The 57,671-nt window shown below is 55.3% G+C and carries 48 protein-coding genes and 1 tRNA gene (2 of these 49 cut by a window edge); 24 read left to right on the top strand and 25 right to left on the bottom strand.

What is annotated here, in order from left to right; all coding sequences use genetic code 11:
* A protein-coding gene (gene rcsC / locus ACOTX3_RS05405) for a two-component system sensor histidine kinase RcsC (protein WP_048972308.1) crosses the window boundary here: on the top strand, positions 1 to 1,810 show its 3' portion. Its footprint begins 1,037 nt before the window's first position; only the last 1,810 of its 2,847 coding nucleotides appear in the window; its start codon lies off the left edge, out of view; its stop codon occupies positions 1,808 to 1,810.
* 88 nt (positions 1,811 to 1,898) lie between these two features.
* On the opposite strand, the gene rcsB is transcribed toward rcsC, so the two are convergent.
* Positions 1,899 to 2,549 carry a response regulator transcription factor RcsB gene (gene rcsB, locus ACOTX3_RS05400; RefSeq protein ID WP_003859405.1) on the bottom strand — a complete coding sequence of 217 codons (651 nt, stop codon included), beginning with the start codon at positions 2,547 to 2,549 and terminating at the stop codon, positions 1,899 to 1,901.
* Between the two features lie 16 nt (positions 2,550 to 2,565).
* Complete coding sequence (gene rcsD, locus ACOTX3_RS05395) at positions 2,566 to 5,238, bottom strand: phosphotransferase RcsD (RefSeq protein WP_058678183.1); 2,673 nt, start codon at positions 5,236 to 5,238, stop codon at positions 2,566 to 2,568.
* 741 nt (positions 5,239 to 5,979) lie between these two features.
* Here rcsD and ACOTX3_RS05390 point away from each other — a divergent pair.
* The 6 genes from ACOTX3_RS05390 to mgtE all read left to right on the top strand — a co-directional run bounded on the left by ACOTX3_RS05390 (position 5,980) and on the right by mgtE (position 13,351).
* Positions 5,980 to 7,095 carry a porin OmpC gene (locus ACOTX3_RS05390; RefSeq protein ID WP_023619744.1) on the top strand — a complete coding sequence of 372 codons (1,116 nt, stop codon included), beginning with the start codon at positions 5,980 to 5,982 and terminating at the stop codon, positions 7,093 to 7,095.
* Between the two features lie 115 nt (positions 7,096 to 7,210).
* Positions 7,211 to 8,266: an FAD:protein FMN transferase ApbE gene (apbE, locus tag ACOTX3_RS05385; RefSeq protein WP_040022407.1), complete on the top strand. Its 1,056-nt coding sequence runs from the start codon at positions 7,211 to 7,213 to the stop codon at positions 8,264 to 8,266.
* 72 nt (positions 8,267 to 8,338) lie between these two features.
* Positions 8,339 to 9,397: a bifunctional DNA-binding transcriptional regulator/O6-methylguanine-DNA methyltransferase Ada gene (gene ada / locus ACOTX3_RS05380; RefSeq protein WP_058678181.1), complete on the top strand. Its 1,059-nt coding sequence runs from the start codon at positions 8,339 to 8,341 to the stop codon at positions 9,395 to 9,397.
* A complete protein-coding gene (alkB, locus tag ACOTX3_RS05375) occupies positions 9,397 to 10,053 on the top strand; it encodes a DNA oxidative demethylase AlkB (protein ID WP_058678180.1) in 657 nt (218 codons plus the stop codon). The genes ada and alkB overlap by 1 nt, the downstream gene beginning before the upstream one ends.
* A gap of 69 nt (positions 10,054 to 10,122) precedes the next feature.
* Positions 10,123 to 11,766 carry a multidrug ABC transporter permease/ATP-binding protein gene (locus ACOTX3_RS05370; protein WP_029883099.1) on the top strand — a complete coding sequence of 548 codons (1,644 nt, stop codon included), beginning with the start codon at positions 10,123 to 10,125 and terminating at the stop codon, positions 11,764 to 11,766.
* A gap of 148 nt (positions 11,767 to 11,914) precedes the next feature.
* Entirely contained in the window at positions 11,915 to 13,351 is a 1,437-nt protein-coding gene (mgtE, locus tag ACOTX3_RS05365) for a magnesium transporter (protein WP_013098001.1), read from the top strand.
* Here the strand turns inward: mgtE and ACOTX3_RS05360 are convergent.
* Positions 13,314 to 14,603 carry a SulP family inorganic anion transporter gene (locus tag ACOTX3_RS05360; RefSeq protein ID WP_127869154.1) on the bottom strand — a complete coding sequence of 430 codons (1,290 nt, stop codon included), beginning with the start codon at positions 14,601 to 14,603 and terminating at the stop codon, positions 13,314 to 13,316. The genes mgtE and ACOTX3_RS05360 overlap by 38 nt on opposite strands.
* Positions 14,604 to 14,791: 188 nt before the next feature.
* Between ACOTX3_RS05360 and mqo the strand changes: the two genes are divergently transcribed.
* Positions 14,792 to 16,441 (top strand): malate dehydrogenase (quinone), encoded by a 1,650-nt coding sequence (gene mqo, locus ACOTX3_RS05355; protein WP_127869155.1) that lies wholly within the window; start codon positions 14,792 to 14,794, stop codon positions 16,439 to 16,441.
* Positions 16,442 to 16,576: 135 nt separating this feature from the next.
* Here the strand turns inward: mqo and eco are convergent, their stop codons facing one another.
* On the bottom strand, positions 16,577 to 17,086 hold the full coding sequence (gene eco, locus ACOTX3_RS05350) for a serine protease inhibitor ecotin (RefSeq protein WP_029883097.1): 510 nt from the start codon (positions 17,084 to 17,086) through the stop codon (positions 16,577 to 16,579).
* Between the two features lie 202 nt (positions 17,087 to 17,288).
* On the opposite strand from eco, the gene ACOTX3_RS05345 reads away from it, so the two are divergent.
* On the top strand, positions 17,289 to 17,549 hold the full coding sequence (locus tag ACOTX3_RS05345) for a DUF2534 family protein (protein ID WP_013097997.1): 261 nt from the start codon (positions 17,289 to 17,291) through the stop codon (positions 17,547 to 17,549).
* A gap of 89 nt (positions 17,550 to 17,638) precedes the next feature.
* Here ACOTX3_RS05345 and ACOTX3_RS05340 read toward each other — a convergent pair.
* From ACOTX3_RS05340 to ACOTX3_RS05330, 3 genes are all read right to left on the bottom strand, one after another.
* Positions 17,639 to 17,715: transfer RNA gene (locus ACOTX3_RS05340), tRNA-Pro, on the bottom strand.
* Between the two features lie 72 nt (positions 17,716 to 17,787).
* A complete protein-coding gene (gene yejM / locus ACOTX3_RS05335; protein WP_058678178.1) occupies positions 17,788 to 19,548 on the bottom strand; it encodes an LPS biosynthesis-modulating metalloenzyme YejM in 1,761 nt (586 codons plus the stop codon).
* A gap of 19 nt (positions 19,549 to 19,567) precedes the next feature.
* The gene (locus ACOTX3_RS05330) at positions 19,568 to 19,795 is read right to left on the bottom strand and encodes a YejL family protein (RefSeq protein WP_001135586.1); all 228 of its coding nucleotides are present in this window, start codon (positions 19,793 to 19,795) and stop codon (positions 19,568 to 19,570) included.
* Between the two features lie 134 nt (positions 19,796 to 19,929).
* Between ACOTX3_RS05330 and yejK the strand changes: the two genes are divergently transcribed.
* Positions 19,930 to 20,937, top strand: a complete 1,008-nt coding sequence (gene yejK, locus ACOTX3_RS05325) for a nucleoid-associated protein YejK (protein WP_013097995.1) — start codon at positions 19,930 to 19,932, stop codon at positions 20,935 to 20,937.
* A gap of 52 nt (positions 20,938 to 20,989) precedes the next feature.
* On the opposite strand, the gene rplY is transcribed toward yejK, so the two are convergent.
* From rplY to ACOTX3_RS05305, 4 genes are all read right to left on the bottom strand, one after another.
* The gene (gene rplY / locus ACOTX3_RS05320) at positions 20,990 to 21,274 is read right to left on the bottom strand and encodes a 50S ribosomal protein L25 (protein WP_013097994.1); all 285 of its coding nucleotides are present in this window, start codon (positions 21,272 to 21,274) and stop codon (positions 20,990 to 20,992) included.
* A gap of 118 nt (positions 21,275 to 21,392) precedes the next feature.
* The gene (locus ACOTX3_RS05315) at positions 21,393 to 22,265 is read right to left on the bottom strand and encodes an alpha/beta fold hydrolase (protein ID WP_127869171.1); all 873 of its coding nucleotides are present in this window, start codon (positions 22,263 to 22,265) and stop codon (positions 21,393 to 21,395) included.
* Positions 22,266 to 22,318: 53 nt separating this feature from the next.
* Complete coding sequence (locus tag ACOTX3_RS05310; protein ID WP_058678176.1) at positions 22,319 to 22,912, bottom strand: TetR/AcrR family transcriptional regulator; 594 nt, start codon at positions 22,910 to 22,912, stop codon at positions 22,319 to 22,321.
* Between the two features lie 71 nt (positions 22,913 to 22,983).
* Positions 22,984 to 24,741 carry a DEAD/DEAH box helicase gene (locus ACOTX3_RS05305; RefSeq protein ID WP_127869170.1) on the bottom strand — a complete coding sequence of 586 codons (1,758 nt, stop codon included), beginning with the start codon at positions 24,739 to 24,741 and terminating at the stop codon, positions 22,984 to 22,986.
* Between the two features lie 151 nt (positions 24,742 to 24,892).
* On the opposite strand from ACOTX3_RS05305, the gene rsuA reads away from it, so the two are divergent.
* The 3 genes from rsuA (at position 24,893) to ACOTX3_RS05290 (ending at position 27,435) form a co-directional block, all read left to right on the top strand.
* Positions 24,893 to 25,600 carry a 16S rRNA pseudouridine(516) synthase RsuA gene (gene rsuA, locus ACOTX3_RS05300; RefSeq protein WP_058678174.1) on the top strand — a complete coding sequence of 236 codons (708 nt, stop codon included), beginning with the start codon at positions 24,893 to 24,895 and terminating at the stop codon, positions 25,598 to 25,600.
* Between the two features lie 15 nt (positions 25,601 to 25,615).
* Complete coding sequence (locus ACOTX3_RS05295) at positions 25,616 to 26,812, top strand: Bcr/CflA family multidrug efflux MFS transporter (protein ID WP_013097989.1); 1,197 nt, start codon at positions 25,616 to 25,618, stop codon at positions 26,810 to 26,812.
* A gap of 278 nt (positions 26,813 to 27,090) precedes the next feature.
* Positions 27,091 to 27,435 carry a YejG family protein gene (locus ACOTX3_RS05290; protein WP_013097988.1) on the top strand — a complete coding sequence of 115 codons (345 nt, stop codon included), beginning with the start codon at positions 27,091 to 27,093 and terminating at the stop codon, positions 27,433 to 27,435.
* A gap of 3 nt (positions 27,436 to 27,438) precedes the next feature.
* Here the strand turns inward: ACOTX3_RS05290 and yejF are convergent, their stop codons facing one another.
* The 9 genes from yejF to ACOTX3_RS05245 form a co-directional block, all read right to left on the bottom strand.
* Positions 27,439 to 29,028 carry a microcin C ABC transporter ATP-binding protein YejF gene (gene yejF, locus ACOTX3_RS05285; RefSeq protein WP_058678173.1) on the bottom strand — a complete coding sequence of 530 codons (1,590 nt, stop codon included), beginning with the start codon at positions 29,026 to 29,028 and terminating at the stop codon, positions 27,439 to 27,441.
* 1 nt (position 29,029) lies between these two features.
* Positions 29,030 to 30,055 carry an ABC transporter permease gene (locus ACOTX3_RS05280; protein ID WP_014832713.1) on the bottom strand — a complete coding sequence of 342 codons (1,026 nt, stop codon included), beginning with the start codon at positions 30,053 to 30,055 and terminating at the stop codon, positions 29,030 to 29,032.
* Positions 30,055 to 31,149, bottom strand: coding sequence for a microcin C ABC transporter permease YejB (locus tag ACOTX3_RS05275; RefSeq protein ID WP_014832712.1), 1,095 nt, complete (start codon positions 31,147 to 31,149; stop codon positions 30,055 to 30,057). The genes ACOTX3_RS05280 and ACOTX3_RS05275 overlap by 1 nt, the downstream gene beginning before the upstream one ends.
* Positions 31,150 to 31,158: 9 nt before the next feature.
* The gene (locus tag ACOTX3_RS05270) at positions 31,159 to 32,964 is read right to left on the bottom strand and encodes an extracellular solute-binding protein (protein WP_020690112.1); all 1,806 of its coding nucleotides are present in this window, start codon (positions 32,962 to 32,964) and stop codon (positions 31,159 to 31,161) included.
* Positions 32,965 to 33,038: 74 nt separating this feature from the next.
* Positions 33,039 to 34,595, bottom strand: a complete 1,557-nt coding sequence (locus tag ACOTX3_RS05265; RefSeq protein ID WP_045292122.1) for a cyclic di-GMP phosphodiesterase — start codon at positions 34,593 to 34,595, stop codon at positions 33,039 to 33,041.
* Positions 34,596 to 34,723: 128 nt separating this feature from the next.
* The gene (mepS, locus tag ACOTX3_RS05260) at positions 34,724 to 35,293 is read right to left on the bottom strand and encodes a bifunctional murein DD-endopeptidase/murein LD-carboxypeptidase (protein WP_023619753.1); all 570 of its coding nucleotides are present in this window, start codon (positions 35,291 to 35,293) and stop codon (positions 34,724 to 34,726) included.
* Positions 35,294 to 35,708: 415 nt separating this feature from the next.
* Positions 35,709 to 36,422, bottom strand: a complete 714-nt coding sequence (locus ACOTX3_RS05255; RefSeq protein ID WP_029883087.1) for a phosphatase PAP2 family protein — start codon at positions 36,420 to 36,422, stop codon at positions 35,709 to 35,711.
* A 33-nt stretch (positions 36,423 to 36,455) separates the two neighbouring features.
* Positions 36,456 to 37,442 (bottom strand): CobW family GTP-binding protein, encoded by a 987-nt coding sequence (locus ACOTX3_RS05250; RefSeq protein ID WP_013097980.1) that lies wholly within the window; start codon positions 37,440 to 37,442, stop codon positions 36,456 to 36,458.
* 123 nt (positions 37,443 to 37,565) lie between these two features.
* Entirely contained in the window at positions 37,566 to 39,032 is a 1,467-nt protein-coding gene (locus ACOTX3_RS05245; protein WP_058678172.1) for a mannitol dehydrogenase family protein, read from the bottom strand.
* A 204-nt stretch (positions 39,033 to 39,236) separates the two neighbouring features.
* Here ACOTX3_RS05245 and uxuA point away from each other — a divergent pair, with 204 nt between their 5' ends.
* Positions 39,237 to 40,427, top strand: coding sequence for a mannonate dehydratase (gene uxuA / locus ACOTX3_RS05240; RefSeq protein WP_029883084.1), 1,191 nt, complete (start codon positions 39,237 to 39,239; stop codon positions 40,425 to 40,427).
* A gap of 115 nt (positions 40,428 to 40,542) precedes the next feature.
* On the opposite strand, the gene yeiP is transcribed toward uxuA, so the two are convergent.
* Positions 40,543 to 41,115: an elongation factor P-like protein YeiP gene (gene yeiP / locus ACOTX3_RS05235; RefSeq protein ID WP_008500940.1), complete on the bottom strand. Its 573-nt coding sequence runs from the start codon at positions 41,113 to 41,115 to the stop codon at positions 40,543 to 40,545.
* A 162-nt stretch (positions 41,116 to 41,277) separates the two neighbouring features.
* On the opposite strand from yeiP, the gene ACOTX3_RS05230 reads away from it, so the two are divergent.
* Positions 41,278 to 41,532, top strand: coding sequence for a YkgJ family cysteine cluster protein (locus ACOTX3_RS05230; protein ID WP_127869168.1), 255 nt, complete (start codon positions 41,278 to 41,280; stop codon positions 41,530 to 41,532).
* Here ACOTX3_RS05230 and setB read toward each other — a convergent pair.
* Positions 41,529 to 42,710 (bottom strand): sugar efflux transporter SetB, encoded by a 1,182-nt coding sequence (gene setB / locus ACOTX3_RS05225; protein ID WP_058678822.1) that lies wholly within the window; start codon positions 42,708 to 42,710, stop codon positions 41,529 to 41,531. The genes ACOTX3_RS05230 and setB overlap by 4 nt on opposite strands.
* Positions 42,711 to 43,067: 357 nt before the next feature.
* Here setB and fruB point away from each other — a divergent pair, with 357 nt between their 5' ends.
* Genes fruB through fruA form a run of 3 tightly spaced genes read left to right on the top strand, consistent with a single transcriptional unit; the run spans position 43,068 to position 46,838 of the window.
* On the top strand, positions 43,068 to 44,198 hold the full coding sequence (fruB, locus tag ACOTX3_RS05220; RefSeq protein WP_020690121.1) for a fused PTS fructose transporter subunit IIA/HPr protein: 1,131 nt from the start codon (positions 43,068 to 43,070) through the stop codon (positions 44,196 to 44,198).
* Positions 44,198 to 45,136 (top strand): 1-phosphofructokinase, encoded by a 939-nt coding sequence (gene fruK / locus ACOTX3_RS05215; protein WP_014170919.1) that lies wholly within the window; start codon positions 44,198 to 44,200, stop codon positions 45,134 to 45,136. Before fruB ends, fruK begins: the two co-directional genes overlap by 1 nt.
* A gap of 16 nt (positions 45,137 to 45,152) precedes the next feature.
* Entirely contained in the window at positions 45,153 to 46,838 is a 1,686-nt protein-coding gene (gene fruA, locus ACOTX3_RS05210; protein ID WP_058678821.1) for a PTS fructose transporter subunit IIBC, read from the top strand.
* 73 nt (positions 46,839 to 46,911) lie between these two features.
* Here fruA and nfo read toward each other — a convergent pair whose 3' ends face one another.
* Both nfo and ACOTX3_RS05200 read right to left on the bottom strand, forming a co-directional pair.
* On the bottom strand, positions 46,912 to 47,769 hold the full coding sequence (gene nfo / locus ACOTX3_RS05205) for a deoxyribonuclease IV (protein ID WP_013097964.1): 858 nt from the start codon (positions 47,767 to 47,769) through the stop codon (positions 46,912 to 46,914).
* A gap of 64 nt (positions 47,770 to 47,833) precedes the next feature.
* Positions 47,834 to 48,880, bottom strand: a complete 1,047-nt coding sequence (locus ACOTX3_RS05200; RefSeq protein WP_058678820.1) for a YeiH family protein — start codon at positions 48,878 to 48,880, stop codon at positions 47,834 to 47,836.
* A gap of 97 nt (positions 48,881 to 48,977) precedes the next feature.
* Here ACOTX3_RS05200 and yieE point away from each other — a divergent pair, with 97 nt between their 5' ends.
* From yieE to cirA, 3 genes are all read left to right on the top strand, one after another.
* Positions 48,978 to 49,844, top strand: a complete 867-nt coding sequence (gene yieE / locus ACOTX3_RS05195; RefSeq protein ID WP_029883079.1) for a DNA-binding transcriptional regulator YeiE — start codon at positions 48,978 to 48,980, stop codon at positions 49,842 to 49,844.
* Positions 49,845 to 50,002: 158 nt separating this feature from the next.
* Positions 50,003 to 51,472, top strand: coding sequence for an amino acid permease (locus tag ACOTX3_RS05190; protein ID WP_013097961.1), 1,470 nt, complete (start codon positions 50,003 to 50,005; stop codon positions 51,470 to 51,472).
* Between the two features lie 226 nt (positions 51,473 to 51,698).
* Positions 51,699 to 53,669, top strand: coding sequence for a catecholate siderophore receptor CirA (gene cirA / locus ACOTX3_RS05185; protein WP_127869167.1), 1,971 nt, complete (start codon positions 51,699 to 51,701; stop codon positions 53,667 to 53,669).
* Positions 53,670 to 53,721: 52 nt separating this feature from the next.
* On the opposite strand, the gene fghA is transcribed toward cirA, so the two are convergent.
* Positions 53,722 to 54,558 (bottom strand): S-formylglutathione hydrolase, encoded by an 837-nt coding sequence (gene fghA / locus ACOTX3_RS05180; RefSeq protein WP_058678818.1) that lies wholly within the window; start codon positions 54,556 to 54,558, stop codon positions 53,722 to 53,724.
* A 138-nt stretch (positions 54,559 to 54,696) separates the two neighbouring features.
* Between fghA and ACOTX3_RS05175 the strand changes: the two genes are divergently transcribed.
* From ACOTX3_RS05175 to yeiB, 3 genes are all read left to right on the top strand, one after another.
* The gene (locus ACOTX3_RS05175) at positions 54,697 to 55,845 is read left to right on the top strand and encodes a YbfB/YjiJ family MFS transporter (protein ID WP_029883076.1); all 1,149 of its coding nucleotides are present in this window, start codon (positions 54,697 to 54,699) and stop codon (positions 55,843 to 55,845) included.
* A gap of 102 nt (positions 55,846 to 55,947) precedes the next feature.
* Positions 55,948 to 56,616: a GTP cyclohydrolase I FolE gene (gene folE / locus ACOTX3_RS05170; RefSeq protein WP_013097957.1), complete on the top strand. Its 669-nt coding sequence runs from the start codon at positions 55,948 to 55,950 to the stop codon at positions 56,614 to 56,616.
* 18 nt (positions 56,617 to 56,634) lie between these two features.
* Positions 56,635 to 57,671 carry the 5' portion of a DUF418 domain-containing protein YeiB gene (gene yeiB / locus ACOTX3_RS05165; RefSeq protein ID WP_020690129.1) on the top strand. 121 nt of this gene lie beyond the right edge of the window, so 1,037 of the gene's 1,158 nt are visible here — the first part of the coding sequence; the start codon lies at positions 56,635 to 56,637; its stop codon lies beyond the right edge, outside the window.

Genomic DNA, 57,671 nt, shown 5'->3' with positions numbered 1-57,671 from the left:
AAGCGATGCCCAGCGTCTGGAGGAACACGAGCAGTTTAACCGTAAGATTGTTGCCTCCGCACCGGTGGGGATCTGTATCCTGCGCACCCAGGACGGCACCAATATCCTTAGTAATGAACTGGCGCATAACTACCTGAACATGCTGACGCACGAGGACCGGCAAAGGCTGACGCAAATTATCTGTGGTCAGCAGGTGAATTTTGTCGACGTGCTGACCAGCACCCACACCAACTTACAGATCAGCTTCGTGCATTCGCGCTATCGCAATGAAAACGTGGCGATTTGCGTGCTGGTGGATGTCTCAGCACGTGTGAAGATGGAAGAGTCTTTGCAGGAGATGGCCCAGGCGGCAGAGCAGGCCAGCCAGTCGAAATCCATGTTCCTTGCCACCGTCAGTCACGAACTGCGTACGCCGCTGTACGGGATTATCGGCAACCTCGATCTGCTGCAAACCAAAGAGCTGCCGAAAGGCGTTGATCGCCTGGTGACGGCGATGAACAACTCCTCAAGCCTGCTGCTGAAAATCATCAGCGACATTCTCGACTTCTCGAAAATTGAGTCCGAGCAGCTGAAAATTGAACCGCGCGAGTTCTCTCCGCGCGAGGTGATGAACCACATCAGCGCCAACTATCTGCCGCTGGTGGTACGTAAACAGCTGGGTCTCTATTGCTTTATTGAGCCAGACGTACCGCTGACGCTGCATGGCGATCCTATGCGTCTGCAGCAGGTCATTTCGAACCTGCTCAGTAACGCCATCAAGTTCACCGACATCGGCTGTATCGTGTTGCATGTGTGCCGGGCAGGGGACTACCTGAGCATTCGTGTGCGTGATACCGGCGTTGGGATCCCGGCGAAGGAAGTGGTTCGTCTGTTTGACCCGTTCTTCCAGGTTGGTACCGGCGTGCAGCGTAACTTCCAGGGGACCGGACTGGGGCTGGCAATTTGTGAGAAGCTCGTCAGCATGATGGACGGCGATATCTCGGTGGATACCGAACCCGGTATGGGTAGCCAGTTCACCATTCGTATTCCGCTCTATTCTGCGCAGTATCCGGCGAAAACGACGGTTGACGGCCTGAGCGATAAGCGCTGCTGGCTGGCGGTGCACAACGCCTCGCTGAATGATTATCTGACGGCACTGCTGAACCACAGCGGCGTGCGGGTTTCCCGTTATGAAGGCCAGACGCCGGACGTGGACGATGTATTGATCACCGATGACACGCTGGCGCAACCGTGGCAGGGAAGGGGCGTGGTGATGTTCTGTCGTCGCCACATCGGTATTCCGGTTGAGCGTGCGCCGGGCGAGTGGGTTCACAGTGTGGCGACGCCACATGAGCTGTTGGGGCTGCTGGCGCGCATCTACAGCGTGGAGCTCGAAGAGAACGATGGCGCGGCGACCCTGCCGTCACCGGAATCGCTGGCGTCGGTGAACGACGATATGATGATTCTGGTCGTGGATGACCATCCGATTAACCGTCGCCTGCTGGCTGACCAGCTGGGCTCGCTGGGTTATCAATGTAAAACCGCTAATGACGGCGTGGATGCGCTGAATGTGCTCAGTAAAAACCATATTGATATCGTTCTCAGCGACGTGAATATGCCCAATATGGACGGCTATCGTCTGACGCAGCGTATCCGCCAGCTTGGTCTGACGTTGCCGGTGGTTGGCGTCACGGCGAATGCGCTGGCGGAAGAGAAACAGCGCTGCCTGGAGTCAGGAATGGACAGCTGTCTGTCGAAACCGGTTACGCTGGACGTACTGAAGCAGACATTGTCGATATACGCGGATCGCGTGAGAAAAACGCGGACATAAAAAAGGCCCGTAAGGGCCTTTTACTTTTCACCCTCTCCCCGTGGGAGAGGGACGGGGTGAGGGCATCAGAACGCACACCCGTCCTGGATCAATCCTTATCCGTCGCGCTCAGCGTCACGGAGGAGAGATAGTTCAGCAGCGCGATATCGTTGTCCACGCCCAGTTTCATCATGGCTGATTTCTTCTGGCTACTGATGGTTTTAATACTGCGGTTCAGCTTCTTGGCAATCTCGGTCACGAGGAAACCTTCAGCGAAAAGACGCAGAACTTCGCTCTCTTTTGGCGACAGGCGTTTGTCACCGTAGCCACCTGCACTGATTTTTTCCAGCAGACGAGAGACGCTCTCAGGGGTGAACTTTTTGCCTTTCTGCAGCGCAGCCAGCGCTTTAGGCAGGTCAGTTGGTGCGCCCTGTTTCAGTACAATCCCTTCGATATCCAGATCCAGCACGGCGCTCAGAATCGCCGGGTTGTTATTCATGGTCAGAACAATGATCGAGATGTCCGGGAAGTGACGTTTAATATATTTGATGAGCGTGATCCCATCACCGTATTTGTCTCCAGGCATGGAGAGATCGGTAATGAGCACGTGTGCATCAAGTTTTGGGAGGTTATTGATCAGTGCTGTAGAGTCTTCAAATTCACCGACTACATTCACCCACTCGATCTGTTCAAGTGATTTGCGAATACCGAACAGTACAATCGGATGGTCATCGGCAATAATTACGTTCATATTGTTCATGTATTAGGCTACCTTGCTACAGCAAGCTTTTGACGTAGGCGTCAATGTCGCTGATGTATTTTTCAATGCCAGAGGCATCTTTCTCACGAATTAGATGTTCCAGCGTTTCACATAACTGCTTGCCGGGAACCAGATTAAGCATGGCAAACACCCCTTTAAGCCGGTGTGCTGTCTGCGCCAGCGCTGCAAAATCATTCGCAGCGGACTCAGTATACAACCGCTTAACATCATCTGGTACTGTATCAACAAAGAGTGAATAATATCCGCTGGCGTGAAGCTCGGCATTTTCATTGCCGCCTAACGGGGATTCCGCTATCTCTTCCTGCGCCAGTTGCTCTTCTATTAGTTGTAATACAGCTTCCTGCATCGCATTGCTTATATTAAAGTTGACGCGCAGCTGGCCTGGGCCGATTTTTCGCACGCCTGGCTCATCATCGCTTAAAAGCAAGCCGGAGGCAGTAAGATTAGACGGATTATCAGTTAAAAACAGATCAAATTCTTGACTTGAGAGTCTTTCATCCGGCGTGATGCAGGCCGCACCCCAGTTTTCCAGCAGGCGTACCACGATATTGCGGATCTCGTTCGAAGTCACATCCACCATCACAATCACATCGTCCAGCAGGCGTTCTTCATCTTCTTCCTGAGGATTGGCGGCCATTTTTACGTGCAGCGAATAACGGGTGCCAAGCGATTCACGGGCTTTAATGTTCAGATGGCCGCCAAGCTTACGCGCCAGCTGATCGCACAGCCAGAAGGTCAGGGCATTGGCCTTACCGTAGCGATCGCTTTGGGTATCGTTCAGGAACGGGAAGTGCAGATTATCAATCTCACTGGTTGTAACGCCTTCACCGGTATCGAGGATACGGAACGTCAGACGATCCTCCGCGGACTCGTCGGTATTGACCTCAAGCGTGATTTTGCCAATTTGCGTGGTGGTGACGGCGTACTGAATAATCATCAGCAGAATTCGACGCAGCGCCTCACGATCGCCGTGACGTTCGTCGTTGGCCGGCAGGTGGTTGTTGATCAGCAGCTGCAGACCTTTGCGCTTAATCACCGGCAGAACTTCCGGCACTACTTCGTCAATCAGATCCTGAATCGAGAAGAGGGTCGGCGTGCCTTTCCAGAAGTCGTTCTCGAGCATGTTCGCGAGCTGGATCTCATCCACCATCCGCACCAGCGAATCCGCCTGGCTTGCCAGCTGTTGGCTTTCAGGCGTGCTCAACGCCGCCGCCTGCGTCGCCAGCGTTCTTAATGGCTGTTTGAAGGCATCACCAATATTTTGCATAAACGCGGCGCGACCCTGCTGATTTTTCTCATACAGTCTTTGCGCCTGCTTCAGTTTTTTGTTCACCAGCACTTCGCGATCCTGATCGCGAATAATGAAGATCTGCGTGCGGGAGGCGACCTGGCTGCGGAACTGACGGATCTCGTACAGTTCATTATTGACGGTGGCCTGAATCACCCCCTGATGCTGATCCGCCATGGTGGTGATGTTCTGCAGGTTAAGATGCGGCAGCAGATGGTCGGCAATTTTATTGCTCATCACCGTGCGGTTGGCTTCCTGGTCGTGAACCAGCACACCCAGCGGCAGTACTGAGATGATTTCTTCATTCAGGGCACGTAATACGCGCAATTCATTACTGGTTCCGGCCGGGACCGTTGAGGCATCGCTCTGACGCCCGGGCTGGAAACGGAACGTACTGTAGCCAAACAGCGCCAGCGCCAGTAGCCCAATATTCAGTAGCAGCGGTAACAGGATATTTTGCAGGGTGTCGAGCAGCAGCGTGCCAAACGGCACCTGCCACACCAGGCGCATACCGGTTGAGTTCAGCGAAGAGGCAATTTCAATCTTCGAGCCGTTAAAGGAGATAGAAACGCTTTCTGCGGCCTCTTTATCCGAGGTAGCACGCATGTTCTGGGTACTGCTGTCCGGCTCCAGGCGGAAGCTGTCGAGCGGCATATCCGGCGGGATCAGATCGTTAATTGGCAGATCGAACGCCACAACCGTCGCCAGATGTCCTGGCTGGTTAAAGGTGGTGCGCAGGGTAAAGTAATGGCCATTTTGCCAGGCCAGACGGCGAAGGGAAGAGAAACTTTCGCGTTCATCAAGGGCGTTCGCCTGCTGCAGCATTTCTGCCCGGCGGGAATCGACTATGCTGCCCACGGTCGTCTCTTTAAAACCCGAGGAGAGATCTTTAAGCGGCAGGGTCGAAATCAGGATCATGCTGTTATCCTGACCGTTCAGATAGTACATCGACCATGGCACCGTCTCGGCACCCCAGAGGGTATCGAGATAGGTTGAAATGCGCTGCGTCATCTCAAGCGTCGCGCTGTCGTGCGAGCCGAAAATAAGCGCTTCCGTTTTGCGCTGCGGCTTTTCCAGGTAGTAAACGTCCTGCTTCAGGCGCGTTTCCTGCAGCCCTTCACCTGAGGATGTCGCCGGGGCGGCTGCGATATTGTCGTAAATCTGCCAGGTGGCGTAGCGCCAGGTGTCAATGCGCTTGTGCACGGCATGCGTGATATCAACGACCTGATAGCTCTTATCCTTCAGCCAGGCGTTCACCGCGCTCTGAACCATAACCCCCATCGTGACCAACAGCACAACGATCAAAAGAAGAAAGAAACGGGTGATGCTCCCGGGGAGAAGGGAGAATTTGCTCGGGGCGGTAGTTTCAGTCTGACTCATTGATATGTTTAACCCGTAATGGCCGTGCTTTATGGCGATAGGGCAGTATAAAGGGTAATAACTGAATTTCCAGCCTCATAGCCTTTGAACACGCGACTTTTTCCTCTGTGAGTACTACTGAATGGTCTGTATTAAATGTGTACATACCCGAGGTGAATGTACAGATTACGCTCGATATCAGACAGGGAATAGCACGAATAAACAAGAAATTATGATTTGTTGCGTTGCGTTTTATGCGGGAGGGGTTTCAGGTGAATTTAGTTAATAGTCGTTATGATTTCTGTGCGGTAGCACAAAAAAAGAATAATTACGTAAAGAAAGGTAAAAAAAAACCGAATGCGAAGCATTCGGTTGAATTAGGGATAAACAGACATTCAAAGCTGAATGACGGTAATAAATAAAGTTAATGATGATAGCGAGAGTTATTTTAGTGATTACGCACGATCTTGTTTTGTCATTCAGTGCTGTAAATTTTTATATTGTAACTATATGATTTTTATGGGTGTATATTTTCGTTTGATTATTAGTGCTAATTTCTTAAGCGCTTTGTGCTTTGTAAAAGTTCCTTGATGTTTACAAATTGAAACATCTTGATAGTGAAATGAAAAATTTTCAAAGTTTTCGTATCATATTCCTGTTGGATTATTCTGTAATTTTGAGGAGAATGAAATTGCCGACTGGTTAAGAGGGTTAACCGGTAAGCAGTGGTAATAATAAGGCATATAACAGAGGGTTAATAAAATGAAAGTTAAAGTACTGTCCCTCCTGGTACCAGCACTGCTGGTAGCAGGCGCAGCAAATGCGGCTGAAATTTATAACAAAGACGGCAACAAATTAGATCTGTACGGCAAAGTCGATGGTCTGCACTATTTCTCTGATGACGACGGTCAGGATGGCGACCAGACCTACATGCGTCTTGGCTTCAAAGGCGAAACTCAGGTTAACGATCAACTGACCGGTTACGGCCAGTGGGAATACCAGATTCAGGGTAACACGACGGAAAGCGACAACCAGGCCTGGACGCGTGTGGCGTTCGCGGGTCTGAAATTCGCTGACGCGGGTTCATTCGATTATGGTCGTAACTATGGCGTGATCTACGACGTAACCTCCTGGACTGACGTTCTGCCAGAATTCGGCGGCGACACTTATGGTTCAGATAACTTCCTGCAATCCCGTGCTAACGGTGTAGCAACTTACCGTAACCAGGACTTCTTCGGTCTGGTTGATGGCCTGAACTTTGCTCTGCAGTATCAGGGTAAAAACGGCAGCGTAAGCGGTGAAAACGACACCGGCCGCAGCACCCTGAAACAGAACGGTGACGGTTACGGTGCGTCCCTGACCTATAACCTGGGTGAAGGCTTCAGCATCGGTGGTGCAATGTCTTCTTCCAAACGTACTGCTGACCAGAACAACACCGCTAACCCTGCGCTGAAAGGCGAAGGCGATCGCGCTGAAGTCTATTCTGGTGGTCTGAAATACGACGCCAACAACATCTACCTGGCGGCGCAATACTCCCAGACCTACAACGCAACCCGTTTCGGCAACTCTCAGAGCAGCAGCGATATTTACGGCTTTGCTAACAAAGCGCAGAACTTCGAAGTGGTTGCTCAGTACCAGTTCGACTTCGGCCTGCGTCCATCCGTGGCATACCTGCAGTCCAAAGGTAAGGACATTGAAGGTTACGGCGATCAGGATCTGCTGAAATATGTTGATGTTGGTGCGACTTACTACTTCAACAAAAACATGTCTACCTATGTGGACTACAAAATCAACCTGCTGGATGACAAAGAGTTCACCCGTAATGCAGGTATCAGCACTGACGATATCGTAGCACTGGGTCTGGTTTACCAGTTCTAATCGCTTTTCAGTGTAACAAAGGGGCCGGCTGGCCCCTTTTTATTGCCTTTTTTAAGGCCTTTCAATTCCCGCATTTTGGTGTACTCTTGCCGCCCTGGCATGAGGATAATAATGAATGGACATGACCTTTTTACGCGCCAGCGTCCTGGCAACCTTTTTTTTCCTGACCGCATGTGACTCTTCCACGCCGGCGGCACACACCGACGCGCCAGCGGCGACGGTGCTGGAAGGCAAAACGATGGGGACATTCTGGCGCGTCAGCGTAATGAACCTTGATAAAGCACGCGCAGAAGAACTTCGCGGCAAAATTCAGTCTCAGCTGGATGCCGACGATCAGCTGCTATCCACCTACAAAAACGACTCGGCGCTGATGCGCTTTAACCTCTCTACCAGCACGTCCCTGTGGCCGGTGAGCGAGGAGATGGCCGATATCGTGACCGAATCGATGCGCGTGGGCTATAAAACCCACGGTGCGATGGACGTGACCGTGGGGCCGTTAGTTAACCTCTGGGGATTCGGCCCAAATAAGCAGCCGGTGACCACCCCCGATCAGGCGGCCATTGACGACGCCCGCGCCCGCACAGGGCTTCAGCACCTGACGGTGATCAACCAGTACGGGCAACAGTATCTGCAAAAAGACATCCCCGATCTGTTTGTTGACCTGTCGACAGTCGGGGAAGGTTATGCGGCGGATCATCTGGCCGCACTGATGGCTCAGGAAGGCATCCCGCGTTATCTGGTCTCCGTGGGTGGCGCATTGGTCAGCCGGGGGATGAACGCCAGCGGCAAACCGTGGCGTGTGGCGATTCAAAAACCGACCGACCAGCAAAATGCGGTGCAGGCAATTGTCGATATTAACGGCCATGGCATCAGCACCTCCGGCAGCTACCGTAACTATTACGAGCTCGACGGGAAGCGGATCTCACATGTCATTGACCCCCAGACCGGGCGACCCATTACGCATAATCTGGTCTCGGTTACGGTGATTGCCCCGACGGCGCTGGAAGCCGATGCCTGGGATACCGGGTTAATGGTGCTCGGTACTGAGAAAGCCAAAGAGGTGGTTCGCCAGCAAGGGCTGGCGGTCTATATGATCACCAAAGAGGCCGACGGCTTTAAGACCTGGAGTTCACCGCAGTTCGACAGCTTCCTGGTGAGCGAAAAGAATTAAAAAGCAAGGTTGCGGGTTTTTGATTGCTGGCGCTCAGGCAAGCTGTAGGTATGCTTGTAAGAGGAGCCGATGATGAAAAACCCGACTTATATGACCGATGAGGATCGCTGGCAGGCCGTGCTGGCCCGCGATCCCCGTGCTGACGAACAATTTGTCTTTGCCGTCCAGACGACAGGGATCGTATGTCGTCCGTCCTGTCGCGCCCGACACGCGCTGCGTAAAAATGTCCACTTTTACCCCGATGTGCACCATGCTGTTCAGGCAGGGTTTCGGCCGTGCAAGCGCTGCCGACCGGACAAACGCGACCCGCAGGAAGAGAAGCTGGAAAAAGTGGAGCGCGCCTGCCGCCTGCTGGAGCAGGATCCCGCGTTAACGCTGGAAATGCTGGCGCAGCAGGTTGCCATGAGTCCTTTCCATTTTCACCGCCTGTTTAAATCCGTAACCGGGATGACGCCAAAAGCCTGGCAGCAGGCAGCGCGAGGACAGCGCCTGCGCAATGCGCTCGCCCACGGGGATAAAATAACCGATGCCGTGCTGGCGGCAGGGTTCCCGGACAGCAGCAGCTACTATCGTAAAGCCAACGACGCGCTGGGCATGACGGCAAAGCAGTACCGAAAAGGGGATGTCGCAGTGCGCTATGCCATCAGCGAGTGTGCCTTAGGCCGCTGTCTGGTGGGCGAAAGCGAGCGGGGGATCTGCGCAATATTGCTGGGCGATGATGATGCCAAAGTCACCCTGGAGATTTTGTCGCTGTTTCCGGACGCTGAACGCGCGCCGCTGGAAGGCGAATTTGCCCGACGTATTGCTCAGGTTATCCATACCATCGATAACCGTGGCATGCCGCTGGCTCTGCCGCTGGATATTCGCGGAACCGCTTTCCAGCAGCAGGTCTGGCAGGCCCTGCGCAATATTCCCTGCGGTGAAACAGCCAGCTACCAGCAGGTGGCGCAGGCGATTGGCAAACCTGGCGCGGTACGTGCGGTGGCCGCAGCGTGTGCCGCAAATAAACTGGCGATCGTCATCCCTTGTCATCGTGTTGTACGCCAGGACGGAGCGCTTTCGGGCTATCGCTGGGGGACGGAACGAAAGGCGCTATTATTGAAACGTGAGTCCAGGAATCAGGAGGGATAATGCTCGATCTCTTTGCGGATGCAGAACCCTGGCAGGAGCCGCTAGCGCCTGGCGCAGTGATCCTGCGCCGGTTTGCACTCTCCCGGGCCTCGGCGCTGCTGGCCGGGATCCATGACGTCGCGGCCGTTTCGCCATTCCGACATATGGTGACGCCTGGCGGCTACACCATGTCGGTGGCGATGACCAACTGCGGTACGGCAGGATGGGCAACCAACGAACGGGGCTATCTCTATGCCCCGGACGATCCCGTCACCGGCAAGCCCTGGCCGCCCATGCCTGCGGTTTTTCAGGCGCTCTGCCATGATGCCGCCGTCGAGGCCACCTATCCCGATTTTCAACCGGATGCCTGTCTTATCAACCGCTATGGTGTTGGAGCGAAACTCTCGCTGCATCAGGATAAAGATGAACCCGATCTGCGTGCGCCGATCGTCTCGGTATCCCTGGGTCTGCCCGCCATATTCCAGTTCGGCGGATTACGCCGCAACGATCCTCTCCAGCGTCTGATGCTGGAGCATGGGGATGTGGTGGTGTGGGGCAGGGAGTCGCGGCTCTATTACCACGGCATTCAGCCACTGAAGCCTGGCGTCCATCCGCTGACGGGCGAGTTCCGCTTTAACCTGACTTTCCGCCAGACCGCGCCAGGCAAACAAAAATAAGAATTATTCTTGATGTAAACGCAGGGCAGTTTACACTGCTGGCTGATTTTTATTGTCCGGATTGCCTGCATGCAACTACTTCTTCTTGTCTGGCGTCAGTATCGCTGGCCCTTTATTGCGGTAATGGCGCTAAGCCTTGCCAGCGCCGCATTAGGTATTGGTCTTATCGCCTTCATCAACGTGCGTTTGATCGAAATGGTCGACACCTCGCTGTCCGTTCTGCCGGAATTTCTGGGGTTGTTATTGCTGCTGATGGCGGTCACGCTGGGTTCCCAACTGGCGCTGACGGCTCTCGGGCATCATTTCGTCTTCCGCCTGCGCAGCGAGTTTATCAAGCGGATCCTGGATACCCAGGTGGAGCGCGTCGAGCAGCTCGGCAGTGCCTCTTTGCTGGCGGGACTGACCAGCGACGTGCGCGCCATCACCATTGCGTTTGTCCGTCTGCCGGAGCTGGTGCAGGGCATTATCCTGACCGTTGGCTCGGCGGCCTATCTCGCCTGGCTCTCCAGCAAGATGCTGGCCGTTACGGCACTGTGGATTACTATCACCATCTGGGGTGGTTTTCTGCTGGTTTCCCGCGTCTACAAACACATGGCGGTACTGCGTGAAACCGAGGACAAACTCTATAACGATTACCAGACGGTACTGGAAGGGCGTAAAGAGCTGACCCTGAACCGCGAGCGTGCCGAGCATATCTTCAACAACCTCTACATCCCGGACGCGCGTGAATACCGGCACCATATTATCCGTGCTGATACCTTCCACCTGAGCGCGGTTAACTGGTCGAACATTATGATGCTGGGCGCGATTGGCCTGGTCTTCTGGATGGCCAACAGCCTGGGCTGGGCCGATACCAATGTAGCGGCAACTTACTCCCTGACGCTGCTGTTTTTGCGCACACCGCTGCTCTCTGCCGTCGGCGCATTGCCCACCTTGCTGAGCGCGCAGGTGGCGTTTAATAAGCTCAAAAAGTTCGATCTTGCGCCGTTCAAAGCGGAGTTCCCGCGCCCTCAGGCCTTCCCGAACTGGCAAACGCTGGAACTGCGTAACGTCACATTCCGCTACCAGGACAACGCCTTTTCCGTGGGGCCGGTCAATCTGACGATTCATCGCGGCGAACTGCTGTTTCTCATTGGCGGTAACGGCAGCGGGAAATCGACGCTGGCGATGTTGCTGACGGGGTTATATCAGCCGCAATCGGGTGACATTCTGCTGGATGGCCGCGCGCTCAGCGCAGAGAAGCCTGAGGATTATCGCAAGCTGTTCTCGGCGGTATTCACCGATGTCTGGCTCTTCGACCAGCTGCTGGGGCCGGAAGGGCAACAGGCTAACCCGGCGCTGGTGGAGAAGTGGCTGGCGCATCTGCAGATGTCGCACAAGCTTGAGCTGCAGGACGGCAAGATCCTCAACCTGAAGCTCTCGAAAGGCCAGAAAAAGCGCGTGGCGCTGCTGCTGGCCCTGGCGGAAGAGCGCGACATCATCCTGCTGGACGAATGGGCAGCGGATCAGGACCCGCATTTCCGCCGCGAGTTCTACCAGGTGCTGCTGCCGCTGATGCAGGCGATGGGCAAAACCATCTTTGCCATCAGCCATGACGATCACTACTTCATTCACGCCGACCGGCTGCTGGAGATGCGTGACGGCAAGCTGAGCGAACTGACCGGTGAAGAGCGCGATGCGGCGTCTCGCGATGCGGTGGCGCGCACGGCTTGAAGCCTTCACTCTAACCCTCTCCCACGGGGAGAGGGGATAAATCGTGCATGTTATGCCGATTTTTTCTCCATCCCGCCCCGTTGTTTATTCTTATTTACATATCTCCGCGCTATGCTTAAAGCCAACTTATTTCATGGATTTATGATTAATGTCGGTTTTAAAGAAAAACAGTGCCAGGCAGCGCGACCAGGAACGTGCGCGTCTCATCTGGCTCCTCACGACGGATAAAGCGGTCACCTCTGCGTTACTGGGCAAACTGACCCTGGCTGAGCAATATGATGTCGGCACGCTGGCCGACGATATTGCTGAGGTAGGTGCGCTGGTTGCTCATTTACCTCCGCCGGATCTGGCGGATACCCTGGAAGCCCTCCCCTCGGAAGAGCGTCACGCCCTGTGGCGGCTGGTGCAGGATCATGAGCGCGGGCAGGTGTTGCTGGAAGCCTCTGAAAACGTCTGGGACGATCTCATTGATGAGATGAGCGACCGGGATATCCTCGATGCCCTGCAGACGCTGGACATTGACGAGCAGATTTACCTCGTTCAGCACCTGCCGCGAAACCTGACCGGGCGACTACTGGCTTCGCTGCCTGCGGAAGAGCGGGCACGCGTGCGTCAGGTGATGCACTATGACAAACATAGCGTGGGCGCCATTATGGAGTTTGGCGTCATCATGGTGCGCCCGGATGTGACTCTCGGTACGGTGCAGCGCTATCTGCGTCGCCTGGGCAGCATGCCGGACAACACCGATAAACTGTTCGTCACCTCCCGGGATAAAACCCTGCTTGGCGAGCTGGAGCTTAAAACGATCCTGCTCAACAGCACCCAACGGCGGGTGAGTGAGGTGATGGAAACCGAGCCGATGGTCTTCTCCCCGGAAGACGACGCGGAAAAAGCGGCCCGTACCTTCGAACGTGACGACCTTGTGAGCGCGGCGGTCGTCGATTCTGTGGGTAAACTGATGGGGCGTCTGACCATCGATGAGATCGTTGACGTGGTTTACGAAGAGACCGATAACGATTTACGTGCGCTCGGCGGGATCAGCGCCGAAGATGACGTCCACGCCTCCGTCGGCAAGGCGGTGAAAACCCGCTGGGCATGGCTCGCCATTAACCTCTGCACTGCATTTATCGCCTCACGGGTGATCGACGGCTTTGAACACACCATTTCACAACTGGTCGCGCTGGCCTCGCTGATGCCGATTGTGGCCGGCATTGGCGGCAACACCGGCAACCAGACCATTACCATGATCGTCCGTGCACTGGCGCTGGAGAACATTCAGCCGGGTAACTTCGCCTTCCTGATCTTCAGGGAGATGGGGGTGGCGCTGATTAACGGCCTGGTGTGGGGCGGCATTATGGGCGGCATCACCTGGTGGCTGTACGATGATATGGCGTTAGGCGGGGTGATGATGCTGGCGATGGTGCTGAATCTGCTGGTGGCCTCCATGATGGGGGTCATTATCCCCCTGACGATGACCAAACTGGGGCGCGACCCCGCGGTGGGGTCGAGCGTGATGATTACCGCCATCACCGATACCGGCGGTTTCTTTATTTTTCTTGGGCTTGCAACGATTTTTCTTCTTTAAGCCGACGCTTGAGCCGGGCGGGAAGCAATGCCATCACAATAATCCCGCCCAGCACGCCAATGGCCAGGTTACCGGTTGAAACCGTTGCTGCAACGGTAATCAGCATCGCAACCGTTTCGGCAATGGGCGCGCTTTTTAACGTGGCAGGCTGAAGGCTGTGCCAGTTAAACGTTTTGATGGCAACAATCGCCATGATCCCGGCCAGAACGGCCATAGGGATTTTTGCCATCACCTCACTGAGGGCGGTGACCAGCACCAGCAGCACCATGCCCGCTGCAAAAGTTGAGACGCGACTGCGACCTTTGCCCATCTCCACGTTGACGATGGTTTGTCCGATCATGGCACAGCCCGCGATACCGCCGTACAACCCGGCAAGAATATTCCCTGCGCCGAGGCCGATACTTTCACGGCGTTTGCTGGACGTCGTCGCGGTCAGTTCATCCACCAGTTTTGCCGTCAGCAGTGATTCCAGCAGGCCGACAAAAGCGATACTCAGCGCGCATGGCCAGATGATGCTGAGCGTTTCCATGTTCAGCGGAACGAGCAGCTGTGTCAGCCCTGGCAAACCACTGCTCATAGAACCTTCATCCCCCACCGTCGGGAGAACCTGTCCGCTGGTCACGGTGAACAGGGTGAGCAATACAATCGCAATAAGCGGTGACGGGATGCTTTTAACAAAACGCGGCACCCACAGCACAATCAGCAGCGTCAGCACGAACAGACCCACAATCAGCGGGCTGCGGCTCCAGAAATGGGGAACCTGCGCGAAGAAAATTAACAATCCCAGCGCATTTACGAAGCCGGTCATCACCGACTGGGGAATAAAGCGCATCAGGCGCGCCATTCCGAGCACGCCGAACAGAATCTGGATTATCCCCGCCATCAGGACCGCCGGCAGGATGTACTGCACGCCGTGCTGATGCACCATCGGGCCAATCACCAGCGCGACGGAGCCCGCAGCTGCTGTGACCATCGCACGACGACCGCCGAACGCTGAAAGGGTCAGACACAGCACCACAGAGGCAATCAGGCTGACCTTTGGGTCAACGCCTGCGACCACGGAAAAGGAGATCACCTCAGGAATGAGGGCCAGAGCGGTAATTACGCCTGCCAGCGTTTCGCGTAGCAGCAGTTGAGGGGAACGCAGCACCGTGGCGACCTGGTCTTCACGGGAAAGAGAAGCATGGGGTAATGACATAACAATTCGCAGATTAGGGCGGGCTTCCGTGCGCGCGATCACAAAGTGCAGCATAGTAACCAGGAATACCGCGCCTTGCCAGTTTCATCCGGCAATCCCCTACAAACAATCCATCATTAAATTTCACAATTACAATAATTTCGTAACCTTTAAACAATATTTAAAAGTTGCTACCGTTCCCCCCGCAGCTTTTTTCACCTGCAATTTCCACGCTTCAAGCACTACTCAACTAAGGCAAAATTATGAAAAAAATGACTGCCATGCTCTTTTCTCTGGCCGTGGGGCTGAACACCGTCTCCATGGCGGCGAAAGCTGACGCACCAAAAGAGCAGGAAACGGACGTCCTTTTAATTGGCGGCGGCATCATGAGCGCCACGCTGGGAACCTATCTGCAAGAGCTTCAGCCGGACTGGTCAATGACCATGGTCGAGCGCCTCGATGGCGTGGCGCAGGAAAGCTCAAACGGCTGGAATAACTCCGGTACCGGACATTCGGCACTCATGGAACTGAACTATACGCCGCAGAAAAAGGACGGTTCCATTAGTATCGAGAAGGCGGTAGAGATCAACGAAGCATTCCAGATTTCTCGCCAGTTCTGGTCTCACCAGGTGAACAGCGGCGTGTTGCACGATCCGCACTCCTTCATCAACACCGTGCCGCACATGAGCTTTGTGTGGGGCGAGCAGAACGTGAACTTCCTGCGCGCACGCTACGCGGCGCTGCAGCAGAGCACGCTGTTCCGCGGCATGAAATATTCTGAAGATCACGCGCAGATCAAAGAGTGGGCACCGCTGGTGATGGAAGGTCGTGACCCGAACCAGAAGGTGGCGGCAACCCGTACTGAGATTGGTACTGACGTCAACTATGGCGAAATCACCCGTCAGCTGGTGGCCTCTCTGAAGAAAAAAGAGAACTTCAATCTGCAGCTCAGCACCGAAGTGCGTGGCTTTAAGCGCAACGCTGACAACAGCTGGAGCGTGACCGTTGCCGATCTGAAAAACAACGAAGCCGAGCACGTCATCAAGGCAAAGTTTGTCTTTATTGGTGCGGGCGGTGCGGCGCTGAAACTGCTGCAGGAGTCCGGTATTCCGGAAGCGGACGACTACGCGGGCTTCCCGGTGGGCGGTCAGTTCCTGGTGTCGGAAAACCCGGAAGTGGTGAACCGTCATCTGGCAAAAGTGTATGGTCAGGCCTCCGTGGGGGCGCCGCCAATGTCCGTTCCACACATCGATACCCGTATGCTTGATGGTAAGCGTGTGGTGCTGTTCGGGCCGTTTGCAACCTTCTCCACTAAGTTCCTGAAAAACGGCTCGTTGTGGGATCTGCTGAGCGCAACCACCACCTCAAACGTGAAGCCAATGATGGATGTCGGTCTGGATAACTTCGATCTGGTGAAATACCTGATTAGTCAGGTGATGCTTTCTGATGAAGAACGCTTCGAGGCGCTGAAAGAGTACTATCCGCAGGCGAAGAAAGAAGACTGGCGTCTGTGGCAGGCGGGTCAGCGCGTACAGATCATCAAACGCGATCCGAAAGAGGGCGGTGTGCTGCGTCTGGGTACCGAAGTGGTAAGCGATAAAGACGGCACTATTGCCGCCCTGCTGGGGGCTTCCCCTGGTGCCTCTACCGCTGCACCTATCATGCTGCACCTGATGGAAAAAGTGTTTAAAGATAAAGTCGCCACGCCGGAATGGCAGGCGAAGCTGAAAACGATTATTCCATCCTACGGAACGAAGCTGAACGGTAACGTGGACGCGACGGAGCAGGAGCTGGAATACACCAGCCGCGTACTGCAACTGCAATACGTTAAGCCGCAGGCTGCTGATGCTGCACCAAAAGCGGAGCTGAAGCCGCAGGCAGAAAACAAACCGGTGGCGGATATCGCGCTGTAAGGTAAAAGCAAAACGGTAACATCCGTTACCGTTTTTAGTGTTTTCTCCCTCTCCCGGTGGGAGAGGGTTGGGGTGAGGGCACCAGAGCACACCCATTCCGGGTCGGGTAAGGCGAAGCCGCCACCCGACTTATTCTTAACGTACTACCGCTTGTCCGATATTTTCATCCGCCTTCCACACGCGATATTTCACTTCCACGTTTTCCGGCGTATACACCACGATTGGCAGCTTGCTGTTGTAGCGTAACAGGCTGTTATCACCCAGATACGCGGTCACGAATTTCTTCTCTTTCTTGCCATCCGGGCAGGCCATCATGGTGGAAACCGGTGACGTCACTTTATCAAAGATAAAGTAGTCGTAGCCCCAGCCTTCCAGCGTTTTGCTTTCCAGCTGTCCGCCGAGACGATGCTGGTTGCAATCCACTTCCAGCGTCTGGCCGATCAACAGTTCCACTTTGAAATTCGCTTCATTTTGCTGAGCCGGTAACTGGATCACCTGACGCTTCATGCCTTTTTCCGCTTGCGGATAAGGCGCGATTTTTTCCAGAGGTTGCACCTTCTGGCTTTCAGTTGCGAAGGCGCTGGTGCTGACGCACGCGGCGGCGATCAGGGCAAGGGCAAATTTAGGTGCGTTTTTCACAGTCATTCCTTTATGTCAAAACCATCCTGAAGAGATTAGCATAACGCCCATGTATGATTAGCGTGATTTACTTACATTTTCAATAAAAGCAGTGTAATGAGCTAATGCAGTGCCATTTTTGTGGTGGTTTGTACTTCGGTGGAGTCTGGCGGCAGATCGTGTTATTTTAAGGCATACATAATGTTATTCATCTGTAAAGGGAAGAGAGATGATTCGTGCAAAACTGAAAACACCTGAAGGCCGTAAGTTCCTCCTGGCGCTGCTGGTTGTGTTTATGATTGCGGCCGCGTGCGTGGGCCGGGCAACCATTGTCGGCGTCATCGAACAGTACAACATTCCACTCTCTGCGTGGACGACCAGCATGTATGTCCTGCAGTCGGCGATGATCTTCGTTTACAGCCTGGTGTTCACCGTCCTGCTTGCCATTCCGTTGGGTATTTTCTTCCTTGGCGGTCGCGACAAGCACTAAGCGCCGATATGCGATAACTAAGCCATTCTGCGGGGTGGCTTTTTTTGTGCACAAAAAAACCAGCCATATGGCTGGTTTTTAAATAGTTTTGGTCGGCACGAGAGGATTTGAACCTCCGACCCCCGACACCCCATGACGGTGCGCTACCAGGCTGCGCTACGTGCCGACGCATGAAATGAATACTACTCGATTCCGTTTTGAATGCAAGGGAATCTGAGGCTAACTGGTTTATAATTAATCAGTTAGCGATAAACCGTTTCTCATCCGTCAGAACCTGTAGCAGCAGATTCAACTGCGGTTTCTGGTCTTTCAGCCGTTCACCCTGCAGATTATACGTCTGATAGTTTCCGTTATTGTTCAATACCAGCGTCAGCATTGGCGTGGTGACCGCCAGCGTATCATTGCCCGCTGCCGTGACCCAGTTGTGGCGACGCGTGGCGCTGAAGAGATCCTGCCCCTGTGAATACTCATTTGCCGGTGTACTGACGTGCAGCAGTCGTTGCATCAGCGTGGTCATCACATCTTTATGTTCGGTGAGCATGTTAATGCGCTGAGCGGGGGTGCCCGGCCAGTGGATCACCAGCGGAACATGCAGATTCGGCCGCGACCAGCTCATACTCTTCGCTTCGTCGCCCAGCGGTACGCCGTGGGCTGCCGTCACGATCACCACGGTGTTTTCGAGCTTGCCGGATTCGCGTAAGGCATCAAGCACGCGGCTAATCTGGTCATCAACATTGCCTGCTGCACGGCTGTAGCGGCGCGCAAAGCCTTTCTGATTGCTGTCATCGAGCGTGGTGCCATTAAAGGCAACCCAGGAGAACCAGCGGTTATCTTCCTGCGCATAACGCTGCAGCCAGTTAATCCACTGACTAGCGGTCTGCTCGTCCGACTGGCTTTCTGCGGCTGGCAGGGAGAAATCAGACAGCAGCGCCTGACGGTACAGCGCGCTGTTAAAGCCATCTGAGGAGAACAACCCTAACTGATATCCCTGCTGATTGAGCCCGGTGATCAGCGCTGCAGGAATGCGCGCAGAAAGCACGCCGTCCATGTAGGCGGCTGAAATGCCATAGAACAGGCCAAAAATGCCCGCATCGGCGGTGTTGCCGGAGCTCATATGCTGGGTGAACGTCACGTTCTTGCTGGCGAACTCGGCCAGCGCGGGCATCTGCTTCTCGTAACGGGAGTAGTTCAGACCATCGACGGTGATCAGCAGGACGTTCTGCCCGCGTCCCATATCGCGATAGCGCAGATCGCTCAGCGGATACTGCACGCTAACCGCTTCCGGATTCCCTTGCTCAATCAGACGACGCTGGTACTCCTGCGCGTCTAGCAGACCGTGCTTCTCAAGGAAACGACGCGCCGTCATTGGATAAGAGAGCGGCAGGTTCGCCCGCTGCATGGTGATCGGGCGATAGAAGTTCGCATCCGCCCAGATATACATGATGTGCGAACTGATAAAGGAGACGAAAAAGATCGCGGCCACCGGTTTCGCGTAATGGCGTCGGCGGGTCAGGCTGCGCAGTTTTTGCCAGCTCCAGGTGGCAAACAGCATCTCTATCAGAAGGATCACCGGAACGCTGATAAACATCAGCTGCCAGTCACGGGCCGTTTCGTTCTGATCGGGGTTAATCACCAGCTCCCAAACGATGGGATTGAGATGCAGGTGGAAGCGGGTGAACACTTCACTGTCGATAAGCAGCAGCGTCATCCCTGCCGTTGCAAGGATGGCGGATAAAAATCGCATCAGACGCTGCGACATGACGATAAACGTCAGGGGGAAGAGGATCAGCAGATAGGTGGCGAAAACCAAAAAGCTAAAGTGCCCTACAACGCTTATCCAGGAGTAAATACGCCCGGTTAGCGTCGTCGGCCAGTCTGCGACAAACAGATAACGACAGCCGATAAGCGTCGCCAGCAGAATGTTGAACATGGCAAACCAGTGCCCCCAGCTGACCATCTGGGAGACTTTTTCACGGTAGCGCTGACGATTCGTCACCATAAACTGTTGTTCGTTTCCCTTAATGGGCCTGGTCGTCGCTAACGGAAGACTGTAAAGCCTGGGCGAAAGATTTGGCGATCGCCTGACGCTGAGCCGGAGCAACGCTGGTATTGATAAGGTTGGTGACCATATTTCCCAAAACCATCAGGGAGAGATCGGTCGGTGTTTTATGTTTTTCCAGTACGTTGACCAGCTCACTGAGCAATTGTTCAACGTGTTCATCACTGTAGCGGGAATGTTGTGGCATAAATCAAAATCAGTTTGTTGATGAAAGGGCAACATATTACCGTAGCAACAGCTTTTTTTCCCCTTTTTTATCAGTTGTTGCACACATGTCCTGGTGGTGGTTGAATACCGCCCGGTCTAAAAGGAGAGTTTATCATGAGTCTGGAAATCAACCAGATTGCCTTGCACCAGCTTATCAAGCGTGATGAGCAAACCCTTGAAGTGGTGCTGCGCGATTCGTTACTGGAACCCACGGCAACCGTTGTGGAAATGATGGCGGAACTGCACCGCGTCTACAGTGCAAAAAATAAAGCCTATGGTCTGTTCAGCGACGAGAGTGAACTGGCTGATAGCCTGCGCCTGCAACGCCAGGGTGAAGAAGATTTCCTGGCGTTTAGCCGCGCGGCAACCGGGCGTCTGCGCGACGAACTGGCAAAATACCCGTTTGCCGACGGCGGTATCGTTCTGTTCTGCCACTATCGCTACCTGGCGGTCGAGTATCTGCTGGTCACCGTGCTGAACAATTTAAGCAGTATGCGCGTGAATGAGCAACTGGATATCAGCTCCACCCATTATCTGGATATCAACCATGCGGATATCGTTGCGCGTATTGATTTGACCGAGTGGGAAACCAATCCGGAGTCGACGCGCTACCTGACCTTCCTCAAAGGGCGTGTAGGCCGTAAAGTGGCCGATTTCTTTATGGACTTCCTCGGTGCCAGCGAAGGTCTCAACGCCAAAGCGCAGAACAAAGGGCTGCTGCAGGCGGTGGATGACTTCACGGCGGAAGCGCAGCTCGATAAATCTGAGCGCCAGAACGTGCGTCAGCAGGTTTACAGCTACTGCAACGAACAGCTGCAGGCGGGGGAAGAGATTGAGCTGGAGTCGCTGTCAAAAGAGCTGGCCGGCGTCAGTGAAGTCAGTTTCCAGGAATTTACTGCTGAGAAAGGGTATGAGCTGGAAGAGAGCTTCCCGGCGGATCGCAGTACGCTGCGTCAGTTAACCAAATTTGCCGGAAGCGGCGGCGGGTTAACCATCAACTTTGATGCCATGCTGCTGGGGGAACGTATCTTCTGGGATCCGGCCACCGACACGCTGACCATTAAAGGTACGCCACCCAACCTGCGCGATCAGCTGCAGCGTCGCACCGCTGGCGGTAAATAACCGCCATAAAAAAACCCCGCCGAAGCGGGGCTTTTTTTCGACATGTTTGCGATTACGCGCGAACGAAGTCGATGTGAGTCAGTTTTGGCTTGAACGCGTGACGCTGAACAGCCTGAACTTTCACTTTTTCTTCTTTACCGCCAACAACGATGGTCAGAACTTCGCTGTAGAATTCAGCTTTGGTCTGCATGTTCCATACTTTGTCGTGATCCAGTTCGATAGAAACTGGAGCAGCTTCGCCACCGTAAACGATAGCCGGGAACTTGTTAGCGGTACGCAGGCGGCGGCTCGCACCCTTACCCTGCACGTTACGTACTTCTGCTTCGATAGTGAACATTGATTTCTCTCTGTATTTAAAACCCTACTACAGGCGACCCAGCAGCAGGTGAGTGTTCTGCTTTGCGGATGCAAAAGCGGGCGGCATTATAGCCCCCAATCCACCTCAGGGCAATGAATTAATCCCCACTAAAAAAACCGCTTAGGGCGTCGGCGACGGCCTGAGGCTGCTCTTCTGGCTGAAAATGGCCGCAACGGGGGATCACGTGCCCGTCAACGCGTTCTGCAAACGCCCTCAGCGGCGAGGCCATATCAGGAATCGAACCCTGATCGGCACTGAGTGCCAGAACAGGAACAGAGAGTTTACCCCGTTCGCTAAGCGCCCGGTTTTGCGCGGCGGAGAGGGCGGCAGCGCGATAGTAAGCCAGCCCTGCGCGCAAGCCACCTTCGCGCGTAAAAATGCGCAGATACTCGTCAAGATCCGCCTCGCTGAAGGTGAGGGGATTCGCCGCTTTGCGACGCAGAAACCACTCCAGATAGCCACGTTCTTTGCCCCTGATGAGGAATTCAGGCAGGTCGGCAATCACGTGAAAGGTAAAATGCCAGGTGCGCCAGGCGCGGTCCGCGGTGACGGGGAGGGCATCGGGTAAGGTAATACCCGGAATGCCGGCGTCCAGCAGCGCCAGCTTTATCACCTCATCGCTGTACATCGCCGCATAAGGCCAGGCAACCCAGGCTCCCACGTCGTGACCGGCCAGATAGTAGCGATGCACGCCAAGCTGGGTCAGCAGTTCATGAACATGGCTGGCGAGGGTGTGGGTGTCATACCCCTCTGACGGACAATCGGTATCACCCTGTCCGGGTAAGTCCGGGGCGATGACATGATAACGCTCGGCCAGCAAAGGGATAACATGGCGCCAGGCGTACCAGCTTTCGGGGAAACCTGCCAGCAGGACAACCGTGTGCGCGTGCTGTTCTCCGGCGGTGACGTAGTGCGTGCGGATACCATTGATGAGCGTGAAGTGGTGCTGCGGGGCGACGGGTATGGTCATAACGATCTCCGGAATAATAGGAAATAATCGTTTCCTAATTGATTAAAAAAAACTCAGCCGAGCAGGCTGAGTGCCGCGTTAACGGCGCTATTGATTTCGTCCTCAGACAGGCCTTTTTTGCCGATCACGCGGTAACCCTGCAGCAGCGCGAAAAGATTACGTGCCGTTTGCTCCGTGGGCAGCGCGCGAGAAAGGCTACCGTCCCGCTGGCCCTCCTGAACCAGTTCGAGCAACAGCTGCTCGGTACGCTGCATGGCGGCTTTGATGTACTGCGCGGTTGCCTCATCAAAAACCGCCAGCTCGGTCGCGCTGGCGACCACCAGACAGCCGCGTATGCCCTCAGAACCGTGGCTGCTCTCGGCGTAGAAACGTAACACCGCCGCGATTTTATCTCGCCCGCTGCGTGCCGCCTCGGTACGCTGGCGCAGGGCGGCGCTGCGCGTCCGGGTGTAACGATCGAACGCCGCGAGAAACAGGCCATTCTTGCTGCCAAAGGCTTTATACAGGCTTCCCGCCGTAAGGCCCGTCGCGTCACTCAGCTCTTTGATTGAGGTAGCATGGTAGCCGCGCTCGCGGAAAACGAGCAGGGCGCTGTCGATGGCAGCGTCGGTGTCAAATTCACGCGGGCGACCGGGAAGACGTGACATGAGTGAGTCCTGTTGCAATACGATAATACATAATAGGAAACAATCGTTTCCTATTCAAGGCCTGCCTGCCATTAACGCAGTTCGTTGGCCCGACGAAAACGGCCTTCATAGTCAAAAATCTTTTCACGGACTTGCCAGTACTGGCCTTTCTTGCGGGCGACAACAAAATCCGGATGGCGCAGCAGCACCTGCTGATGCACGATATCCGCTACGGTTATCCAGCGCAGCGGTACGCCCGGTGTGCGGGTATGCGGGCGGATAAAGAGCTGTTCGAAAGCCATGCGCTGAGCCGGAGTGTGCACCCGGAAGCGCTCGCTGACGTCGGCGCCGTCCTCATCGTAATAGGTGATTTGCAGCCATTCGCCTTTTTCATCCGCTCCCGGTTGCAGCGCCATGCCAGAGCAGCGCAGCACCAGGGCATCCTTTAACTTCAGCGCGGCCTTCAGCATGTCATCAGGGTCGACCAGAACCGTATCACATTCGCGGCAGCGGCGGGCGGCAATATCATTTTCAGCGTTGCACTGGGGGCAGTTTTTAAAGCGGAAACGGAAATCGCACTGCTCGCGATGCCCTTCATCATCTTCAAACCAGCCCTGACAGCGGCGGCCAAAATGTTCGATCAGCGTACCGTCAGCCGTCGTCTTGCCCCAAAAGGTGTTGGCAAAGCCACAGGCAGGACAGAAGACCTGTACCGGCACGTTGTCACTTTTTCCTTTCGGCGTACCCACTTCAGGCGAGTAGAGATCGTGCGGGTTACCGGCGTAATCCAGGATCAGGCAGTCGGTTTTACCGGGAGCCAGACGCAGACCGCGGCCAACGATTTGCTGATACAGGCTGACCGATTCGGTCGGACGCAGAATAGCAATCAGGTCGACGTGGGGGGCATCAAACCCGGTGGTGAGCACCGAGACGTTTACCAGATAGCGAAACTGCTGCGCTTTAAACGCCTCAATCAGGCTGTCGCGCTCCGGGCCGGGCGTCTCGCCGGTGATCAGCGCCGCGTCGCCAGCGGGCAGTAAGCCGGTGATTTCGCGCGCATGCTCAACGGTGGCGGCAAAAATCATTACCCCTTTGCGCGTTTCAGCGAACTCTTCAATCTGGCTGATAATGTGCGGAGTGATGCGCTTTTGCTTTTTCAGCCCCTGGTTCAAATCCGCTTCGCTAAATAAACCGTTGCTCTGCGCCTGTAAGCGGCTGAAATCGTACTGGACGACCGGCATATCCAGCCGTTCAGGCGGGGTCAGGTAGCCGTGTTTAATCATATAGCGCAGCGGAAGTTCATAAATACAGTCGCTGAACAGCGCCTTCTCATCCCCTCGCACCATACCGTGATAATGAAAGCGGTAAATCCAGCCTTTACCCAGGCGAAACGGGGTTGCCGTCAGGCCCAGCAGGCGTAAGTGAGGGTTCACCTCTTTCAGGTGAGTGAGGATTTGCTGATACTGGCTATCGTCGTCATCACTGATGCGATGGCACTCGTCGACAATCAGCAGCGAAAATTCGCTGCGAAACAGCTCAAGGTTGCGGGCAACAGACTGCACGCTGCCAAACACCACTTTGCCGTGGCTCTCTTTCCGCTTTAGCCCGGCGGCGAAGATATCGGCCTCCAGACCAAGCGCGCAATACTTGGCATGGTTTTGCGCAACCAGCTCTTTGACGTGCGCCAGCACCAGCACGCGGCCGCGCGCCAGGCGGGCAAGTTCGGCGATCACCAGGCTTTTGCCTGCGCCAGTCGGGAGCACAATGGCCGCGGGCTCTCGGTGTTTGCGAAACCAGGCCAGGGTGGCGTCTACGGCTTCCTGCTGATAGGGGCGAAGTGTAAAAGTCATGGGGTCTCTGTATCGTTATTCCGCATATAGTATGCCACGAAACTTTTTCCCTTGAGTGGCGCAACCAGACCATTATACTGAACCGTTCCTGACTGCTTCTTTTTCGGACGCATTGTCCGACTTCCAGCACCATTAAGGCTAAAAAGATTTCATGCGACTTGATAAGTTTATCGCTCAGCAACTCGGCGTAAGCCGTGCTATTGCCGGGCGCGAGATCCGCGCCAGCCGCGTTACCGTGGATGGCGACATTGTGAGAGACAGCGCGTTCAAACTGCAACCTGACCATCAGGTGGAGTATGACGGCAACCCGCTCACCCAGCAGCACGGCCCGCGCTATTTCATGCTCAATAAGCCGGAAGGCTACGTCTGTTCTACGGACGATCCGGATCACCCGACGGTGCTCTATTTCCTCGACGAACCGGTTGCACACAAGCTGCATGCGGCTGGCCGCCTCGATATCGACACCACGGGGCTGGTGCTGATGACCGATGACGGTCAGTGGTCCCACCGCATCACCTCTCCGCGTCATCACTGTGAAAAAACCTATCTGGTGACGCTGGAATCGCCGGTGGCAGATGACACGGCAGAACAATTTGCCAAAGGCGTTCAGCTGCATAATGAAAAAGACCTCACCAAACCGGCGGTGCTGGAAGTCATTACCCCGACCGAAGTCCGTCTGACCATCAGCGAAGGGCGTTATCATCAGGTGAAACGTATGTTCGCCGCGGTGGGTAACCACGTTGTCGGTCTGCATCGTGAACGTATTGGGGCAATTAAACTCGATCCCGACTTGGCGCCTGGCGAATATCGCCCGCTGACGGAAGAAGAGATCGCCAGCGTCGGTCTGCCCTCGCATTAATTTCAGGAGAACCCTGTGACCACCAGGCCACACTCGTCTTTCAAAATCGTGTTCATTCTTGGCCTGCTGGCCATGTTAATGCCGCTGTCGATTGATATGTATCTGCCTGCGCTGCCGGTGATTTCGGCGCAGTTTGGCGTACCGGCAGGCAGCGCACAGATGACGCTCAGTACCTATATTCTCGGTTTTGCCCTTGGCCAGTTGTTTTATGGCCCGATGGCCGACAGCCTCGGACGTAAGCCGGTTATTCTGGGCGGAACGCTGATCTTTGCAGCCGCAGCCGTGGCCTGTGCGCTGGCACAAAGTATCGATCAGCTGATCGTGATGCGTTTATTCCACGGTCTCGCGGCGGCGGCGGCAAGCGTGGTGATTAACGCCCTGATGCGTGATATCTACCCGAAAGAAGAGTTCTCCCGCATGATGTCATTTGTCATGCTGGTGACCACCATTGCGCCGCTGGTGGCGCCGATGGCCGGTGGCGCGGTGCTGGTATGGTTCAGCTGGCATGCCATTTTCTGGATCCTGGCGCTTGCCGCACTGCTGGCCTCGGCGATGATTTTCTTCTTTATTGATGAAACGTTAGCCGTCGAGCGCCGCCAGAAATTCCACATCCGTACCACAATGGGGAATTTTGCCTCGCTGTTCCGCCACAAGCGCGTGCTGAGCTACATGCTGGCAAGCGGCTTCAGCTTTGCCGGCATGTTCTCCTTCCTGAGCGCCGGGCCATTTGTCTATATTGAGCTGAACCACGTTTCCCCTCAGCACTTTGGGTATTACTTTGCGCTGAACATTGTGTTCCTGTTCATCATGACCATCATCAACAGCCGCTTTGTTCGCCGGATTGGAGCACTGAACATGTTCCGTGCCGGGTTGTGGATCCAGTTTGTGATGGCTATCTGGCTGGTGGTCAGCGCGTTTTTCGGCGTGGGCTTCTGGGCGCTGGTGGTGGGGGTTGCCGCTTTTGTTGGCTGCGTCTCGATGATCTCATCCAATGCGATGGCGGTCATTCTCGACGAGTTCCCGCATATGGCTGGCACCGCGTCATCGCTGGCGGGGACGTTCCGCTTCGGGATTGGTGCCGTGGTGGGGGCGTTACTCTCAATGGCGACCTTTAACACGGCCTGGCCAATGCTGTGGGCGATGGCGTTCTGTGCCACCAGCTCCATTCTCTTCTGTCTTTATGCCAGCCGACCGCGAAAAGCCGCTCATTAATCTGCACATCAGGCCCGATACGGGCCTTTTTGTTGACCCATATCAACCAAACTTGCGTTCGTTTACCCTGTGTTTGTTTCTTTTATGTAAAATCTATTTGTGTAAAAAGTCACATCATTGTATTTAAAAAGGTTGAGTTAGATCGCAGAAACGGGTACATATAGCGCCGACGCGAGCCTGGATACCTATAAAAAAGCGCTGAATAGTGCAGGTTGGCGATGATGTGTTACTATAAATGTAAATAAATTGTGAAGCAAATTTGCTTCCGGGGATCGAACGTGAATACATTACAACTCTCCATAGTCCATCGCTTGCCCCAGAGCTATCGCTGGTCGGCGGGTTTTGCAGGTTCGAAAGTTGAACCGATTCCGCAAAACGTTGCAGGTTGCGAGAATTGTCTGGTCGCGCTCAAACTGCTTAGCCCGAGCGACGAAGATGCATGGCCGGTAATGGAACGCTTAAGCCAGGCGCTGTCGGATATCGAAGTGGACAGCTCCGTACTGGAGTGTGAAGGCGAGCCGTGCCTGTTTGTTAAAAGTCAGGATGAATTTGCCGCAACCTGCCGCCTGAAAAACTTTGGCGTGGCCATTGCTGAGCCTTTCTCGGGCCAGTATCCCTTCTGAGTGCTAGTCTGCCGATAACAGCTGGCGCGTGTAGCTCTGCGTCGGTGCAGTAAATACGCGCTGGCACTCACCTTGCTCGACCACTTCTCCCTGCCGTAGCACAATCACCTGATGGCATAACGCCCGCACTACCTGTAGATCGTGGCTGATAAAAATATAGGCCAGCCGGTGCTTTTCCTGTAACCCTTTCAACAGGGTCAGGATCTGTGCCTGCACGGTTCTGTCCAGCGAGGAGGTCGGTTCATCCAGGATGATCAGCTCAGGTTTGAGGATCAGCGCGCGGGCAATGGCGATACGCTGGCGCTGTCCGCCAGAAAATTCAGCCGGGTAGCGGTGCCGCGTCTCGGGATCTAACCCTACCTCTGCCATCACACGCCTGACCTCATTTTCACGTTGCAGAGCCGTCAGGGTAGGCTGATGGACGCGCAATCCTTCTTCGATGATCTGCAAAATACTCAGCCTTGGATTGAGCGAGGAGTTGGGATCCTGAAACACCACCTGCATGCGGGGACGTACTGGCAGCATTTGCCGACGGTTCCAGCGGTGCAGCGGCATGCCGTCAAACAGGATCTCGCCCTGCGAGGCAATTAAACGCAGCAGTGCCAGGCCGGTGGTGCTTTTGCCTGAACCCGACTCGCCCACCAGCCCCAGCGACTCACCCGGGCGCAGTGAAAAACGGATGTTCTTCAGCACGACGTTCTGGTCGACCACGCGGCGCAGAATACCTTTACGGATGGGGAAGGAGACAGACAGCCCCTCGACGTTGAGCAACGGCGCGCTGTCCCCCTGAAGAGGCACAGGATCGCCTGAGGGTTCACTGTCGAGCAGCCGCTGCGTATAGGGGTGCTGAGGCGCGTTCAGCAGTGCGGCGGCGGTGTTCTGCTCTACACAGCGTCCGTTTTGCATTACAGCGACGCTGTCGGCCAGCTTTTTCACTATGCTCAGGTTATGGGTGATAAACAGCAGACTCATGTTCAGCTCGCTACGTAGCTCCCGCAGCAGTTGCAAAATCTGCGCCTGCACCGTGACGTCCAGCGCGGTGGTGGGCTCATCGGCGATCAGCAGTTCCGGGCGCGTCAGTAGCGCCATGGCAATCATCACACGTTGACGTTCACCGCCGGAAAGCTGATGCGGGAAATCGCTCAGCCGTTTTGCCGCGTTGCGGATGCCGGTTCTCTCGAGGCAGTCGAGGATTTCCCCGCGCGCGGCCTCTTTGCGCATGCCCCGGTGCAGGGAGAGCACCTCGTAAAGCTGTTTTTCCAGAGTATGCAGCGGATTGAGTGAGACCATCGGCTCCTGGAAAATCATCGCAATTTTATTGCCGCGGACGCCCCGCAGGGTCTGTTCGTCGGCGTGCAGCAGCGAGCTGCCGTGAAACAGAATATCTCCTTGCGGGTAGCTCACTGGCGGAGACGGGAGCAAGCGCAGAATGGAGAGTGCCGAGACGCTCTTGCCGGAGCCGGATTCCCCCACCAGCGCCAGCGTTTCGCCACGCTGGATCTGCAGCGACAGATCGCTGACCACGGTGCGCGTCTCACCCTGTTTCGAAAAGGCAATCGACAGATTATCGATACTGAGAAGGGGCTGCGTCATGTTACACCGCCTTGTTGGGATCGAAGGCGTCGCGCACGGCTTCGCCAATAAAAATCAGCAGCGAAAGCAGTACCGCCACGGAAAGAAAGGCTGTAATGCCCAGCCACGGTGCCTGCAGGTTGTTTTTGCCCTGCAGCAACAGCTCGCCGAGCGAGGGGGAACCGAGCGGTAGCCCGAAGCCCAGGAAATCGAGCGAGGTGAGGGTGGTGATGGAGCTGCACAAAATAAACGGCAGAAAGGTCAGTGTCGCCACCACGGCGTTCGGCAGCATATGGCGGAAGATGATCCCACGGTCGCTCACGCCCAGTGCCTGCGCGGCACGAATATAGTCAAAATTACGGGTGCGCAGAAATTCTGCGCGCACGACGCCCACCAGCGCCATCCAGCCAAACAATACGGTGATCCCCAGCAGCCACCAGAAGTTTGGCTGCACCACGCTCGACAGCAGGATGATCAGAAACAGCGTTGGCATACCTGACCACACCTCAATCACGCGCTGACCCCAGAGGTCAATTTTACCGCCATAGTAGCCCTGGACGGCACCTGCCACCACGCCCATCACGCTGGAGAAGAGCGTCAGCATCAGCCCAAAGAGGATCGAGATTCGGGTACCGTAGAGGATGCGCGCCAGCACGTCGCCACCGTTGGCATCCGTTCCCAGCCAGTTTTGCGTGGACGGGGGAGAAGGGAAGGGGGTCGTGGTGGCGAAATTGATACTGTTGGCGCCAAAACGGATCGGGGCCCACAGTGCCCAGCCGTGTTGATCAATCTGCTGGCGCAGCCACGGATCCTGATACTCCGCCGGTGTTGCAAACGGGCCGCCAAAGTCACTTTCACTGTAGTTATTAAGCACGGGCACATACCAGCGGTCGTTGAAATGCACCAGCAAGGGTTTATCGTTGGCAATCAGCTCTGAGCACAGGCTTAACACAAACAGGACGGCAAAAATCCATAACGACCAGTAGCCACGACGGTTATGGCGAAAACGGGCCCAGCGGGCCTGATTGACGGGGCTTAAACGCGGCATCATCGGCCCTCAAAATCGATTCGGGGATCGACCAGCGTATAGCTGATATCACTGACGATATTCAGCAGCAGGCCAATCAGGGTAAAAATGTAGAGTGTGCCAAACATCACCGGATAATCCCGCGACACGGTGGCTTCATAACCCAACAGCCCCAGACCGTTAAGCGAGAACATCACCTCAATAAGCAGCGAACCGGTAAAAAACATACTGATGAACGTGGCAGGAAATCCGGCAATCACCAGCAGCATGGCGTTGCGGAACACGTGCTTCCACATGATCTGTTTTTCACCCACGCCCTTCGCGCGGGCGGTGACGACATACTGTTTGCGGATTTCATCAAGAAAGGCGTTTTTGGTCAGCATGGTCAGGGCGGCAAATCCGCCAATCACCGTTGCCAGCACCGGCAGCGTGATATGCCAGAGATAGTCGGTGATTTTCTGATACCACGGCAGGGTGCTGAAATCGGCGGATACCAGCCCCCGCAGCGGGAAGAGATCGAAATAGCTGCCGCCGGCAAAAAAGACAATCAACAGCACAGCGAACAGAAACGCCGGAATGGCATAGCCGATGATAATGAACGTGCTGCTCCAGATATCAAAACGGCTGCCGTTGTAGACAGCTTTGCGGATCCCAAGCGGAATGGAAACCAGGTAGATAATCAGCGTTCCCCACAGTCCCAGGGTGATCGACACCGGCAGGCTTTGTTTGATCAGGGTTAAGACCGAGGCACTGCGGAACAGGCTATCGCCAAAATCAAACCGGACGTAATCCCACAGCATTTTGAAATAGCGCTCGTGAATCGGTTTATCAAAACCATAGCGATGGGTGATCTCGGCAATCACCTCCGGATCCAGCCCGCGGCCGCCGCGATAATGGCTTTCGCTGATATTCCCCACGCCCGTTCTGGCATGGCTTGCGCCCATTCCTTCTCCGCCACCGCCGGGCATCCCGCCGCTGGTACCAAATTCAATGGCCGCAATCGCCTGATCGACCGGCCCGCCGGGCGCGATTTGCACAATAAAAAAGTTAATAGTGATGATGGCCCACAGGGTTGGGATGATCAGCAGGAGACGGCGGATTAGATACGCACCCATGATGATTCCTTATCGCCGCTCAGCTGGGAGTCTGGCGGCTTTGTTAACGTCATACCACCAGGTATCGAAGCCCAGCGAATAGATCGGGCGCACGGCAGGCAGCGAAAATTTGTCCCAGCGGGCAAGACGATCTTCACCCATATACCACATGGGCAGCATGTAGTAGTTCCAGGTTAACACTCTGTCGAGGGCGCGTCCTAATGGCAGGAGCTTCTGTTTATCGCCCTGTGCCGCCACGATCTTTGCAATTAGCGCGTCAACGACCGGGCTTTTTACCCCCGGCGCATTGTACGAGGAGTCGATGTAACTGGACGCCCAGGAAATCTGCAGGTCGGAGCTTGGCCAGGGCTGCGCGGGCCACAGGCTCTGCATCATATCGTAATCCCGGCTGCGCTTGCGGTTGGTCAGCTGGGCGATATCCACCTGGCGTATGTTCATTGTGATCCCCAGCCGGGCCAGGTTGTGCTTAAACGGCAAAACCCACTGATCGTTTGCCCCTGACGCGATCAGTAGCTCGAAGCTCAACGGTTTTCCCGTTTGGGCATTGACCCGTTTTTGATTTTTCAGGACCCAACCGGCCTCATCCAGCAGTTTGCTGGCTTTCAGCAAATTGTCACGATCAAAGCCGTTGCCATCGGAGGTGGGGGGATCAAACACGGTGGTAAACACTTCCGGCGGCAATTGTGCTTTGAAGGGGGCCAGCAGCGTCAACTCGTCGGCATTGGGGTAAGCGCGCGCCGCGTATTCGGTATTCTGAAAATAGCTGTTAGCGCGGCTGTAGGCGCCATAAAACAGCGCCTTGTTCATCCACTCAAAGTCAAAGGCCAGGGTAATGGCCTGACGTACCCGGCGGTCGTTAAACACCGGGCGCTGAATATTAAACGCCAGCCAGCGCGTGTCCTGGGCAGAGCTATTTTTGTGCTCGTCCTTGACGATGTAGCCTTTGGCGAAGTTTTTACCGATATAGCGCGTGGCCCAGTTTTTAGCGCTGCTCTCCAGGCGTAAATCGAAGGCTCCGGCCTTAAAGGCCTCAAAAGCCACGTTATCGTCCAGGTAGTAATCATAGCGAAGGGTGTCGAAATTCCAGCGCCCCCGGTTTACCGGCAGGTTGGCGGCCCAGTAGTCTTTTACACGGGAATAGACCACATACTGCCCCATGCGCCAGTCGGTGATGCGGTACGGGCCTCCTGCCAGCGGCGGTGTGGAGAGCGGGTCGCTCAGCTTATGAGCTTTCCAGAACGATTCAGGCATTACGGGCAGGGAGAACAGGCTCAGCATATTCTCTTTATTCGGCTCGCTCAGCTCAATGCGCACGGTGAGCGGTGCGATGGCCCTGACCGACGCGCCTTTGTAGACAATACGGAACTGAGGAACGCCTTCAGTCATAAATTTATGAAACGTAAAGGCGACGTCGCTTGCCCTGACCGGCGAACCGTCATGAAAACGCGCCCGCGGGTTAAGCGAAATTTCCGCCCAGGCAAAATTATCCGCATACCGCACGTTTTCGGCGATCAGCGGATAGTAGCTTCCGGGCTCATCATCAGACGTGACAAACAGGGTATCGTAGAGAGATTCTGTGCGCGCCGCGGCCACACCGCGCAGGGCAAAGCGGTTGAAGTTATCGAACGTGCCGGTGGCGGAGAGCGTCACATTCCCGCCTTTCGGCGCGGCAGGGTTGACGTAATCATAATGGGTGAAATTCACCGCGTATTTCGGTTCACCAATCACCGCAAACGCAACGTCTTCTTTGATGGTTTGCGCCTGGCTGGACAGGGCCGTCAGTGCCAACAGCAACAGTATGAAGCGCATAAACATCTCGCGACAGCTCCCTCTTTAACAGACCGGCTCAGTTAAGCTGAATAATAAGTGACGTCACGGGCAATGTGAAATTATTCGCCAGCGTGCGTCAGGTCGGGCCGCCACTCACGGAACTGCTCCAGCGGCATCGGACGGCTAATCCAGTATCCCTGCAGGAAGTTAACGCCATGTTCGCGCAGCCAGGCCGCCTGTTCCGGCGTTTCCACGCCCTCTGCGACGGTGGACATGTTCAGCCGTCTTGCCAGCATCAGTACGGCATCAAGCACCGGTGAGGTGACGGTTTCTGTCCCGATGGCGTTAACAAAACCCCGGTCGATTTTGATGTAATCCATGGTGAAATGTTCAAGATAGATCAGCGCACTGTGGCCGGTACCAAAATCATCGATCGCTATCTCAAACCCTTCGTTGTGCAGCCATTCGAACAGGTTGTTGGCTTCACGGTGGTTGAGCATGTCGCGCTCGGTAATTTCCAGCACCAGCTGGAAGTGATCCGGCGGCAGTAACTCTTTAAACGTGCGCATATCATCTTTAAAGCTGTCGGCGTGCAGGTGCCCCGGCGCAATGTTGATACCGAGTTTTGCGCCCGGCGGCAGTTGGGTCTGTAATACCGGCGCATCGTGAATGATAAGGTCAAACAGATGCAGCGTGAGCGGAACAATCAGCTGCTGCGCTTCAGCAAAATTGATAAACGCATCAGGGGGGATCTCACCCATGGTGGGGTGCTTCCAGCGCATCAGGACCTCAACCCCCCGCATTTTCAGATCTTTTGCATCCACCACGGGCTGATAGACCACATAAAATTGGCCGCGCTTAATGGCGCTGAGGATCTCTTTGCCGGGATTTACGCGGATGGTGAGGATATAGAAATTCAGCGATCCTGCCGCAATGCCGCACACCAGCCCAAAGAAGAGGGCGTAGAGAATTTCGTCGCTTGTCCACTTTTCAGCGTACAGCTTAATGGTCAGCGGCACGGCCTTAAGCGTGGCGGTACGCTCGGGCACGGCATGTAAATCTTGCGCCCTGATCAGGGTACTGGACATGGTGGACAGCGCCATATCACCGATGATGATGGCAATCCCTGCGAAGTCGTCCTGGCGCGCGGTATAAAGCAGGTAGGGGGTCAGATTGAGATTAACTGACGTAAACACCCCGCCGTCTTTAACCAGAGGGTTTCGGTACCAGATGGCAATGGCGGGTTTATTCGGCAGCATAGGCGTGCCCGGCAGTAATGCCATATCAATCTTCTTGTTGATGTGCAGCTCAGGTATAAGGGCTTCCATCGGCGTATCCATCGGCCCGGTGGCCGACGAGCAGAAGGCGATTTTGTCCCTGACCAGCAAGAATGCGCGCACATTGAGGCTGAAGGCCGCGCGCGACGTCAGCTCGGCATTGACGTCATGGCAGCTGTTCAGCGTGAGGGGCTGAAGAACATCGATAGAGGTTTTCAACTCTTCGAAATAGCTCTCCATGTAGAGGCTCACATCGGTAATCAGGGTGTCGAACCGGACTTCCCGCTTGTGGTAACTCCAGAAAAATTGCAATGAACCCAAAAGCAGGGCAGTGACCAGACCTGTAATAATACTGAGGAACAGTATCTTGCGATGACTGGAAAAGTAGCGGGTGAACATAGACGTCGTGATTCCTGAATTGCCGCTGGATGTATTCAGTGTAACGGGCAAAAAAAAACACCGCCGAAGCAGTGTCTTTTTTTCATCATATCGCCAGCCAAGGGATAACCAACGATACAATCATCATATTAACTGCGGGTCAGTACGCGACGCGCTTCGTTGTAGCGCTTCTTCCAGTATGGCTCGTTCATGCTGGAAATGGTCACACCGCTGCTGGTGGAGGCATGTACAAACTGGTCATTACCAATATAGATGCCGACATGTCGACCCGTTGAACCGGCACGGAACAGAACTAAATCACCGGTGCGCAGTTTTGTACGTGAAATCGACTTACCCACTTCCTGCTGTTCGTAAGTTGAACGCGGCAGGTCTAACCCAAACTGCTCACGGAAGGTACGCTGTACAAAGCTGGAACAATCGATACCTTTTTTGGTGCTGCCGCCCAGACGATAACGCACGCCTTTCCAGTCAGCATACTGGTCCATAATACGGGACTTCACGTCCAGATTACGTACCATATTTTCAAATTCATCCTGAGAGGCTTGCAGTGACGAGGAATCTTCCATTCCCACAACACGCGTCTCAGGATGCATGTTCTTTGCGGTGTTCGATGTACTACATGCAGACAACAGTACCGCAACTGCTATCGCCGGGATCCCCCGCAAGATATATCTCAAAATCGGTTGAGATTTGACCATTTTGTTTATTTTCCCTTGAAGTCCTTAACGACAAATATCGTTATAAAAATGCCAAACGTGACGAGACTAATTATCTGTTCACAATGAGACAATTCTTTCTGGTCACATTTGTGGCGCAGCGCACAAATTTATTCACCAAGGAAATAATTATCTCTATGGGGCAAAACGAGTTCGAGATTAACCGATTGCCAGGGCTATTGCGAGTAAAAAAAGCCTTTTTTTTATAAGAAATTGTGATACAGAAAGTAAAAATCCGACATTGCTTAAAATGCAGTCAGATCCGGCGCTTAATCACGCAATTGATTCATTTTTATCATGAAAGAGATGACGGGAAGATGACAGTGCGAAACGATCGTGGCGGGAGATCTATCAGGGATCGCAATGATCCCTGATAGCGGACGTTAATTTTGGTTAATTATTTGTTTAATGCTTGTTGCTTTTTACCCGGCAGATAGCGATCAAACAGGGCTATTATCCGGTCGCTCAGCGGTGTCATCAGGCACCACGGTAACGCGACCAGCGCAACAGAGAGCGAGCCCACGGCAATATCGGTGAACCAGTGTGCGCCAATCATTACGCGAGGGAAGGCGAAAACCACAAAAATAATCAGGGCTATGGCGAACGCCTTCCTGCCGAAATAGCGCAGCATAACTGCACAAAAAATAAGCAGCATCATGCCGTGATCGCCAGGGAAACTGGCCTTCGAGGCATCTTTCGTTGGAATATGCAGCAATTCGCTGACGCGATAAATATCGGTAAAGAACAGCGTTGGGCTTGAGCGCTTGACCGGAATAATAGCCGTAGCCAGCTGGTTAATGGCGACAGCCAGCAGCAGCATCATCAGACCAATAATCATAATGCGGCGACGCCCGGTTTTGTCCTCTTTCAGCCAGAAAGAGAGCATCAGGCAGCCCATCGCCACCAGCGAACAGCCGTCAAACGCGCGGTTGTTGGTAATCGCCACCAGCCACAGGAAGGCATCACTCTTCACCAGAGCCTGGTTAAAGAAATGGAAGATGGCAGAATCCAGCGGAAACCAGAAACCGTGATCCACCGGGATATACCAGGAGAAAAAGAGCGCCAGTCCGGCGACATTGAGCAGCAAAATCAGGGGAATTCGAGTTGTCATAACATTCAGCATACAGGGAAATCAGGGGCAACGTTAGCCGCCCGAACTTAAACGAAGCTTCAACAGGCTGGACTGCAGGGCATTCCAGTCGGCGTTAACCGCACTAATTAACTCTATTCGGCTATCCGGGGGCGCAACATTCTGCGTTTCAATAAAGAAATCTTCACCCTGACGGTTGATGCGCACCAGGCCGTCGGGGGTGCGCATAATCCCCTTAACGCGATCGACCGGCGCCAGTCTTGCCCACTCAAGCACGCCTATGGTGTCGAAAACGGTGTCGGCATCAAAGATCCACCCGCAGGCCTGATGACCCTGACCGCTGTTGAGATTACGTCGCCAGCGCTGGTGTTCCGGCAGGCTCAACGCCGCCAGACCCTGCTTTGCGGGATGACTATGCGCATGCTCCGCACTGGCTGGCAGCTCGGTGAGGTTCAGGCGAGGCAGGTCGAGCAGGGCGACATCCATCTTCCCCTGAGTGGTTTGCACCCGCTGACGGTTGCCCCCGAAATGTTGCCACCAGGCATCGAATGCCGCCTGGCTTTCAGCCGTAGCCCGATCTTCTTTATTTGCGACGATAATATCTGCGCAGGCGAGTTGATCGCGGAAGTTGTCGTTGGCCACCGCTTTTTCATCCAGCAGCTGTCGCGGGTCGAGCAGGCAAAGCGTGGCGCGTAAGTCTATCCACGGCTCGTAAACCGGTGCGGTGAGTAAATCAAGAATTTGCTTCGGGTGACCAAGCCCTGTCGGTTCAATCAGCAGGCGGTCGGGTTTACCCTGACGCAGCAGCGTGTTCAGCCCCACCTGCATGGGCAGGCCATTCACACAGCACATGCATCCGCCCGGGATCTCTTTGATCATGGCGCCGCTGTCTGACAGTAACGCGCCATCAATACCCACTTCGCCGAATTCGTTGACCAGCACGGCCCATTTTTCTGCCGGATCTTTATTGGCCAGCAGGTGGAGAATTGAGGTGGTTTTCCCGCTACCGAGAAAACCGGTAATAAGGTTGGTCCTGGTCACGTGCGCTCCGGTAGATAATTGTGATGATGTAACAATTATCTCTCATCCTGACGAAAAAAGGGCGCAATGAGAAGAGGAAGGGCAAACGGAGCGCATGTCCGTTCGCCTTAAGCGCAATAAACGTTAAAGATTTAACGTTTCGATAACAGCCTGGCGCGCCCCGAGGCGGGCAATACGTTGGTATGCCTGGTTTACCGCCTCGACAAAACCGTGGTTTTGTGCGAGATCGTGACCAAAGACTTCGCTCAGCGTCAGCAGAGCGTTTACGCGGTTTGCGTCATTGCTGGCTTCAACCTTCGCACGGATTTTGTCGCTGAGCGGATCGCGGACATCAATCGTATTGCCTTGTTCATCTGTACCGCTGACGTAGCGGATCCAGCCCGCCACACCCAGCGCCAGCAGGGGCCACGCGCTTTGACGCTCCAGATGAATACGGATCCCATCCAGCATGCGCTGGGGCAGCTTTTGACTGCCGTCCATCGCAATTTGCCAGGTACGGTGCTGCAGTGCCGGGTTGGCAAAACGGTCGAGCAGGCTGTCGGCGTAAGCCGTCAGATCAACGTCGGTGATACGCAGCGTAGGGGCCTGTTCATCCAGCATTAACCGCCGCGCGGCCTGACGAAACGCCTTATCCTCCATACATTCATTAATGTGCGCATACCCGGCGAGATAGCCCAGATACGCCAGGAAGGAGTGGCTGCCGTTCAGCATACGTAATTTCATCTGTTCCCACGGCAGAACGTCCTGCACCATCTGCACGCCTGCCACTTCCCACTCCGGGCGTCCGGCGACAAAGTTATCTTCCACGACCCACTGAATAAAGGGCTCGCAGATGATGGCGCACGGATCTTCCACACCGAGTTCCTGCGCGACCTCCGCCAGCGAGGCATCGGTGGCGGCGGGCACAATCCTGTCAACCATTGTGCCCGGGAAACTCACATGGGTATCAATCCATCCGGCCAGGTCTTCAGCGCGTTTCTGCGCCATGCCGAGCACGGCATTTTTCACCACGTGGCCGTTATCCGGGATGTTATCGCAGGAAAGCACCGTAAAGGCGGGTAAGCCGCGTTCACGGCGGCGGTGGAGCGCTTCGACGATGATCCCTGGGGCGGAATGGGGCTCCGTCGGGTTTTCCAGATCGTGAACGATCCGGGTGTTTTGCAAATCGAGTTTCCCGGTTGCGGGGTCGATGCAATAGCCTTTCTCAGTAATGGTGAGGGAAACAATTGCCACCTGCGGCTCGCAAAATTTCTCAATGATGGCGGCCAGCGAGTCCAGTTTTGCGTTCAGGCATTCATGCACGGCTCCAGTGATAATCGGCTGGTTGCCCTCCGCGCCTTTCTCCAGCACGGTGAAGAGGTGATCCTGCGCCCGCAGCTGGCTCATCAACACGTCGCCGCTGAACAGGCTGATCTCACAAATGCCCCAGTCGCCTCCTTTGGCATTCAGCACCCGATGGGTTAATAACGCCTGATGCGCACGGTGAAAAGCACCAAAGCCGAAGTGAACGATGCGCGAGCGCAGAAGCGAGCGATCGTAGCGCGGCTGCTGAACATGGGCAGGAAGCGAGGTGGAGGCAATTGTCTTCATGAAATACACACCTGATTAACCATTAATTAACAATGCCAGTGTAAAGTTATATGACAACAAAGAGAATTGGTAAGCCGTAAATATCGCCGTTCTGTGAGTTCGATCAATCAATCTGTGGCGCTGTATTGACCCCCTTCATTAAACATGTATGGTAGTCGTCATCGCAGTAATATATATTGGTATAACAACTTTGGAGGGTGGGCAATGGAACAAACCTGGCGTTGGTACGGGCCGAACGATCCAGTTTCTCTAGATGATGTGCGTCAGGCTGGCGCAACGGGTGTCGTCACGGCGCTGCATCATATTCCGAATGGCCAGGTGTGGCCGGTAGAGGAGATTCAACAGCGTCAGGCGCTGCTGGCAGAAAAAGGCTTAACCTGGTCTGTCGTGGAAAGTATTCCCGTTCACGAAGATATCAAAACCCATTCTGGGGAGTATCAGACCTGGATTGCTAACTATCAGCAGAGCATCCGCAACCTGGCGGCCTGCGGCATCGATACCGTTTGCTATAACTTCATGCCTGTTCTTGACTGGACGCGTACTGATCTCGAGTATCAGCTGCCAGACGGTTCCCGAGCGTTGCGTTTTGATCAGATCGCCTTCGCGGCCTTTGAGTTACACATTCTGAAACGCCCTGGCGCGGAAGCCGATTACACGGCCGACGAGCAGCAGCAGGCGCGCGAATGGTTTAACGCAGCAAGCGAAGCAGACATTGAAAAGCTGACCCGCAATATCATCGCGGGCCTGCCGGGTGCAGAAGAGGGCTACACGCTGGATCAGTTCCGCGCCCGTCTGGCAGAGTACGGCGGCATTGATAAAAATCAGCTGCGCGAAAACATGGCGTACTTCCTGCGCGCGATTGTGCCGGTCGCGGAAGAGGCGGGCGTGCGTCTGGCCGTACACCCGGACGATCCTCCGCGTCCCATCCTCGGCCTGCCGCGTATCGTCTCAACCATTGAAGATATGCAGTGGCTGAAAGAGACGGTCGATAGCATCTATAACGGCTTTACCATGTGCACGGGCTCGTACGGCGTGCGTGCGGATAATGACCTTGTGCGGATGATTGAAACCTTTGGCGATCGTATTCACTTCACGCATCTGCGTGCGACCTGCCGTGAAGAGAACCCGAAAACCTTCCACGAAGCGGCGCACCTGAGCGGTGATGTGAATATGGTGGCGGTGGTGGATGCCATTCTGGCGGAAGAGGCACGTCGTAAACAGGCTGGCGATTTACGTCCTATTCCGTTCCGCCCGGATCACGGACACCAGATGCTGGACGATCTGCGTAAGAAAACGAACCCGGGCTATTCGGCGATTGGCCGCCTGAAAGGGATGGCAGAAGTGCGCGGCGTAGAGCTGGCGCTGAAGATGACGAAGTATCCTGAACTTCTCTAAGTTCTGTTGCCCGGTGGCGCTACGCTTACCGGGCCTACAAAAAACCGGCCTGAGAGCCGGTTTTTGTGTTTTTGTAGGTCGGTAAGGCGAAGCCGCCACCCGACAAAAACCGCACTTAGTCAGCACGACCCATATAGCGTTTTTCTTCGATATGGATGCGGATTTTCTCACCCGCGGACAGGTATTCAGGCACCTGTACCACCAGACCGGTGGTCAGCGTCGCGGGTTTGTTACGCGCACTGGCGGACGCGCCTTTGATGCCCGGTGCCGTTTCAACGATTTCCAGATCAACCGTCTGCGGCAGTTCCAGCGCCAGCAGCACGCCGTCCCAGGTCAGAACCTGCATATCCGGCATACCGCCTTCAGGAATGAACAGCAGCTCTTCTTCAATCTGATCTTTGGTGAAGATGTACGGGGTGTAATCTTCTTTATCCATGAATACATACTCGTTGCCGTCGATATAGGAGAAATCAACATAGCGACGGGTCAGAGTGACGGTATCAACGATATCATCACCTTTAAAACGTTCTTCCACTTTAAGGCCGGTACGTACATCGGCGAAACGCATTTTGTACAGCGTTGCTGCACCACGGGCGCTCGGGGCCTGAATATCGATATCTTTCACAATCAGCAGTTTGCCGTTGTAATTCAGTACCATACCTTTCTTAATTTCGTTCGCTCTTGGCATTGCAGTAATCCTGTCTACGGGAGGTAAAAAATATCGCGCCAAATTACTCGTGCGCGGCCTTTCAGGCAAGCGGAATTCGTGGCTTTTGCTATCAATACACAAAAGGTGTTACTGTGCGCCCGATACCCGACTGCGCGGGTCTTTCACCGATAGAGAGCATTTATGGATTGTCGTCCCGATTGCGGCGCGTGCTGTACCGCACCGTCCATTTCCAGCCCCATTCCAGGAATGCCGGAGGGCAAGCCTGCGAATACCCGCTGCGTTCAGCTCTCTGAAACCAACCTGTGCATGATCTTTGGTTCGCCTCTGCGCCCGAAGGTCTGCTCCGGGCTGCAGCCCTCCGCCGAGATGTGCGGCAGCACGCGCGAGCAGGCGATGACGTACCTGCTTAATCTGGAAGCACTCACCGCACCTTAAACGTCTTTAATTCTTGTCAGGCACGCTATCGTCAGGGTGCACATCACCAGCGCAATCCAGAACACCGTGTGATAGTTCCAGATTTCAGCCACCACGCCGGCCATTGAGCCTGCGATAATCCAGCCCACGCGGGTGGTATTAGTATAAAGGGTGGTGGCGGAGCCTGCCTGACCCGGCATCAGATCCTGGAAATAGAGCATGCCAATTCCGGCGAGTATGCCGATATAGATGGCGTTCAGCAGCTGTAAAGCCAGCAGCAGCCCCGGCGTATGAACCGTCAGCATTCCAACATAGAACAGTAGCCCGGCGACAGCGGCGATACGCATCAGAAAACGTTTCCCGAAACGCTTCGCGTAATAGCCAGCAATCAGCATGGTGGGGATTTCAAGCCCGGCCGCGGTCCCCATCATGATGCCAGCAAGCTTCTCGGGCAGATGCAGTTCATCAATAATAAACAGCGGCATATTAATGATATACAGGCTGTTTGTGCCCCACATCAGCGTACAGATAATAAAGAGGAGCAGGGCGTCACGACGGTTACGACGCGGTGCCTCCAGCACGCCTGTTGCCACTTTTGGCTCTTTACGCATCGACGGCAGAAAGAACCACACCATGGCGCCACACACCACAAAGGCCACTGCCGCACTCAGGTACATCACCGTAAAGCCAAACCCCATCGCCAGCGCGTAAGCCAGCGGCGGGCCAATAACCCACGCCAGCGATACTTGCGCACGCAGAATAGAGCTGAACATTACCGCTTCTCGCCCGGTATGGTCGGCATGCTCACGGGCAAGGGCGAACATCTGCGGATTCGCCGTTGAACCGAAACTGCTCAGAAACACCCCGATAAACAGCAGAACAAAATAGTTGCGGTTCCAGGCAAACAGGACGCAGGCGAACACCCCCAGCAGACAGCAAAAGACGATCAGGCTTTTACGATCGCCTTTTTTATCTGAACGCCCCGCCAGAAACTGGCTCACCAGGATGCCGATAATGGCGCTTCCGGTAAAGAAGAAGCCCACCATCGCCGGACGCGCATGGACTTCATTGGTCAGGAACAGGCTCAGCGTAGGGGTCTGCAGCGCACCGGCGATGCCGGTCAGGAAGGCAACAATTAAAAATGCCGTTGAGGTGAAATCAAAGGGCTTCGGCGAGACGACGGCGGGCGTGTTATGCATGTTTCACAGTCGGTGAGTTTCCAGGAGACGCGGAGTGTACGTCGCGAGTCAGAAAATAAACATAGGGTGAGGTCAATTTCGCCACGAATAATCAAAATGGCATTTCATATTCGCGTGCAGCTGACCTTAGCTGAAACTGATTTGCTGAACGTCAGCAAAATTCAGCTGAACGAGGAAGAAATGTGCTGCATCTCTAAATTCTGCAATCAGAAATGTAACTTTCCTTGCAACGTCTTGCAGAAAGCGCAAGACTTTTTGAAACGTTTCAGCGCTATCTTGTTTTAACAAACGGAGCAGGCTAGCGCATTTTTTCTCAGTGAAGCTGAAACGATTCACTTTCAGCAGGAGAGGAGAACCATGTTCCAGTTATCTGTACAGGATATCCACCCGGGCGCTCAGGCCGGGAACAAAGAAGAGGCCATTCGCCAGGTTGCCGCTGCCCTTGTGCAGGCCGGCAATGTGGCTGAAGGCTACGTCAACGGCATGCTGGCGCGTGAGCAGCAGACCTCGACCTTCCTCGGCAATGGCATCGCCATTCCGCACGGCACCACAGACACCCGCGATCAGGTGCTGAAAACCGGCGTTAAGGTTTATCAGTTCCCGCAGGGCGTTGTGTGGGGCGAGGGGCAGGTGGCTTACGTGGCCATCGGTATCGCGGCCAGCAGCGACGAGCACTTAGGTTTGCTGCGTCAGCTGACGCATGTGCTGAGCGATGACGCCGTGGCCGAGCAGTTGAAATCTGCCACCACCGCTGAAGAGCTGCGCGCTCTGCTGATGGGCGAAAAACAGAGCGAAGCGCTGAAACTGGATAACGACACGCTGACGCTGGACGTTGCCGCGACCGATCTGGTGACGCTGCAGGCCCTGAATGCCGGACGCCTGAAAGAAGCCGGGGCAGCAGACGCTACCTTTGTCACGCGCGTCATTAACGATAAGCCTCTCAATCTGGGCCAGGGTATCTGGCTGAACGACAGTGCTGAAGGCAACCTGCGGAGCGCTATCGCGGTGAGCCGTGCCGCAAACGCCTTTGACGTAGACGGTGAAAGCGCTGCACTGCTGGTGACCGTTGCCATGACCGATGACCAGCCGGTTGCCGTGCTGAAGCGTCTGGGCGATCTGCTGCTGAACAACAAAGCTGAAAAACTGCTGAACGCGGATGCCGCCACCGTGCTGGCTCTGCTGACCAGTGATGATGCGCTGACGGATGACGTGCTGAGCGCAGAGTTCGTTGTGCGTAACGAGCACGGCCTGCATGCCCGTCCGGGCACCATGCTGGTGAATACCATTAAACAATTCGAAAGTGAGATCACCGTGGCTAACCTGGATGGCACGGGCAAAGCGGCCAATGGTCGTAGTCTGATGAAAGTTGTCGCGCTGGGCGTGAAAAAGGGTCACCGTCTGCGTTTCACCGCGCAGGGTGCGGATGCTGAACAGGCGCTGAAAGCGATTGGCGATGCCATCGCGGCGGGTCTGGGGGAGGGCGCATAATGAGCAGACGTGTTGCGACTATTACGCTAAACCCGGCTTATGACCTGGTGGGGTTTTGCCCGGAGATTGAGCGCGGCGAAGTAAACCTCGTGCGTACCACTGGCCTGCATGCTGCGGGCAAAGGGATTAACGTCGCGAAAGTGCTCAAGGATCTCGGTATCGATGTCACCGTGGGGGGATTCCTCGGTAAAGATAACCAGGATGGTTTCCAGCAGCTTTTCAGCGAGCTGGGCATTGCTAACCGTTTCCAGGTCGTTCAGGGCCGTACCCGTATCAACGTCAAACTGACGGAGAAAGACGGGGAAGTAACCGATCTGAATTTCTCTGGCTTTGAAGTGACGCCGTCTGACTGGGAGCGTTTTGTTAACGATTCTCTGACCTGGCTGGGCCAGTTCGACATGGTGTGCGTCAGCGGCAGTCTGCCATCTGGCGTAAGCCCGGAAGCCTTCACCGACTGGATGACGCGCCTGCGCAGCCAGTGCCCGTGCATCATTTTTGACAGCAGCCGTGATGCGCTGGTCGCCGGCCTGAAAGCGTCCCCGTGGCTGGTGAAGCCTAATCGTCGTGAACTTGAGATCTGGGCTGGCCGGAAGCTGCCAGAATTAAAAGATGTGATTGACGCTGCCCATGCGCTGCGCGAGCAGGGTATCGCTCACGTGGTGATTTCGCTTGGTGCAGAAGGGGCGTTGTGGGTTAACGCGTCTGGCGAATGGATCGCCAAACCGCCGTCGGTTGACGTTGTCAGCACCGTTGGCGCCGGGGATTCGATGGTTGGCGGTCTGATCTATGGCCTGCTGATGCGCGAATCCAGTGAACATACTTTACGTCTTGCCACCGCCGTTGCAGCCCTGGCCGTGAGTCAGAGCAATGTCGGCATTACCGATCGTACCCAGTTAGCCGCGATGATGGCGCGCGTTGACTTAAAACCTTTTAACTAACAGCAGGAGAGGAATAATGAAAACGCTGCTGATTATTGACTCCGGTCTCGGACAGGCTCGCGCCTATATGGCGAAGACCCTGCTGGGAGCGGCGGCGAACAAAGCACATCTGGAAATGACCGATAACCCGGGCGACGCTGAAATGGCGATTGTGCTGGGTGATAAGGTCCCGGCTGACAGCGCGCTGAACGGCAAAAAAGTGTGGCTGGGCGATATTAATCGCGCGGTGGCACATCCGGAACTGTTCCTGAGCGAAGCGAAAGGCCACGCGTCTGTCTACAGCGCACCGGCTGCGGCAGCACCGGTTGCTGCCACGGGCCCGAAACGCATTGTGGCGGTAACAGCTTGTCCGACGGGCGTCGCGCATACCTTTATGGCGGCTGAAGCGATTGAAACCGAAGCGAAAAAACGCGGCTGGTGGGTAAAAGTTGAAACCCGTGGCTCGGTGGGGGCGGGCAATGCCATCACCCCGGAAGAAGTGGCGGAAGCCGATCTGGTGATCGTTGCGGCGGATATCGAAGTGGATCTGGCGAAATTCGCGGGTAAACCGATGTACCGCACCTCTACCGGCCTGGCGCTGAAAAAGACCGCGCAGGAGTTTGATAAAGCGCTGGTGGAAGCCCAGCCTTATCAGGCAACCGGTGCGGCTAAACCGGCTACCGAAGGGAAAAAAGAATCTGCGGGCGCCTATCGTCACCTGCTGACCGGTGTGTCTTATATGCTGCCGATGGTAGTGGCGGGCGGTCTGTGTATCGCACTGTCATTCGCGTTTGGTATCACCGCATTTAAAGAAGAAGGAACGCTGGCTGCGGCGTTAATGCAGATTGGTGGCGGCTCCGCGTTCGCGCTGATGGTGCCGGTGCTGGCAGGCTTTATCGCCTTCTCCATCGCTGACCGTCCGGGTCTGACGCCGGGTCTTATCGGCGGTATGCTGGCCGTGAGCACCGGTTCCGGCTTTATTGGCGGTATCATTGCCGGTTTCCTGGCGGGTTACGTCGCGAAGCTTATCAGCTCGAAGCTGAAGCTGCCGCAAAGTATGGAAGCCCTGAAACCGATTCTGATCATTCCGCTGATTTCCAGCCTGGTGGTCGGTCTGGCGATGATTTACCTGATTGGTAAGCCGGTGGCGGGTATCCTGGCGGGTCTGACCCACTGGCTGCAAACCATGGGCACGGCAAACGCGGTGCTGTTGGGTGCTATCCTCGGTGGCATGATGTGTACCGACATGGGTGGTCCGGTAAACAAAGCGGCCTATGCATTCGGTGTTGGCCTGCTGAGTACCCAGACCTACGCGCCAATGGCAGCCATTATGGCAGCCGGTATGGTGCCACCGCTGGCGCTCGGCCTGGCAACGATTATTGCGCGTCGTAAATTCGACAAAGCGCAGCAGGAAGGCGGCAAAGCAGCGCTGGTACTGGGCCTGTGCTTTATCACCGAAGGGGCGATTCCGTTCGCTGCCCGTGACCCAATGCGTGTTCTGCCTTGCTGTATCGTTGGCGGCGCGGTGACCGGGGCTATCTCAATGGCGATTGGCGCGAAGCTGATGGCACCGCACGGTGGTCTGTTCGTTCTGCTGATCCCAGGTGCTATCACCCCGGTACTGGGTTACTTGCTGGCGATTGTTGCGGGTACGCTGGTGGCGGGGCTCTCTTACGCGGTGCTGAAACGCCCTGAAGCGGAAGCGGTGGCAAAAGCAGCCTAAAAGTGGTGTCGGGTGGCGGTTTCGCCTTACCCGACCTATAAAAAAGCCGGACGCTTAACGCGATCCGGCTTTTTTATGCCGCCTGTTCAGCAGTCTGCTGTGCCTTCAGCCAGGCGATCTCTTCCGCCCAGATATCCGGATTGATGGTTTCCAGCACCATGGGGATACCATCGAAACGGGCGTCCTGCATGATAAAGCGGAACGCATCATGGCCAATATTACCTTCACCCAGGCTGTGGTGACGGTCTACGCGGCTGCCAAAGGCGCTTTTGGCATCGTTTAAGTGCATTCCACGCAGATACTTAAAGCCCACCACGCGTTCGAACTCATCGAAGGTGTTTTTCGTGGCCTCGGTTGTACGCAGATCGTAACCGGCTGCAAACGCGTGACAGGTATCGATACATACACCCACGCGGGATTTATCTTCCACGCCGTCGATGATGGCAGCCAGATGTTCAAACTTAAAGCCGAGGTTGCTGCCCTGACCGGCGGTATTCTCGATCACTGCGGTAACCCCCTGGGTTTTATCCAGCGTAATGTTAATGGACTCCGCAATGCGTGCCAGGCAGGCCTCTTCGTCTATCTGCATCAGATGGCTACCCGGATGGAAATTCAGCAGCGTCAGCCCAAGCTGCTCGCAGCGCTGGACTTCATCCAGAAACGCTTCGCGGGACTTCTCCAGCGCTTCCTGAACCGGATGGCCGAGGTTGATCAGATAGCTGTCGTGGGGAAGGATTTGACCCGGCCCATAGTGGTACTTCTCACAGGCGGCTTTGAAATCATCTATGACGTCAGCGGTAAGCGGCGCGGCGCGCCACTGGCGCTGGTTTTTGGTGAACAGGGCGAAAGCGGTCGCCTCAATTTCGGCGGCGCGAATGGCGGCATTCGCAAGGCCACCGGCAGCGCTGACGTGCGCTCCAACGTATTTCATAAAGGGACTCCTGTTAACCCGAAATGCGTATCATAACGGGTTAACAGGAGAAGGATGTAGTGGTTTATGCCATCAGGCTGTGAACCACGAGGTTAATCGCACCGCCACCCACAATCAGCCAGATGAAGAGCACCAGCGCCATCAGCAGCGGTTTCGCACCGGCTTTTTTCAGCGCGCTGACGTGCGTGGTCACCCCCAGCGCCGCCATCGCCATCGCCAGCAGCACGGTATCCAGCGTCACCAGCATATCGACCACCGCTTTTGGCAGCAGGTGGAAGGAGTTGAAAATCGCCACCACGATAAACAGGATCGCAAACCACGGTATGGTGATTTTACTCTTCTGATTACCACCCGCGGGCGCAAGCTGTTTCACGCGGGCAGCCAGGATAATCAGGAAGGGTGCCAGCATCATGACGCGCAGCATTTTAGCAATCACCGCAGCGTTTTCTGCTTCCGGGTTAATTGCATGACCCGCCGCCACGACCTGCGCCACTTCATGCATGGTTGAGCCAATGTAGATGCCATAGGTTTCCGGGCTAAACCAGTGGGCAACCAGCGGATACATGGTCGGGTAGAGGAAAATAGCCAGCGTACCGAAGATCACCACGGTCGCGACCGCCACCGTAACTTTGCTGGATTCCGCCTTGACCACAGGTTCGGTTGCCAGTACCGCCGCCGCACCGCAAATACTGCTCCCGGCACCGATCAGCCAGCTGGTCTGTTTATCCAGGCCAAAGATTTTCTGCCCGATAAAGCAGGCCAGTAAAAAGGTGCTGGTCAGGGTCAGGACGTCAATGGCGATACCGCTAATGCCAACATCCGCAATCTGTGAAAAGGTGAGGCGAAAGCCGTAAAGAATGATCCCGAGGCGCAGCAGATGCTGCTTGGCAAAAATAACGCCGCCATCACAGGACTTCCAGATGTGCGGATAAACGGTGTTACCCACGACCATGCCGAGCAGGATCGCCAGCGTTAAGGCGCTAAAACCGGCACCGGCGACGGCGGGAATGCTGCCGCCCCATAATGCCACACCAGTGACGACCGCGCTGAGCGCAAGACCCGGCACGAAGTGCCACAATGTACGATGATGCTGTAAGGTGATTTCTGACATAACCTTCTCCTTTGTCTGGCTAAAGGTTACGGCGCGCTGGTTTAAAAATAAAATTGATTATATACTTATAATCAATCTATATAAGTGGTAAGCAACCATGCACATTACTTTGCGTCAGCTGGAAGTTTTTGCCGAAGTGCTGAAAAGCGGGTCGACGACCCAGGCCTCGCAGATGCTTTCGCTTTCCCAGTCTGCGGTCAGCGCCGCGTTAACCGATCTTGAGGGCCAGTTGGGCGTGCAGCTCTTCGACAGGGTAGGGAAGCGGCTGGTGGTCAACGAACATGGCCGCCTGCTTTATCCCCGTGCGCTGGCGCTGCTGGAACAGGCAACGGAAATTGAACAACTCTTCCGGGAAGAGAACGGTGCCATCCGCGTGTATGCCAGCAGCACCATCGGGAACTATATCTTGCCGGAAGTGATTGCCCGCTATCGCCGGGATTTTCCGACCCTGCCGCTGGAGATGAGCGTGGGGAACAGTCAGGATGTGATTAATGCGGTAATCGATTTTCGCGTGGATATCGGTCTTATCGAAGGGCCGTGCCATAACGTCGATATCATTGCGGAACCCTGGCTGGAAGATGAACTGGTGGTCTTCGCTTCACCCGCCTCGTCGTTATTGCAGGGTGAAGTAACCCTGGAACGTCTGGCGCAGGCGCAGTGGATCCTGCGTGAGCAGGGCTCCGGCACGCGGGAAATTGTTGATTATCTGCTGCTCTCCCATTTGCCGCATTTCCAGCTGGGGATGGAGCTGGGCAACTCAGAGGCAATCAAGCATGCGGTGCGACATGGCCTTGGGATCAGCTGCCTTTCACGACGGGTCATTATTGAACAGCTTGAGGCCGGAACGCTGGTTGAAGTTCCGCTTCCGCTGCCCAAACTGGTGCGCACGTTGTGGTGTATTCACCATCGTCAGAAACATCTTTCCAGCTCGCTGCAGCGTTTTCTGCGCTATTGCGCCATGTAAAAGCGCCCCTCACCCCAATGGGGAGAGGGAAAAATTATGCTTTACTTATAATCCTGGCCGAGTCATGAAGCTCTCTTATAACTCAGTATTTCTGCCGGAAGGAACGCGGATCGTCTGCTACAATCGCGCCTCATTTATTAGATGGACAGCATTTTCACATGGTTTCAGAAACTAAAACCACAGAAGCGCCCGCGCTACGCCGCGAACTCAAGGCGCGTCACCTGACGATGATCGCCATCGGCGGCTCAATCGGTACAGGTCTTTTCGTTGCCTCCGGGGCAACCATTTCGGCAGCTGGCCCGGGTGGGGCACTTTTCTCTTATATCCTGATTGGCCTGATGGTCTACTTCCTGATGACCAGCCTGGGCGAACTGGCCGCGTACATGCCGGTATCCGGTTCGTTTTCGACCTACGGTCAGAAATACGTTGAAGAAGGCTTCGGCTTCGCGCTGGGCTGGAACTACTGGTACAACTGGGCGGTCACCATCGCCGTTGACCTTGTCGCCGCACAGCTGGTTATGACCTGGTGGTTCCCGGACACGCCAGGCTGGATCTGGAGTGCGCTGTTCCTCGCGGTCATCTTCCTGCTGAACTACATCTCCGTTCGCGGCTTTGGCGAAGCGGAATACTGGTTCTCTTTGATCAAAGTGGCAACCGTCATCATCTTTATCGTCGTCGGTGTGGCGATGATCGTTGGTATTTTCAAAGGGGCGGAACCGGCCGGGTGGAGCAACTGGACGATTGGCGATGCGCCGTTTGCCGGTGGTTTCTCGGCGATGATTGGCGTGGCGATGATTGTTGGCTTCTCCTTCCAGGGCACCGAGCTGATTGGTATTGCTGCCGGTGAGTCTGAAAACCCGGAGAAGAACATTCCGCGCGCGGTGCGTCAGGTATTCTGGCGTATTCTGCTGTTCTATGTTTTCGCGATCCTGATTATCAGCCTGATTATCCCGTACACCGACCCAAGCCTGCTGCGAAACGATGTCAAAGACATCAGCGTCAGCCCGTTCACGCTGGTCTTCCAGCATGCCGGTCTGCTCTCTGCGGCGGCGGTGATGAACGCCGTTATCCTGACAGCGGTGCTGTCTGCGGGTAACTCCGGTATGTACGCCTCAACCCGTATGCTCTATACCCTGGCCTGTGACGGTAAAGCGCCGCGTATTTTCGCAAAACTGTCTCGTGGCGGTGTGCCGCGTAACGCACTGTATGCCACAACGGTCATTGCTGGTCTGTGCTTCCTGACCTCCATGTTCGGTAACCAGACGGTCTACCTGTGGCTGCTCAACACCTCTGGTATGACGGGCTTTATTGCCTGGCTGGGGATTGCCATCAGTCACTACCGCTTCCGTCGCGGCTATGTGATGCAGGGACACGATCTGAACAACCTGCCGTACCGTTCCGGGTTCTTCCCGCTGGGGCCGATTTTCGCCTTCATTCTGTGTCTGATTATCACCCTTGGCCAGAACTATGAAGCGTTCCTGGCGGACACCATTGACTGGGGCGCCGTAACGGCCACCTACATTGGTATTCCGCTGTTCCTGGTGATCTGGTTTGGTTACAAGCTGATGAAAGGAACGCACTTCGTTCGCTACAGTGAAATGGAATTCCCTGAACGATTTAACAAATAAACCGCACTTCCTCTCTTTTAGCCCGCTCATTTTAGCGGGCTTTTTTATCTCCACATTATGCAGAACGGATATAATTTTTAACAATTTAATTGATAATAATAATCGTTTGCTTTATCGTTACGTCAAAATAAGCAGACCACCGACCCGCCGGAGATGCGGGCGGAGCAAAAGGCATTGTGGGCAATAATCTTTTGATTTAGTTGTATTTACCTCATGGAGATATGGAATGTTTAGGTTGAATCCCTTCGTCAGGGGAGGACTTTGTGCGTCCGCAATGTCCCTGGCACTGCCTGTCATCGCTGCGGAATCCAGCGACACACTGGTTGTCACGGCGTCAGCGACTGAGCAAAACCTGAAGGACGCACCGGCGAGCATCAGCGTCATCACTCAGGAAGACCTGCAGCGTAAACCCGTTCAGAACCTGAAAGATGTGTTGCAGGACGTACCGGGCGTGCAGCTCACTAATGAAGGGGACAACCGTAAAGGGGTAAGTATTCGCGGTCTGGACAGCAGCTATACGCTGATCCTGATCGACGGTAAGCGTGTTAACTCCCGCAACGCCGTCTTCCGCCATAACGATTTCGATCTGAACTGGGTTCCGGTCGATGCGATCGAGCGGATCGAAGTGGTGCGCGGGCCAATGTCCTCGCTCTACGGCTCAGATGCGCTGGGCGGCGTGGTGAACATCATCACCAAGAAAATCGGTCAGAAGTGGACGGGCACCCTGAGCGCCGACTCCACCATTCAGGAACACCGCGATCGCGGGGACACCAACAACGGCCAGTTCTACACCAGCGGCCCGCTGGTGGACGGCGTGCTGGGGCTGAAGGCCTACGGCAGCGTGTCTAAGCGTGAAAAAGACAAGCAGCAAGAATCATCTACCACAACGAGCGGTGAAACGCCGCGCATTGAGGGCTTCACCAGCCGCGATGCCAACGTGGAATTCGCCTGGACGCCGACGGAAGATCATGACTTTACCGCAGGCTATGGTTTCGACCGCCAGGATCGTGATTCCGATTCCCTCGATAAAAATCGCCTTGAGCGCCAGAACTACTCTCTGAGCCACAACGGCCGATGGGGGACAGGCAACAGCGAACTGAAAGTTTACGGCGAGAAGGTGGACAACAAAAACCCGGGTAACAGCCATACCATCACTTCCGAGAGCAACGCCGTTGATGGTAAATACGTGCTGCCGCTGGGTGAAATCAATCAGCTGCTGACCTTCGGCGGCGAATGGCGTCACGACAAGCTGAAAGATCCGGTAAACCTGACCGGCGGCTCCGGCAGCGCGACCTCTACCAGCCAGTATGCTCTCTTCCTTGAAGATGAATGGCGGATATTTGAACCGCTGGCGCTGACTACCGGCATCCGTATGGACGACCACGACACCTACGGCGATCACTGGAGTCCGCGAGCGTATCTGGTCTATAACGCGACCGATACCGTCACGGTGAAAGGGGGCTGGGCAACCGCGTTTAAAGCGCCATCCCTGCTGCAACTGAGTCCGGACTGGATCACCGGATCGTGTCGCGGTGCCTGCGAGATTGTCGGTAACCCGAACCTGAAACCGGAAACCAGCGAAAGCTTTGAACTCGGGCTGTACTACAGCGGGGAAGAGGGATGGTTAGAGGGCGTGCAGGCCAGCATTTCCACCTTCCAGAACAATGTTGATGACCGTATCAGCATCAGCCGTACGGCGAACGTTAACCAGGCTAAGAGCTACCCGAACTACGTGGGGCTGAATGCTGACGGTGAACCGATCTTCCGCTATTACAACGTCAACAAGGCGCGTATTCGTGGCGTGGAAACCGAGCTGAAGATCCCGGTGGCTGAGGACTGGAAGCTGACGCTGAACTATACCTACAACGACGGGCGTGATATCAGCAACGGCGGCAACAAACCGCTGTCCGAACTGCCGTTCCATACCGCCAACGGTACCGTGGACTGGAAGGCGACGCAGGACTGGTCGTTCTACGTCCAGGGCCACTACACCGGCGAGAAACGTGCGTTAACCAGCGCAGACGCAACGCCGGGCGGCTATGTCATCTGGAATACCGGCGCGGCATGGCAGGCAACGAAAAGCGTGAAGCTGCGCGCGGGCGTGCAGAACCTGCTGGATAAAGATCTGAGCCGCGACGATTACAGCTACACGGAAGATGGCCGCCGCTACTTTGTGGGTGTGGATTATAAGTTCTGATGTGGTTTTCATGCCCGGTGGCGCTTCGCTTACCGGGCAAAAAAGACCGCACTTACCCGAACAAATGCTCCGCATGGAAGCGGAGGTGATCCTCAATAAAGGATGCAATGAAATAGTAGCTGTGGTCATATCCGGGCTGAATACGCAGCGTCAGCGGCCAGTCTTTCTGACGTGCGGCTTCAGCCAGCACGGCGGGCTGTAGCTGTCCGGCCAGGAACTGATCCGCATCACCTTGATCGACAAGCGTCGGGATCGCATTTCCAGGCTGGCTCGCCAGCATCAGGGCACAGCTGTCCCACTCCTGCCAGCGTTGTGCGTCATCGCCCAGATAGTTCGTAAAGGCTTTCTGCCCCCACGGTACCTGGCTCGGGTTCACTATCGGCGCAAACGCGGAAACGCTGGTGTATCTGCCAGGATTTTTTAGCGCCATGATCAACGCGCCGTGCCCACCCATGGAATGCCCGCTGATGGCACACCGGTTGCTTACTGCAAACTCACGCTGAATCAGGGCTGGCAGCTCGTCGGCAATGTAGTCGTACATGCGGTAATGGCTCGCCCACGGCTGCTCGGTGGCGTTCAGATAGAACCCGGCCCCTTTGCCCAGATCATATCCGGCATCGTCCGCCACCTCATCGCCACGCGGGCTGGTGTCTGGCATCACCAGGGCGATACCCAGCTCGGCCGCCACACGCTGCGCACCCGCTTTGGTGGTGAAATTCTCATCGTTACAGGTTAATCCCGAGAGCCAGAACAGAACCGGGGGCTTAACACCCTCTTCAGTGGGCGGCAGGAAAATGCTGAACGTCATGGCACAGTTCAGGACAGTGGAGTCGTGGCGCCAGCGCTGCTGTCGACCTTCAAAACAACGATGCTCTTCGAGCAGTTCCATGCAGGGCTCCTTAATGCGAATTGCTATTCATTCAACCCATAATACAGAGTTTTCATTTACCTGTGAGCAACTTTCACTTTCGCAAGACAGCGAGATCCTGCATCATAAATTTACTTTTTATTAACAACTGGAGCGGTCATGGCGCTGCGAATTGCGCTCAGTGGATTTGTGGTTCTGGTGGTAGCGATGGGAATTGGGCGCTTCGCGTTTACCCCTCAGGTGCCGCTGATGATTGCCGCCGGGCAACTCACGCTCACCAGCGCAGGTCTGGTGGCGGCGATGAACTATCTGGGCTATCTGGTGGGCGCATGGGATGCGATGCGCGCCCATCGCTTCGTTGAAACCCGCCTTTGGCTGGGTATTACTGGCGCTGTGGCGCTGACGCTGCTTTCCGCCGCAGCGGATAACGCGCTGGTACATGGTCTGCTGCGCTTTGTGATTGGCTGCATGAGCGGCTGGTCGATGGTGCTCATTGCCGCCTGGACCAACGAGCGGCTGGGGCAACTGGGTAAACCGGGTTTGAGCGCGGCCGTGTTTGCCGGGCCGGGCGCAGGTATCGCCCTGAGCGGACTGCTTGCGGTCTATATTCACGCAAAAGCGTTGTCGGCCGGGGCCGCATGGCAGATTTACGGCGTGCTGGCGCTGGTGCTTATCGCACTGGTTGCCCGCTATTTACCGCGTGCCGGGCAACTGCACCGGCCGGGCAGCGCGCCTGAACCCCTTATTCTGACGAAAGATCTGAAGTGCCTGGTCTGGAGCTACAGCCTGGCCGGATTTGGCTACATCCTGCCTGCAACATTTTTATCGCAAATGGCGGCCGTGCGTTTTCCCGGCAGCCTGTTTGCACAGTTTGTCTGGCCGATATTTGGCGCTGCCGCTGTTGTGGGCATCGTGCTCAGCATCGTTTTGCGCCACACCTCTACCTCGAACCGCAGGCTGGCTATCGTGCTGTGGTTACAGGGGGCGGGTGTGCTGGCGGCGTGGCTACTGCCGGGAATTGGCGGCTTGCTGACGGGCGGCCTGCTGGTCGGCGGCGGATTCCTGTGTGCCGTTCAGCTCTCTTTACTCTACGGGCGCGAGCTGGCACCCGAACATACCCGCTATATGGCGGGGCTGCTGACTACCGGTTATGCCATTGGACAGCTGGTGGGGCCGATGACCTCGGCGTTATCCACCTGGCTTACCCACAAGCTTGAGCCTGCGCTGGGGCTGGCGGGCGTTGCGCTGTTCATTGCGGGCGCGCTGGTGTGGAACCGTCAGGCCGAAAGGCAGCAGCAATTGCAATAATTATCGTCGTGAATACTGGATTATGTGCGCGGCCTCACGCACAATGAGCGCACACTTTTGCCACAACGAGGGCAAAAGACGCCACACCTGCAGGAGAAAAGAATGTCATCACTCAGTAAAGAAGCGGCCCTTGTCCACGAAGCCCTGGTTGCGCGCGGTCTTGAAACGCCACTGCGTCCACCCGTTCAGGAAGTGGATAATGAAACCCGTAAGCGTCTGATTGCCGGGCACATGACCGAGATCATGCAACTGCTGAATCTCGATCTGAGCGACGACAGTCTGATGGAAACGCCGCATCGCATCGCAAAAATGTATGTCGACGAAATTTTCTCCGGCCTGGACTACGCCAACTTCCCGAAAATCACCGTCATTGAAAACAAAATGAAGGTGGATGAGATGGTGACGGTGCGCGATATTACGCTGACCAGCACCTGCGAGCACCACTTCGTGACCATCGACGGTAAAGCGACCGTGGCTTACATTCCAAAAGATACGGTGATTGGTCTGTCCAAAATCAACCGTATCGTGCAGTTCTTTGCCCAACGCCCACAGGTGCAGGAGCGTCTGACGCAGCAGATCCTGACCGCGCTGCAAACGCTGCTGGGCACCAATAACGTCGCGGTCTCTATTGACGCGGTTCACTACTGCGTGAAGGCGCGCGGTGTACGTGATGCCACCAGTGCGACCACCACCACGTCGCTGGGCGGTCTGTTTAAATCCAGCCAGAACACCCGCCAGGAGTTCCTGCGCGCCGTGCGTCACCACAACTAATCAGACAGGGCAGGGACCATGGAGCGAAACGTCACGCTCGATTTTGTTCGCGGCGTCGCCATTCTCGGTATCCTGCTGCTTAATATCAGCGCCTTCGGTCTGCCGAAGGCCGCTTATCTTAACCCCGCCTGGTATGGCGAGATCACCCGTCGCGATGCCTGGACGTGGGCAATCCTCGATCTCTTTGCTCAGGTGAAATTCCTCACCCTCTTTGCGCTGCTGTTTGGCGCCGGTCTGCAACTGCTGCTCAAACGCGGCACCCGCTGGATCCAGTCACGTCTGACCCTGCTGGTGCTCCTTGGCTTTATTCACGGCCTGTTCTTCTGGGACGGTGATATTCTTCTCGCCTATGGATTAGTCGGGCTAATTTGCTGGCGACTCATCCGTGATGCGCATAGCGTCAAAAGCCTGTTTAACACCGGCGTGATGCTCTATGTCATGGGGCTTGGGGTGCTGCTGTTGCTGGGTATGATCGCCGGCGACGCAACAAGCCGCTCATGGATACCGGACGCCGCCAACCTGCAGTATGAGCAGTTCTGGAAGCTAAAAGGCGGCGCGGAAGCGATAAGCAATCGCGCGGATATGCTGGGCGATAACCTGCTGGCGCTGGGGGCGCAATACGGCTGGCAGCTGGCGGGGATGATGCTGATGGGCGCATCCCTGATGCGCACCGGCTGGCTGAAAGGGGAATTTAGCCTGCGCCACTATCGTCGCACCGGAGTCTTGCTGGTGCTGCTGGGCGTGGCGATCAATCTCCCGGCAGTGATTGCGCAGTGGCATCTTCACTGGGATTACCGCTGGTGCGCTTTCCTGCTGCAGGTTCCGCGCGAGCTCGGTGCCCCGTTCCAGACCATCGGCTACGCCGCGCTCATCTATGGCTACTGGCCGCAGCTCTCCCGCCTCTGGATTGTCAGTGCCGTTGCCTGCGTTGGCCGCATGGCGTTAAGCAATTACATTTTGCAGACCCTCATCTGTACCACGCTGTTCTATCGATTTGGCCTGTTTATGAAATTCGACCGCCTTACGCTGGTGGCGTTTGTTCTTCCGGTCTGGAC

Origin of the sequence: Enterobacter cloacae complex sp. IR5384, from assembly GCF_049237265.1 — a bacterium.
GTDB classification, from domain to species: Bacteria; Pseudomonadota; Gammaproteobacteria; order Enterobacterales; family Enterobacteriaceae; genus Enterobacter; species Enterobacter cloacae.
The sequence above is the reverse complement of the archived record's forward strand: the minus strand, read 5'-3'. Positions and strand labels throughout refer to the sequence as shown.

Excerpts from the sequence above, each read along its gene's own strand:
- ACOTX3_RS05360 (WP_127869154.1), bottom strand. The coding sequence starts at position 14,603 with ATGCTGCACTTTGTGATCGCGCGCACGGAAGCCCGCCCTAATCTGCGA.
- ACOTX3_RS05280 (WP_014832713.1), bottom strand. The coding sequence starts at position 30,055 with ATGCCGCGTTTAAGCCCCGTCAATCAGGCCCGCTGGGCCCGTTTTCGC.
- ACOTX3_RS05315 (WP_127869171.1), bottom strand. The coding sequence starts at position 22,265 with ATGACCATACCCGTCGCCCCGCAGCACCACTTCACGCTCATCAATGGT.
- ACOTX3_RS05275 (WP_014832712.1), bottom strand. The coding sequence starts at position 31,149 with ATGGGTGCGTATCTAATCCGCCGTCTCCTGCTGATCATCCCAACCCTG.
- ACOTX3_RS05190 (WP_013097961.1), top strand. The coding sequence starts at position 50,003 with ATGGTTTCAGAAACTAAAACCACAGAAGCGCCCGCGCTACGCCGCGAA.
- fruK (WP_014170919.1), top strand. The coding sequence starts at position 44,198 with ATGAGCAGACGTGTTGCGACTATTACGCTAAACCCGGCTTATGACCTG.
- ACOTX3_RS05255 (WP_029883087.1), bottom strand. The coding sequence starts at position 36,422 with ATGACAACTCGAATTCCCCTGATTTTGCTGCTCAATGTCGCCGGACTG.
- mepS (WP_023619753.1), bottom strand. The coding sequence starts at position 35,293 with ATGGTCAAATCTCAACCGATTTTGAGATATATCTTGCGGGGGATCCCG.
- ACOTX3_RS05265 (WP_045292122.1), bottom strand. The coding sequence starts at position 34,595 with ATGTTCACCCGCTACTTTTCCAGTCATCGCAAGATACTGTTCCTCAGT.
- mgtE (WP_013098001.1), top strand. The coding sequence starts at position 11,915 with ATGTCGGTTTTAAAGAAAAACAGTGCCAGGCAGCGCGACCAGGAACGT.
- yeiP (WP_008500940.1), bottom strand. The coding sequence starts at position 41,115 with ATGCCAAGAGCGAACGAAATTAAGAAAGGTATGGTACTGAATTACAAC.
- ACOTX3_RS05330 (WP_001135586.1), bottom strand. The coding sequence starts at position 19,795 with ATGCCACAACATTCCCGCTACAGTGATGAACACGTTGAACAATTGCTC.
- ACOTX3_RS05270 (WP_020690112.1), bottom strand. The coding sequence starts at position 32,964 with ATGTTTATGCGCTTCATACTGTTGCTGTTGGCACTGACGGCCCTGTCC.
- cirA (WP_127869167.1), top strand. The coding sequence starts at position 51,699 with ATGTTTAGGTTGAATCCCTTCGTCAGGGGAGGACTTTGTGCGTCCGCA.
- yieE (WP_029883079.1), top strand. The coding sequence starts at position 48,978 with ATGCACATTACTTTGCGTCAGCTGGAAGTTTTTGCCGAAGTGCTGAAA.
- ACOTX3_RS05245 (WP_058678172.1), bottom strand. The coding sequence starts at position 39,032 with ATGAAGACAATTGCCTCCACCTCGCTTCCTGCCCATGTTCAGCAGCCG.
- setB (WP_058678822.1), bottom strand. The coding sequence starts at position 42,710 with ATGCATAACACGCCCGCCGTCGTCTCGCCGAAGCCCTTTGATTTCACC.
- alkB (WP_058678180.1), top strand. The coding sequence starts at position 9,397 with ATGCTCGATCTCTTTGCGGATGCAGAACCCTGGCAGGAGCCGCTAGCG.
- rsuA (WP_058678174.1), top strand. The coding sequence starts at position 24,893 with ATGCGACTTGATAAGTTTATCGCTCAGCAACTCGGCGTAAGCCGTGCT.
- fruB (WP_020690121.1), top strand. The coding sequence starts at position 43,068 with ATGTTCCAGTTATCTGTACAGGATATCCACCCGGGCGCTCAGGCCGGG.
- uxuA (WP_029883084.1), top strand. The coding sequence starts at position 39,237 with ATGGAACAAACCTGGCGTTGGTACGGGCCGAACGATCCAGTTTCTCTA.
- fruA (WP_058678821.1), top strand. The coding sequence starts at position 45,153 with ATGAAAACGCTGCTGATTATTGACTCCGGTCTCGGACAGGCTCGCGCC.
- yejM (WP_058678178.1), bottom strand. The coding sequence starts at position 19,548 with ATGGTGACGAATCGTCAGCGCTACCGTGAAAAAGTCTCCCAGATGGTC.
- ACOTX3_RS05200 (WP_058678820.1), bottom strand. The coding sequence starts at position 48,880 with ATGTCAGAAATCACCTTACAGCATCATCGTACATTGTGGCACTTCGTG.
- ACOTX3_RS05305 (WP_127869170.1), bottom strand. The coding sequence starts at position 24,741 with ATGACTTTTACACTTCGCCCCTATCAGCAGGAAGCCGTAGACGCCACC.
- yejK (WP_013097995.1), top strand. The coding sequence starts at position 19,930 with ATGAGTCTGGAAATCAACCAGATTGCCTTGCACCAGCTTATCAAGCGT.
- yejF (WP_058678173.1), bottom strand. The coding sequence starts at position 29,028 with ATGACGCAGCCCCTTCTCAGTATCGATAATCTGTCGATTGCCTTTTCG.
- ACOTX3_RS05370 (WP_029883099.1), top strand. The coding sequence starts at position 10,123 with ATGCAACTACTTCTTCTTGTCTGGCGTCAGTATCGCTGGCCCTTTATT.
- rcsB (WP_003859405.1), bottom strand. The coding sequence starts at position 2,549 with ATGAACAATATGAACGTAATTATTGCCGATGACCATCCGATTGTACTG.
- ACOTX3_RS05390 (WP_023619744.1), top strand. The coding sequence starts at position 5,980 with ATGAAAGTTAAAGTACTGTCCCTCCTGGTACCAGCACTGCTGGTAGCA.
- rcsD (WP_058678183.1), bottom strand. The coding sequence starts at position 5,238 with ATGAGTCAGACTGAAACTACCGCCCCGAGCAAATTCTCCCTTCTCCCC.
- ACOTX3_RS05175 (WP_029883076.1), top strand. The coding sequence starts at position 54,697 with ATGGCGCTGCGAATTGCGCTCAGTGGATTTGTGGTTCTGGTGGTAGCG.
- ada (WP_058678181.1), top strand. The coding sequence starts at position 8,339 with ATGAAAAACCCGACTTATATGACCGATGAGGATCGCTGGCAGGCCGTG.
- folE (WP_013097957.1), top strand. The coding sequence starts at position 55,948 with ATGTCATCACTCAGTAAAGAAGCGGCCCTTGTCCACGAAGCCCTGGTT.
- apbE (WP_040022407.1), top strand. The coding sequence starts at position 7,211 with ATGGACATGACCTTTTTACGCGCCAGCGTCCTGGCAACCTTTTTTTTC.
- fghA (WP_058678818.1), bottom strand. The coding sequence starts at position 54,558 with ATGGAACTGCTCGAAGAGCATCGTTGTTTTGAAGGTCGACAGCAGCGC.
- ACOTX3_RS05310 (WP_058678176.1), bottom strand. The coding sequence starts at position 22,912 with ATGTCACGTCTTCCCGGTCGCCCGCGTGAATTTGACACCGACGCTGCC.
- ACOTX3_RS05230 (WP_127869168.1), top strand. The coding sequence starts at position 41,278 with ATGGATTGTCGTCCCGATTGCGGCGCGTGCTGTACCGCACCGTCCATT.
- rplY (WP_013097994.1), bottom strand. The coding sequence starts at position 21,274 with ATGTTCACTATCGAAGCAGAAGTACGTAACGTGCAGGGTAAGGGTGCG.
- ACOTX3_RS05345 (WP_013097997.1), top strand. The coding sequence starts at position 17,289 with ATGATTCGTGCAAAACTGAAAACACCTGAAGGCCGTAAGTTCCTCCTG.
- eco (WP_029883097.1), bottom strand. The coding sequence starts at position 17,086 with ATGACTGTGAAAAACGCACCTAAATTTGCCCTTGCCCTGATCGCCGCC.
- nfo (WP_013097964.1), bottom strand. The coding sequence starts at position 47,769 with ATGAAATACGTTGGAGCGCACGTCAGCGCTGCCGGTGGCCTTGCGAAT.
- mqo (WP_127869155.1), top strand. The coding sequence starts at position 14,792 with ATGAAAAAAATGACTGCCATGCTCTTTTCTCTGGCCGTGGGGCTGAAC.